This window comes from Peribacillus sp. CSMR9, from assembly GCF_033141925.1.
GTDB lineage: Bacteria > Bacillota > Bacilli > Bacillales > DSM-1321 > Peribacillus > Peribacillus simplex_A.
In genome coordinates this window covers 1-57,671 of record NZ_JAOPHO010000024.1, presented here as the reverse complement: position 1 = coordinate 57,671, position 57,671 = coordinate 1, and the positions used below count along the sequence as shown (strand labels likewise).

Annotated in this window: 35 protein-coding genes and 1 pseudogene (1 of these 36 running past the window's edge); 30 read left to right on the top strand and 6 right to left on the bottom strand. The window is 41.9% G+C overall.

Going from position 1 to position 57,671, the window contains the following annotated elements:
- The 6 genes from N9I19_RS12945 to N9I19_RS12920 all read left to right on the top strand — a co-directional run.
- Window positions 1–297, top strand: partial view of a non-ribosomal peptide synthetase gene (locus N9I19_RS12945; RefSeq protein ID WP_317778006.1) — the end only. It extends 4,266 nt beyond the left edge of the window; only the last 297 of its 4,563 coding nucleotides appear in the window; the start codon falls outside the window, past its left edge; its stop codon occupies window positions 295–297.
- Between the two features lie 2 nt (window positions 298–299).
- Complete coding sequence (locus tag N9I19_RS12940) at window positions 300–6,770, top strand: non-ribosomal peptide synthetase (RefSeq protein ID WP_317778005.1); 6,471 nt, start codon at window positions 300–302, stop codon at window positions 6,768–6,770.
- Window positions 6,767–21,637, top strand: a complete 14,871-nt coding sequence (locus tag N9I19_RS12935) for a non-ribosomal peptide synthetase (protein ID WP_317778004.1) — start codon at window positions 6,767–6,769, stop codon at window positions 21,635–21,637. Before N9I19_RS12940 ends, N9I19_RS12935 begins: the two co-directional genes overlap by 4 nt.
- A gap of 1,279 nt (window positions 21,638–22,916) precedes the next feature.
- A complete protein-coding gene (locus N9I19_RS12930) occupies window positions 22,917–23,426 on the top strand; it encodes a DoxX family protein (RefSeq protein ID WP_061463048.1) in 510 nt (169 codons plus the stop codon).
- Window positions 23,427–23,735: 309 nt separating this feature from the next.
- Window positions 23,736–25,247 (top strand): FTR1 family iron permease, encoded by a 1,512-nt coding sequence (locus N9I19_RS12925; RefSeq protein WP_317778003.1) that lies wholly within the window; start codon window positions 23,736–23,738, stop codon window positions 25,245–25,247.
- Window positions 25,237–25,659, top strand: coding sequence for a hypothetical protein (locus N9I19_RS12920; RefSeq protein WP_317778002.1), 423 nt, complete (start codon window positions 25,237–25,239; stop codon window positions 25,657–25,659). The genes N9I19_RS12925 and N9I19_RS12920 overlap by 11 nt, the downstream gene beginning before the upstream one ends.
- A 459-nt stretch (window positions 25,660–26,118) precedes the next feature.
- On the opposite strand, the gene N9I19_RS12915 is transcribed toward N9I19_RS12920, so the two are convergent.
- A complete protein-coding gene (locus N9I19_RS12915) occupies window positions 26,119–27,027 on the bottom strand; it encodes a LysR family transcriptional regulator (protein ID WP_317778001.1) in 909 nt (302 codons plus the stop codon).
- Window positions 27,028–27,377: 350 nt separating this feature from the next.
- Between N9I19_RS12915 and N9I19_RS12910 the strand changes: the two genes are divergently transcribed.
- Together N9I19_RS12910 and cysI are read left to right on the top strand one after the other, a co-directional pair.
- Window positions 27,378–29,192 carry an assimilatory sulfite reductase (NADPH) flavoprotein subunit gene (locus N9I19_RS12910; RefSeq protein ID WP_317778000.1) on the top strand — a complete coding sequence of 605 codons (1,815 nt, stop codon included), beginning with the start codon at window positions 27,378–27,380 and terminating at the stop codon, window positions 29,190–29,192.
- Window positions 29,193–29,218: 26 nt separating this feature from the next.
- A complete protein-coding gene (cysI, locus tag N9I19_RS12905) occupies window positions 29,219–30,937 on the top strand; it encodes an assimilatory sulfite reductase (NADPH) hemoprotein subunit (protein WP_317777999.1) in 1,719 nt (572 codons plus the stop codon).
- A gap of 180 nt (window positions 30,938–31,117) precedes the next feature.
- Here the strand turns inward: cysI and N9I19_RS12900 are convergent, their stop codons facing one another.
- From N9I19_RS12900 to N9I19_RS12890, 3 genes are read right to left on the bottom strand one after another with little or no spacing between them, the layout of a single operon-like run.
- Window positions 31,118–32,203: a Ger(x)C family spore germination protein gene (locus N9I19_RS12900; RefSeq protein ID WP_061463054.1), complete on the bottom strand. Its 1,086-nt coding sequence runs from the start codon at window positions 32,201–32,203 to the stop codon at window positions 31,118–31,120.
- Window positions 32,200–33,291, bottom strand: a complete 1,092-nt coding sequence (locus N9I19_RS12895) for a GerAB/ArcD/ProY family transporter (protein WP_317777998.1) — start codon at window positions 33,289–33,291, stop codon at window positions 32,200–32,202. The genes N9I19_RS12900 and N9I19_RS12895 overlap by 4 nt, the downstream gene beginning before the upstream one ends.
- Window positions 33,292–33,309: 18 nt before the next feature.
- Window positions 33,310–34,803 carry a spore germination protein gene (locus N9I19_RS12890; RefSeq protein WP_411730435.1) on the bottom strand — a complete coding sequence of 498 codons (1,494 nt, stop codon included), beginning with the start codon at window positions 34,801–34,803 and terminating at the stop codon, window positions 33,310–33,312.
- Window positions 34,804–35,151: 348 nt separating this feature from the next.
- Between N9I19_RS12890 and N9I19_RS12885 the strand changes: the two genes are divergently transcribed.
- Window positions 35,152–35,400 (top strand): hypothetical protein, encoded by a 249-nt coding sequence (locus N9I19_RS12885; RefSeq protein WP_317777996.1) that lies wholly within the window; start codon window positions 35,152–35,154, stop codon window positions 35,398–35,400.
- Between the two features lie 71 nt (window positions 35,401–35,471).
- Window positions 35,472–35,705 (top strand): Ger(x)C family spore germination C-terminal domain-containing protein, encoded by a 234-nt coding sequence (locus N9I19_RS25245; RefSeq protein WP_411730434.1) that lies wholly within the window; start codon window positions 35,472–35,474, stop codon window positions 35,703–35,705.
- 212 nt (window positions 35,706–35,917) lie between these two features.
- Here the strand turns inward: N9I19_RS25245 and N9I19_RS12880 are convergent, their stop codons facing one another.
- The gene (locus tag N9I19_RS12880) at window positions 35,918–37,405 is read right to left on the bottom strand and encodes a flavin monoamine oxidase family protein (RefSeq protein WP_317777995.1); all 1,488 of its coding nucleotides are present in this window, start codon (window positions 37,403–37,405) and stop codon (window positions 35,918–35,920) included.
- Window positions 37,406–37,690: 285 nt separating this feature from the next.
- Here N9I19_RS12880 and N9I19_RS25240 point away from each other — a divergent pair, with 285 nt between their 5' ends.
- From N9I19_RS25240 to N9I19_RS12805, 16 genes and pseudogenes are all read left to right on the top strand, one after another.
- Window positions 37,691–38,050: a cytochrome d ubiquinol oxidase subunit II gene (locus N9I19_RS25240; protein ID WP_411730433.1), complete on the top strand. Its 360-nt coding sequence runs from the start codon at window positions 37,691–37,693 to the stop codon at window positions 38,048–38,050.
- 280 nt (window positions 38,051–38,330) lie between these two features.
- A complete protein-coding gene (locus N9I19_RS12875) occupies window positions 38,331–39,089 on the top strand; it encodes a hypothetical protein (RefSeq protein ID WP_317777994.1) in 759 nt (252 codons plus the stop codon).
- A 237-nt stretch (window positions 39,090–39,326) separates the two neighbouring features.
- On the top strand, window positions 39,327–39,938 hold the full coding sequence (locus N9I19_RS12870; RefSeq protein ID WP_061463059.1) for a TetR/AcrR family transcriptional regulator: 612 nt from the start codon (window positions 39,327–39,329) through the stop codon (window positions 39,936–39,938).
- Between the two features lie 61 nt (window positions 39,939–39,999).
- Complete coding sequence (locus N9I19_RS12865; RefSeq protein ID WP_317777993.1) at window positions 40,000–41,142, top strand: acyl-CoA dehydrogenase family protein; 1,143 nt, start codon at window positions 40,000–40,002, stop codon at window positions 41,140–41,142.
- Between the two features lie 122 nt (window positions 41,143–41,264).
- Window positions 41,265–42,944 (top strand): AMP-binding protein, encoded by a 1,680-nt coding sequence (locus N9I19_RS12860; RefSeq protein WP_317778007.1) that lies wholly within the window; start codon window positions 41,265–41,267, stop codon window positions 42,942–42,944.
- Window positions 42,916–44,265, top strand: coding sequence for an acetyl-CoA carboxylase biotin carboxylase subunit (locus N9I19_RS12855; RefSeq protein ID WP_317777992.1), 1,350 nt, complete (start codon window positions 42,916–42,918; stop codon window positions 44,263–44,265). Before N9I19_RS12860 ends, N9I19_RS12855 begins: the two co-directional genes overlap by 29 nt.
- Before the next feature lie 39 nt (window positions 44,266–44,304).
- Window positions 44,305–44,517, top strand: a complete 213-nt coding sequence (locus N9I19_RS12850) for an acetyl-CoA carboxylase biotin carboxyl carrier protein subunit (RefSeq protein ID WP_089363871.1) — start codon at window positions 44,305–44,307, stop codon at window positions 44,515–44,517.
- Between the two features lie 17 nt (window positions 44,518–44,534).
- Window positions 44,535–45,434, top strand: a complete 900-nt coding sequence (locus N9I19_RS12845; protein WP_317777991.1) for a hydroxymethylglutaryl-CoA lyase — start codon at window positions 44,535–44,537, stop codon at window positions 45,432–45,434.
- A gap of 19 nt (window positions 45,435–45,453) precedes the next feature.
- Entirely contained in the window at window positions 45,454–46,236 is a 783-nt protein-coding gene (locus N9I19_RS12840) for an enoyl-CoA hydratase (protein WP_317777990.1), read from the top strand.
- A 23-nt stretch (window positions 46,237–46,259) separates the two neighbouring features.
- A complete protein-coding gene (locus N9I19_RS12835; protein ID WP_317777989.1) occupies window positions 46,260–47,789 on the top strand; it encodes an acyl-CoA carboxylase subunit beta in 1,530 nt (509 codons plus the stop codon).
- A 193-nt stretch (window positions 47,790–47,982) separates the two neighbouring features.
- Window positions 47,983–48,747, top strand: a complete 765-nt coding sequence (locus N9I19_RS12830) for an NUDIX domain-containing protein (protein WP_089363868.1) — start codon at window positions 47,983–47,985, stop codon at window positions 48,745–48,747.
- Window positions 48,748–48,762: 15 nt separating this feature from the next.
- Complete coding sequence (locus tag N9I19_RS12825; RefSeq protein ID WP_317777988.1) at window positions 48,763–49,314, top strand: cysteine hydrolase family protein; 552 nt, start codon at window positions 48,763–48,765, stop codon at window positions 49,312–49,314.
- A 61-nt stretch (window positions 49,315–49,375) separates the two neighbouring features.
- The gene (locus N9I19_RS12820; RefSeq protein ID WP_317777987.1) at window positions 49,376–50,845 is read left to right on the top strand and encodes a nicotinate phosphoribosyltransferase; all 1,470 of its coding nucleotides are present in this window, start codon (window positions 49,376–49,378) and stop codon (window positions 50,843–50,845) included.
- A 34-nt stretch (window positions 50,846–50,879) separates the two neighbouring features.
- On the top strand, window positions 50,880–51,710 hold the full coding sequence (gene nadE / locus N9I19_RS12815; protein ID WP_284470852.1) for an ammonia-dependent NAD(+) synthetase: 831 nt from the start codon (window positions 50,880–50,882) through the stop codon (window positions 51,708–51,710).
- 104 nt (window positions 51,711–51,814) lie between these two features.
- Window positions 51,815–52,780: pseudogene (locus tag N9I19_RS12810) on the top strand (serine hydrolase domain-containing protein).
- Window positions 52,781–53,146: 366 nt separating this feature from the next.
- Entirely contained in the window at window positions 53,147–53,440 is a 294-nt protein-coding gene (locus N9I19_RS12805; RefSeq protein WP_061463071.1) for a hypothetical protein, read from the top strand.
- A 152-nt stretch (window positions 53,441–53,592) separates the two neighbouring features.
- On the opposite strand, the gene N9I19_RS12800 is transcribed toward N9I19_RS12805, so the two are convergent.
- Window positions 53,593–54,003: a hypothetical protein gene (locus tag N9I19_RS12800; RefSeq protein WP_061463072.1), complete on the bottom strand. Its 411-nt coding sequence runs from the start codon at window positions 54,001–54,003 to the stop codon at window positions 53,593–53,595.
- 411 nt (window positions 54,004–54,414) lie between these two features.
- Here N9I19_RS12800 and N9I19_RS12795 point away from each other — a divergent pair, with 411 nt between their 5' ends.
- The 4 genes from N9I19_RS12795 to N9I19_RS12780 all read left to right on the top strand — a co-directional run bounded on the left by N9I19_RS12795 (window position 54,415) and on the right by N9I19_RS12780 (window position 57,601).
- Window positions 54,415–54,663 (top strand): hypothetical protein, encoded by a 249-nt coding sequence (locus tag N9I19_RS12795; protein ID WP_061463073.1) that lies wholly within the window; start codon window positions 54,415–54,417, stop codon window positions 54,661–54,663.
- Between the two features lie 237 nt (window positions 54,664–54,900).
- Window positions 54,901–55,329, top strand: coding sequence for a YwqH-like family protein (locus N9I19_RS12790; RefSeq protein WP_089363864.1), 429 nt, complete (start codon window positions 54,901–54,903; stop codon window positions 55,327–55,329).
- Window positions 55,329–55,619, top strand: coding sequence for a YwqI/YxiC family protein (locus N9I19_RS12785; RefSeq protein WP_317777986.1), 291 nt, complete (start codon window positions 55,329–55,331; stop codon window positions 55,617–55,619). Before N9I19_RS12790 ends, N9I19_RS12785 begins: the two co-directional genes overlap by 1 nt.
- Entirely contained in the window at window positions 55,616–57,601 is a 1,986-nt protein-coding gene (locus N9I19_RS12780) for a T7SS effector LXG polymorphic toxin (RefSeq protein ID WP_317777985.1), read from the top strand. The genes N9I19_RS12785 and N9I19_RS12780 overlap by 4 nt, the downstream gene beginning before the upstream one ends.
- Window positions 57,602–57,671: the final 70 nt, after the last annotated feature.

Sequence of the window (57,671 nt, the reverse complement as noted above, 5' to 3'; positions counted from 1 at the left end):
GAGACAGGATTTACACGCTTAGACCATGCTCCAGAATCGAAACCATCTCACCCGATTGATGTTGTCGCTATGGTAAAAGATGAAAAGCTACATTTTGTTTGGATGTACAGTAGAGAACAGTTTTCTAGATTGACAATTCAAGAGATGGCAAAGGGCATGTTAAATCAGCTTCGATTGCTGATAAATCCACCAGCTGCAGAGTCTGCTTTTACGGTATCTGACTTTGCTGATGCAGAGGCTCTGACGGAAGAAAGCTTGAGTAAAGTATTACTTAAATTAACAAAGAAGAGGGTGTAACGATGAGCGACATTATCGATATATACGGATTATCACCCTTGCAAAAAGGGATACTGTTTCATACTTTATATGATCAAGACGATGATCATTCTTTTTCCTACATTGTACAGGTAGATTTCATACTTGGCGGTCGATTGGATGTTGCTGCTTTCGAAAAGGCTTGGGAATACATCATTCACCGACATGAGATCCTACGTTCTGTTTTTGTGTGGGAGGAAGTAGAAAAGCCATTGCAAGCTGTTTATCAACGTCTTCCTTTTACCATTCGTCGAGAAGATTGGAGCGCTCTTCCATGTGGAGAGAGGGAAAAGAAATTACAACAGTTTTTGAATGCTGATCGGAGGCAAGGGTTTTCGTTAGACGAAGCACCGTTGATGAGAATCACTGCGATCAAAGAAGCAGAAGAAGAAACGAGAATCATTTGGACACATCATCATATTTTGTTGGATGGATGGAGTGTGTCCCTGGTCTTCAGTGAAGTGATGGAAGTTTATTTCAAGATGATAAATGGAGAAGCATTCGACCTTCCCAAGTCTCTTCCCTATAAAAAATATATCCAGTGGATTAATAAACAAGATCGAAGTAAAGCTGAGAAATTCTGGACAGAAGAATTAAAAGGATTTCATGCACCTACGCCATTAATGATGGAAAGAAATGACCAGGGGCAGGAGAAGGGTTATGGAGAGAGCGTTTATCGGCTATCTGAGGAACTGACTGAGACTATACAAGAGTGGGTGCGAAATAGTCAGCTAACATTAAATACGTTAGTACAAGGAGCCTGGGCTTACTTGATGAGCCGCTATAGCGGCGAAAGCGACATCGTATTTGGTGTGACTAGCTCTGGACGTCCTGCTGAATTAGTAGGAGCAGAGAAAATGGTTGGTCTATTTATAAACACATTGCCTACCCGAATTCGGGTAACGGATGATCATTCATTAGTGGACTGGCTCCGTAAGATACAGATGAAAGAACTGGAACGGAGACAATATGAGTATAATTCATTGGTCGATATTCAAGGTTGGAGTGAAGTTCCAAGGGGTAGTGATTTATTTCATACCTTGTATGTGTTCGAAAATTACCCGATACAAGGAGAGCGCAAGTCTGATTTAAGAGTACTAGAGGTCCAAAGTGCTGAACAAACAAATTATCCTTTGACGCTCATTGCAATGCCAGGTAAGCAACTCACTTTGAAGTTGATGTATGACCGGCATCATTTTGATGAAGAGACCATTCAGCGGATTCAGGGCCATCTATCGCAAACATTGATCCAGATGACGAAAAGCTCAGACCCAAAGTTATCCGAAATTACCTATTTAACAAGGGAAGAGCGGACACAACTGCTAGAGAAATGGAATGATACCCAAGTAGAATATTCATGTGAGAGCATGATTCATGCGTTATTTGAGCGGCAAGTGGAGAAAACGCCAGAAGCGATCGCGGTTATGTATGAAAATGAGCAACTTACCTATAGAGAGCTGAATGAGCGTGCTAATCAGCTGGCTCACTATTTACAGAAGCAAGGTGTGGGTCCAGAGTCTTTAGTCGGCGTTTATATGGATCGATCCCCGCAAATGATGATAGGGTTGCTAGGGATTCTAAAGTCAGGAGGAGCCTATGTTCCGCTTGATCCTACGTATCCCGAGAAGCGGCTACGCTATATATTAGAAGATGCTAGAATCGAAGTGCTAGTGACGCAAGAAAGGTTAGAAAAAATAGGTATATCCGAACAAATCGAAATAATTTGTATGGATCAAGATCGCATTGCGATTGAACAAGAAGAACCGACCGCATGTACAAGCAGTGTAACAGGAAAAAATTTAGCATACGTCATGTATACTTCCGGATCTACAGGAAAACCAAAGGGAGTGATGATCGAGCATCATTCGGTGATCAATTATCTTGAATGGATGCAACATCAATATCCACTATCTGAAAGAGATGTGGTTTTGCAGAAAACACCGATCTCATTCGACGTTTCTGTGTGGGAGTTATTTTGGGGAATTAGTGTAGGAGCATGTGTATCCTTCCTTCCCCCGGGCGGGGAGAAAGATCCTTCTATAATGGCTGAAGTGATAGAGAATCATCGGGTTACGATTGTCCAATTTGTTCCCTCGATGCTATCTGTTTTCATAGATCACTTCAATCAGATTGAACTGAAACGGAAATGTTCATCCGTGCGTCATGTGTTTTCTGGTGGGGAAGAGCTTAGTCCAGGGTTGGTTAGACGATTTCAACAGCACTGGGATGAGAGCGGACAAGTTAAATTGACCAACTTTTATGGACCAACAGAAGCAACCATTTATGTGAATGCATATGACTGTCAATCCAATCAAGAATTTGTTTCCATTGGCAATCCGATACAAAATATCCAGCTTTATGTATTCGATCAGAATCAGCGCTTGCAATCGGTAGGGATTGAGGGTGAGTTGTATATTGGTGGTGCAGGCTTAGCACGTGGTTACTTAAACCGACCTGATCTAACTGCTGAACGATTCGTTCCGCATCCGTTTCAATTTGGAGAACGGCTATATCGAACCGGGGATCTAGTAAGATATCTAACTGATGGAAATTTAAAATTCATAGGAAGAATGGACCATCAAGTGAAAGTGCGCGGCTTTCGGATTGAGCTTGGAGAAATTGAAGCGACTTTAGAAAGGCATACGTCTATCAAAGAGGCTGTCGTGATCATTCGAGAAGATCGCCCAGGCGATCAGCGATTGGTAGCGTATGTGATAAGCGATGGAAATATCCAAAAGTGGCGAGAGTATCTCCAAAACCAATTACCGAATCACATGGTTCCAGCACACCTTGTAGAGTTGGATTATTTCCCGCTTACTCCGAATGGGAAAATCGACCGAAAAGCCTTACCAGAACCGGAGGGACAGCCTATGGGAGCCTTTAACGTCCTACCGCGAACGCCATCGGAAGAGCTCATCGCAGCGGTTTGGAGTCAAGTATTAGGAATAGAAAATATCGGCAATCAGGACTCTTTCTTTGAACGGGGTGGGCACTCACTGCTTGCTACCCAAATCGTCTCTCGATTACAAGAAGCATTCCAGATCAAAATCCCGCTACGCGAACTTTTCAAGTACGATACGGTGAAGGCATTGGCGAAGCGACTGGATCAGTTGTGTAAAGGAGACAAAAAACGAGAGATTCCGCCACTTGTACCTATGGCACGGGAAGAATCCATTCCGCTTTCCTACGCACAGAAACGCCTATGGTTCATTGATCAGTTAACGCCAAATAGTGCGATGTACAATATTCATGCAGCATGCCGACTGACAGGGAAATGGTCACTTGAAGCATTGGAGACGGGATGGAATCAGTTGATTGAACGTCATGAATCATTGCGGACGGTGATTCAAGAGCGAGAGGGTCAACCGATCCAACAGATTCAGTCGCATGTCTTCAGGCCCCTCCCCCAAATGGACCTAACAATTCTCTCTCTGGAAGACAGAGAAAGAGAGATGAAGCGGTTCATTCAAAACGAAGCGGAAGAACCATTTCATTTGGGACAAGGTCCCTTGATTCGAACGCGAATTTTGAAAATGGACAAAGAGGAATGGATACTCCTTTGTACGATGCATCATATTATTTCGGATGGATGGTCAATGGGAATCTTGCTCGAAGAATGGATGGCTTTTTATGAAGGAGCGCTAAGTGGAAAGCCAGTGGAGCTGAAGAAGTTACCTGTTCAATATGCGGACTTTGCCCTGTGGCAAAAAGAATGGCAAAAAGAAGAGGATCTTGATGAACACCTTCAATATTGGAAGGAAGAATTGCATGGTGAGTTACCGGTCTTGCAATTACCGATGGATCGTCCTCGCCCTGCTGTTCAAACTCACCGTGGTGCAAGTCAGACTCTGATGTTGTCGTATTTCCTACGAGAAAAGCTCAAGGAGTTAAGTCAGCAAGAAGGAACCACCTTTTTTATGACCTTAATGGCGGCGTATCAAAGCTTTCTTGCTCGTTATACGGGACAAGACGACATCTTGGTTGGAAGCCCGATTGCGAACCGGAATGTTAAAGAGATTGAAGGATTAATTGGTTTCTTTGTAAATACGTTGGTTTATCGAGCTGATTTCAGTGGAAATCCGACGTTCCAAGAACTTCTGTCGCAGATACGAATAAAAGCACTAAAAGCATACGAGTACCAGGACATTCCGTTTGAGAAAGTGGTAGAAGCGGTAAAACCTGAACGGAATACCAGTCATTCGCCGATTTTCCAGACCATGTTTACCTTACAGAATACGAAACAAGGGTTACCTCAGCTATTTGAAAGAAACATGGAGATGATGGAAAGTCATACTTCGATTGCCAAATTTGATTTGAGTTTGTTTGCATCGGAGACGGAAGAAGGGCTATTGCTAACTTTTGAATATAATACCGATTTGTTTAATGCTGCAACCATTGAACGAATGGCAGGACATTTTGAACATTGGTTATCTGAAATTGTATCACATCCAAAAGATTCTTTAACAAAACTGAATATGCTGCCGAAAGCAGAATATAAGCGGTTACTAGAGGAATGGAATGACACAGATGTTGTCGACCTACGTGAAGAAACGATTCATACATTGTTTGAGGAACAAGTGGAGAAAACGCCAGAAGCAATCGCGGTAGTGTGCGAAGATGAGGAGCTGACATATCGGGAACTGGACGAACGTTCCAATCAGTTGGCCCATTATCTCCATAAGCGTGGGGTGGGATGTGAATCATTGGTTGGGATCAGCGTTATACGTTCATCCGAGATGATTGTCGGTCTTTTAGGAATCATGAAATCAGGAGGAGCGTATGTACCGATTGATCCTTCGTATCCGGAGAGTCGATTACGGTATATTTTAGCGGATGCTCATATCGAAGTACTGGTGACACAGGAAAAGTTGCCGCAAAAAATGACGTTACCGGAATCCGTTGACATGATTTGTATCGATCGTGATCGAGCGGCGATCGAACAGGAAGTGACGACGGCATGTACGAGTGAAGTGACAAGCGATAACCTAGCTTATATCATCTATACCTCAGGATCAACTGGCAATCCTAAGGGAGTGATGATTGAGCATCGGAGTGCGTTGACGATGATCCAGTGGGCACATCAAACCTATTCCCGACAGGAATTAGCGGGAGTGCTGGCTTCAACTTCACTATCCTTTGATCTATCGGTTTTTGAAGTGTTTGTTCCTTTGACGATGGGTGGCAAGGTGATTGTCGCTGAAAGTGCTCTTCATCTGGACAAGTTGTCTACGAAGGATGTGACTTTGGTCAATACTGTACCATCAGCCGCGAAGGAATTGGTTCGAGCAAATACAATCCCTTCTTCGGTAAAGGTGATGAATTTGGCTGGAGAACCGTTGCCCCAGTCATTAGTCGAGCACTTGTATGAGAGTAGTCCAATTGAAAAGGTGTACAACTTGTACGGTCCATCCGAAGATACTACTTATTCCACGTATATGAAGCTAGAAAAGGGTGTCAAGTACAAGGTACCACCGATTGGCAGACCAATTTCTAACACGGAAGTATATGTCCTCAGTGCAAACCAGCAAATGGTACCGATTGGTGTAGCCGGTGAGCTTTACATTGGGGGATCAGGCTTGGCGCGTGGCTACTTAAACCGCCCTGACTTAACAAACGAGCGTTTTATCCCGCATCCATTTAAAGAAGGGGAGCGAGTATATCGGACGGGGGACCTTGTGAGGTACCTGCCGGACGGGACTTTGGATTATCTCGGTCGGATCGATCATCAAGTGAAGATCCGTGGATTCCGGATTGAGCTAGGTGAGATTGAAGCGACGTTACAAAGTCATTCATTGGTAAACGAAGTTGTTGTGATGGTACGAGAAGATCATCCGGGTGATCAGCGTTTGGTTGCCTATGTAGTGGGAGAAGAAAATGCTCATGATTGGCGTGATTATCTCAAGACAAAGTTACCAAATTACATGGTTCCGGCACACTTTGTCGGATTGACAGCTTTCCCGCTCACCCCAAATGGGAAAATCGATCGGAAAGCCTTACCTGCACCAGAGCGCAAAGGAGCAGAGGGTGGTTATGTTGCCCCTCGTACACCTACGGAAGAAGCAATTGTCTCGATATGGCATCAAGTTTTAGGCGTTGAAAATATCGGGATTCATGATTCTTTTTTTAAACTTGGTGGCCATTCATTACTCGCTACACAAGCTGTTACTAGCCTGAAAGAAGCCTTTGGGATTGAGTTACCACTGCATGATTTATTTACGTATACTACGGTGCAGGAATTGGCAGAACGGGTTAATCAGCTGCAATGCAGTGGAAATGAGCAAGCACAGAATGATAGTAAGGGGAATGTAAGTTTTCAAGACTATATTCAAAAAGAAACAGCAGCGAGTAATGATGAAGAGTTACTTGAACTTCTTAAGCAATTGGAAGAGTTATCAGAGGAAGAAGCGCAAGGTATATTCGAGAGCAACTTGGTTGAGGAAGGGGTAAAAAAATGAGAAGTGATTTACTTGCGAAGCTGGATTCGCTTTCTCCTGAGAAAAGGGAGTGGCTTCTGAAGCAGATGCAAAAAAAGGAGAAAGAAACGCTTCCGTTGTCCTATGCACAACAACGATTATGGTTTATGGACCGATTTAACCCAAACAGTTCATTATATAATATTCCGACAGTATGGCGTCTGAAAGGGCATTGGCTACCTGGAGCATTGGAAAAGGGATTAAATCGGCTCATTGAGCGTCATGATTCATTACGCACCGTTTTTAAGGAAGTAGGAGACCAACCGGTACAACATATTGTGGAATATCTTCCTGGAAAACTACCTGTAGAGGATTATTCTCACCTTCCTCTGGAAGTAAAGGAAAAAGAGATAGAGAGTTTGATTGCAAGAGAAGCGCAGGAGCCATTTGATTTAATGAATGGCCCTTTGATCCGCAATCAACTGGTTCAATTAGGGAAAGATGAATGGTTATTGCTATGTACCATGCACCATATTATTTCTGATGCGTGGTCCATTGGCATATTGATCAATGAATTGCTTGCCTTCTATGAGGAGGAAACGAGTGGGAAGCCTGCTGGACTAAATTCGCTATCGATTCAATATGCAGACTTTGCGAAATGGCAAAAGCAGTGGTTGCAGGGTGAAGTGTTGGATCGACAACTCACGTATTGGCAGGAAGAATTGTCCGGTGAGCTTCCTATATTACAACTGCCGTTGGATTGCCCTAGACCGGTTACGCAAACGTACGCTGGGGACACATGTCGTGTGATTGTACCTCACACACTACTCAGTGCATTGAAGAATTTAAGTCAGCGAGAAGGATCCACATTATTCATGACCTTAATGGCTGCGTATCAGAGCTTTCTTGCTCGCTATACGGGGCAAAATGATATTCTCGTCGGAAGTCCGATTGCGAATCGGAATCATAAAGGAGTAGAGGAATTAATCGGCTTCTTTGTTAATACGTTAGTCTATCGGGCGGACCTGAATGGGGCTCCTACGTTCCGGGAGATTTTGTCTCAGATAAAGAAAAAGGCGTTGAAGGCATATGAATATCAAGATATTCCGTTTGAAAAAGTGGTAGAAGCGGTACAACCTGAACGGAGCACTAGCCATTCGCCCATCTTCCAGACCATGTTTACGCTACAGAATATAAAACAAGAACGATTAGAGCTGTCTGGGAGAAGTTTGGAAATGATAGAAAGTAATATCTCCATCGCGAAATTTGATTTGAGTCTAACCGCGTATGAGGTGGAGGAAGACCTACATGTCACTTTTGAGTACAATACAGATTTATTTGACAGTAGAACCATTGCACGTATGGCGGGGCATTTTGAAAACTGGTTGAACGAAATCGTTCATCATCCAGATGAATCATATACAAACCTGACGATGCTATCGGACACAGAGCAGAAGCAGCTCTTGGAAGAATGGAATGACACGGATGCAGTTTATGCACATGAGAGCATGATTCACGAACTGTTTGAACAGCAGGTTGCGCGTACACCTGAAGCGGTGGCGGTAGTATATGAAGGTGGACAGCTGACGTATCAAGAACTCAACGAGAAAGCGAACAAAATGGCCCATTATTTACAAAAACGGGATATAGGTCCTGAATCATTGGTCGGGATATGTGTCGAGCGTTCACCCGATATGATGATTGGTCTCTTAGGAATTCTCAAAGCCGGCGGGGCTTATGTCCCGCTGGATCCGAGTTATCCCGAAAATCGCCTGAGATACATATTAAAGGACTCACAGATCCAAGTGCTTTTAACGAAGGAAGCGCTACAAGGTTGGTTGCCCGAAGGGATCCAAGCGATTTGTTTGGATCGGGATCAAGCAGCGATTTCTAAAGAGAGTGGCTTGACGCCAGTGAGTGGAGTGACAGCAAAAAACTTGGCGTATATCATTTACACTTCGGGTTCGACAGGGAATCCGAAGGGAGTGATGATCGAACACCACTCGGTTATCAACCGATTACAGTGGATGCAAAAAAACTATCCATTATCTGAACAGGATACGATTCTTCAAAAAACGCCGTTTTCGTTTGATGTCTCTGTCTGGGAATTATTTTGGTGGTCATTTGTAGGAGCGCGTGTTTGTTTACTTCCGCCGGGTGGAGAGAAGGATCCTGCAATGATTGAGGAGTGCATTGAGCGATATCGTGTGACCACGATGCACTTTGTTCCGTCGATGTTATCTGCATTCTTGGATTATATGGAACAATCCAAAGTGAAAAAGGACGTATCGTCTTTGTGTCAGGTTTTCACTAGTGGAGAAGCGTTAAATTCCGAACAGGTTCGCCGGTTTAAGGGTGTATTTTATGATTTTCAGCAAACGAAGTTAAGCAACTTGTATGGTCCTACCGAAGCGACTGTAGATGTTACTTACTATGATTGTGATTTAGAAAAAGAACTGATGCTCATTCCAATTGGTCGCCCGATTGATAATACCGAATTATATGTATTGGATCAAAACCAACAGGTGGTACCGATAGGTGTGGCTGGGGAACTTTACCTTGGTGGTGTAGGCTTGGCACGTGGTTACTTCAATCGTCCAGAGTTAACTGCTGAACGTTTTATCCCGCATCCATTTAAGGAAGGGGAACGGCTCTATCGGACGGGGGACCTGGTGAGGTATCTGAATGACCGCAACTTGGAGTATATCGGCAGAGTAGATAATCAAGTGAAAATCAGAGGCTTCCGGATTGAGTTGGGAGAGGTTGAAGCGGTCCTACATGATCATCCATCTGTGAAAGAGGCTGTCGTGCTGGTAAGGGAAGATCATCCAGGAGACAAGCGGTTAGTAGCATATGTGGTGGGTGAAGGAAACACTGGAGAATGGCGCGAGCACTTAAAGGCGCAATTACCGAATTACATGGTCCCGGCATACTTTGTCGAAATGGAAGCGATGCCCCTTACTCCGAATAGCAAAATCGATCGCAAAGCCTTACTGGCATTGGAAGGACAGTCCGTGAGTGCCGATATTGTCTTACCGCGGACACCAGGGGAAGAGCTCATCGCGTCTGTATGGAGTCAAGTGTTAGGCATAGGAAATATTGGTGTTCAGGCTTCCTTTTTTGAACTTGGTGGCCACTCGCTACTCGCTACCCAAGTTGTCTCACGTTTACAAGAAGTCTTCCAAATCGAACTACCGTTGCGTGAACTATTTGAGTATTCAACGGTGGAGGCGCTGGCGAAGCGACTCGATCAGTTGCGTAAAGGAGACAAAAAACGGGAGATTCCACCGCTTATGCCGATGGAACGGGGGGATGCGATTCCGCTCTCTTATGCCCAACAGCGCCTGTGGTTCATCGACCAATTCACGCCCAATAGTGCACTTTATAATATGCCGATGGTTTGCCGTCTTACAGGGAATTGGGTACCCGAAGCATTGGAGACGGGATGGAATCAGCTGATAGAACGTCATGAATCTTTACGGACAGTGTTCCATGAAGTGGATGGTCATCCTGTGCAGCAGATTCAACCGCATGCTTTTCGGTCCCTTTCTCAAATGGATTTAACTATGCTTTCTCCGGAAGAGCGAGCAGCGGAAGTTAAGTGTTTGATGCAGCAAGAAACAGAAGTGCCATTTGACCTAGAAGAAGGCCCGCTGACTCGGACGATCCTCTTGCGAGTGGGAGAAGAGGAATGGGTCCTCCTCTGCACCCTGCATCATATCGTTTCGGATGGATGGTCGCTGGGAGTCCTACTTAACGAATGGATAGCGTTCTATGAGGAAGCAATGGGTGAGAAGGCAGCGGAACTTGAACCTTTACCGATCCAATATGCGGACTTTGCTCAGTGGCAAAAGGGATGGTTGAAGGAAGAAGTACTTGAACAGCAACTCCACTATTGGCAGGATGAATTGTCTGGTGAACTTCCCGTGCTACAACTGCCGATGGATCGCCCGCGTCCTGCGGTACAAACTCATTGCGGATCGACACACACTGTGTTGCTGTCACGTTCATTACGCGACAAACTGAACGAACTCAGTCGTCAAGAAGGATCGACTCTCTTCATGACCCTGTTGGCTGCGTATCAAAGCTTCCTCTCCCGTTATACAGGACAAGAAGATATTCTCGTCGGAAGTCCAATTGCGAATCGTAATTACAGAGAGAATGAAGGATTAATCGGCTTCTTCGTGAACACGCTGGTCTATCGGGCTGACCTGAGTGGTACACCGACCTTCCAAGATATATTGTCTCAGGTGCGTCAAAAGGCACTGAAAGCATATGAATATCAAGATATTCCATATGAAAAAATTGTGGAAGTTGTGCAACCCGAGCGGAGTACAAGTCATTCTCCGATCTTCCAGACGATGTTCATCTTACAAAATATGAAACAAGAGCTTCCGGTTTTGGCTGATAGAAGGATCGAAATGATAGAAAGCCATAGTCCGATCTCGAAATTTGATTTAAGTGTAATGGCAGCAGAGACGGAAGAAGGATTAATGTTCGCTTTTGAATACAATAAGGATTTATTTGATGTTACAACCATCGAACGAATGGCAGGACATTTTGAGACATGGCTACATGAAGTTTCTCATCATCCACAAAAATCGTTGAATAGTCTTGGTATGCTATCCGAATTTGAGCGTGATCTGTTATTAGAGACATGGAATGACACCGCAACGGAGATGTCCCAAGTGGGTCTTATTTGCGACGGATTTGAGGACCAAGTAGCACGACGTCCCGATGCGATTGCAGTGGTCGATCAAATGAGAGAGTGGACCTATGGTGAACTGGATGCGCAAGCAAATCAGTTGGCACATGTTTTGCAGAGAAAAGGGGTTGTTCCTGAATCAGTTGTGGGCGTCTACCTCCCGAGATCGGCTGAGCTCATTGCAAGTTTACTTGGCATATTAAAAGCTGGCGGGGCCTATGTCGTCCTAGATCCGTTGTATCCGAAATCACGGTTACAATACATGATTGAAGATGCAGGGATCCAAATCGTGGTGACGACAGCAGCACAAGAAAGCCTTTCCGAACAGGTCGAAACGGTGAGATTAGAAGAAATAACAGATGAAAGCTTGATCGCACCGAAGCGGCGGGTGAAACCCGAGCATTTAGCTTATATCGTCTACACCTCTGGCTCCACAGGAAAGCCAAAGGGTGTCATGGTCGAATATCGATCATTGATGAATATGGTCTCTTGGCATCAAGCGGTATACCAAATTACAGCACAGGATCGTGCGACTCAGATTGCGGGGATTGCCTTTGACTCAGCTGTCCAGGAGATTTGGCCTTATCTCACTGCTGGTGCAGCACTATACCTGTCAACAGAAGAGTTGCGGATCAATCCAGAGGCTCTAAGAGATTGGCTCATTGATTCACGGATCACGGCTAGCTTTGCGCCTACACCTATTCTCGAAAGACTCTTGAAATTATCTTGGCCAGAGAAGACGGATCTCCGTTTTATCATTACGGGAGGAGATCAGTTAACACAGTATCCATCTGAACAAATCCCTTTTGCGGTGATTAATCAGTATGGTCCATCGGAAAATACCGTCGTTGCCACTGATTGTTACGTGCCTGTAGGAATGTCAACAGGTACTCCGTCAATTGGTCGACCGATTGCGAATACAGAAGTATACGTGTTAGATTCTCACCTTCAGCCGGTGCCGGTAGGTGTGATTGGAGATCTCTATATCGGAGGAAAGAGCCTTGCTCGCGGCTATGCCAATCGTCCGGAACTCACTGAGGAAAAATTCATTCGGCATCCGTTCAAGTCAGGGGAACGTCTCTATTACACCGGGGACAAAGCAAGTTATCTTCCTGGCGGTGATCTCCAGTTCCATGGTCGTATGGATGACCAAGTAAAGATTCGTGGTTTCCGGATCGAACTGGGAGAAGTTGAAGCAACGCTGCAGGCGCATTTGTCTGTGAAGGAAGCTGTTGTCCTGGTGAGAGAGGATCATCCAGGAGACAAGCGATTGGTAGCTTATGTAGTTGGTGAAGGAAGTGTTCATGAATGGCGGGAGCATCTGCAAACACATTTACCGAATTACATGGTTCCGGCACACTTTGTCGAGATGGCATTTTTACCACTCACACCGAATGGAAAACTCGATTTGAAAGCATTACCTATGCCTGATGAACCATCTACTGAAAATACCGTATACCCAAGAACTCTGATGGAAGAGCTCATCGCTTCGGTATGGAGTCAAGTACTGGAAATAGAAAATATTGGTGTTCAGGATTCGTTCTTCGAGCGAGGTGGACACTCGCTACTTGCTACGCAAGTTGTCTCCCGGTTAAAAGAAGCATTACAAATCGAACTGCTAGTGCGTGAACTGTTTGAGCATACAACGGTGGAGGCGTTGGCGAAGCGACTGGACCAATTGTGTAAAGGAGACAAAAAACAAGAGATTCCACCGCTTATATCGATGGAACGGGGAGAAGCCATTCCGCTCTCTTATGCCCAACAGCGCCTGTGGTTCATCGACCAATTTCAGCCCAATAGTGCACTATATAATATGCCGATGGTTTGCCGTCTTACAGGGAATTGGGTACCCGAAGCATTGGAGACGGGATGGAATAGGCTGATAGAACGTCATGAATCTTTACGGACGGTATTCCATGAAGTGGATGGTCAACCTGTGCAGCAGATTCAACCGTATGCTCTCCGGTCCCTTCCTAAAATGGATCTAACTACGCTTTCTCCGGAAGAGCGAGAAAGAGAAATGGAACAATGGATCAAAAACGAAGTCGAAGCACCATTTGACTTAGGGCAAGGTCCGTTGATTCGTGGGCAAATCGTGCAAATCGCTGAAGAAGAATGGATTCTTCTTTGTACGATGCATCATATTATCTCTGATGGCTGGTCGATGGAAATCTTGCTCCAAGAATGGATGGCATTCTATGAAGATGCGGTTGGCGGCAAACCAGCAGAACTCGCACCATTACCGATTCAATATGCTGACTTTGCCCAATGGCAAAGGGAATGGTTAAAAGAAGAAGTACTTGATCGGCAGCTTGCATATTGGAAGGAAGAGCTGTCTGGCGAGTTACCAGTCTTAATGTTGCCGATGGATCGTCCTCGTCCTGCGGTGCAAACCCATAGCGGATCGACACACACTGTGTTGCTGTCACGCGCGTTACGCGACAAATTGAATGAGCTTAGTCGTCAAGAAGGATCGACGCTCTTCATGACCTTACTTGCATCGTATCAAAGCTTTCTCTCTCGTTATACAGGACAATCGGATATTCTTGTCGGAAGCCCGATTGCAAATCGGAATTATCGCGAGATTGAAGGATTGATTGGTTTCTTCGTCAACACGTTGGTTTATCGGGCTGATCTGAGTGGCGGACCAACATTCCAAGAGTTGCTGTCTCAGGTACGGACAAAAGCATTGAAGGCGTATGAGTACCAAGATGTTCCGTTTGAAAAGATTGTAGAAGTCATACAATCCGAGCGAAGTATAAGTCATTCTCCGATCTTCCAAACCATGTTTACGTTGCAAAACACGAAACATGAGCTACCAGAGCTTCATGGAAGAAGTTTAGAAGCGATGGAAATTCAGGATTCGAACGCCAAGTTTGATTTGAGTTTAAGCGCCCTAGAGAAGGAAGAGGGTTTGGTGCTTTCTTTCGTCTTTAATACTGATTTATTTGACGTTGTAACTATCAGACGTATGGCTGAGCATTTTGAAAACTGGTTGAATGAAATCGTGGAACATCCTGATAAATCATTGACGAAGTTGACGATGCTATCGGAAATGGAGCAGCAGCAGTTGGAAGAGTGGAATGATAATGCTGGAGCGTACCCACGTGAGAGTGTAATCCATAAACTGTTTGAAGATCAAGTGGATCTTACACCTGACACCGTGGCGGTAGTGGATGAAAATCAGCAGTTGACGTATCGGGAGCTGAATGAAAAAGCAAACAAATTGGCCCATTATCTCCAAAAATGTGGGGTTGGGACCGAATCATTGGTAGGGCTTTGTTTCCAACGTTCAGTTGAGATGATTGTCGGTCTAATGGGAATCTGGAAAGCTGGGGCAGCCTATGTTCCGTTGGATCCATCGTACCCAGAAAGTCGCCTGCGATATATTCTGCAGGACACAGGGATTCAAGTATTGGTCACGAACGAAGCATTAGAAGAGTGGATACCCGAAGAAGTCGAGGCAGTTTGTTTGGATCGGGATCAAGCGATGATCTCGCGAGAAAGTACCCTTTCACCAATATGTGAAGTGGCAGGAGAAAACTTGGCATATGTGATCTATACATCGGGTTCGACCGGGAATCCAAAGGGCGTTTTGGTGCAACATCATTCGGTACTAAATCTATCATATGGTCTACAGAAAGAAGTTTTTTCGCATGAGACACCTGTTAACATGCGTGTCGGTTTAAATGCTTCGATCGCCTTTGATGTATCCATTCAGCAATTACAAATGCTTTTGTATGGTTCAAGTTTGTATATTATTCCGGACGAAGTTCGCAGTGATCCCCAACAGTTTGTATCCTATATTCGGGAGAATAAGTTGGAAATGTTCGATATGACCCCTTCATTACTCCAATTACTCATAGATGGCGGGTTGTTAGAAACAAACGATGGTGTTCATGTTCCAAGCAAGGTACTGGTCGGTGGCGAAGCAATTGTACCGTCACTGTGGGAACAATTAGTTGAGGCTGACAAGATCCATTTTTATAACGTGTATGGTCCTACGGAATGTACTGTCGATGCGACATGCTATCGTATCAAAAAAGATGGTAAGCGAGTAACCATTGGGCGTCCGTTGCCGAACGTTCAAGCCTATGTATTGGATGGGAATTGGTTACCTGTTCCAGTTGGTGTAACAGGTGAACTTTATATCGGTGGAGCAGGTCTAGCGAGAGGATACTTGAATCGTCCAGAGTTAACGTCCGAACGTTTTATTCCCCATCCTTTCAAAGAAGGAGAGAGGCTATATCGAACAGGAGATCTCGTGAGGCACCTTCCTGATGGTAACTTGGATTATCTAGGAAGATTGGATAACCAAGTGAAAATTAGAGGATTTCGGATTGAGCTTGGGGAAATTGAGGCAACCTTACAGGAGCATCTCTCGGTAAAAGAGGCCGTTGTGATGGTGAGAGAAGATCAGCCAGGAGATAAGAGATTGGTAGCCTATGTAGTGGGTGAAGGGCGTAAAGAAGAATGGCGCGAGTATCTCAAAGCACAACTGCCAAGCCATATGGTTCCCGCCTACTTTGTCGGGATGGAAGAGTTACCATTGACCTTAAATGGAAAGATTGATCGGAAAACTTTGCCTGTGCCAGATCATCAAGGGACAAAAGGAGGCTACGTGGCTCCAAGAAATGAGAGTGAACAAATACTTACCATGATATGGGAACGTGTGTTAGGCACAAAATCGATTGGCATTCATGAAAACTTTTTTGAAATCGGTGGAGACTCGATTCTCAGCATTCAGATTGTCTCTCGCGCAAAGCAAGCAGGTTTGCAATTGACACCAAAGCAAATGTTTGAACACCAAACGATTTCCGAGTTGGCGCAAGTAGTCAAAGAAGAGCAGGGTGTACAAGCGGAACAAGGAGTCGTAACTGGAGAACTGATCCTTACACCAATCCAGCAATGGTTTTTTGCACAAGATCATCCTAACCCACATCATTGGAATCAATCCATGTTTTTTAGAACAAAAGAGCGACTGGATATAGTATTACTGGAGAAAGCTGTCCGTACCATTCTAATCCATCACGATGCCTTGCGTTTAAGATATGAACGTTTTCCGGATGGAGCTTGGAAACAGCGGAACGAAGGGATTGAAGAACAATCGACGCTGACCGTGATTTCATTGGAAGAAGTGCCACAAGCAGAATGGCATCAAGTAATTCAAGCAGAGATTGACACTGCACAAGCAAGCTTGCACTTACACGCAGGACCGCTAATGAGAATGGTGTATTTTGATGAAGGCGAGAAGAGAGCCGGCCGATTATTCTGGGTGATTCATCACTTAGCAGTGGATGGTGTTTCTTGGCGGATTTTACTGGAGGATCTGCAAACGGCGTATAATCAAGCGAGCCATGCTCAGATGATCCAATTACCTACAAAGAGTACATCCTTTAAAGCGTGGTCGGAGAAATTGCATCATTACGCTGAAGCTGGGATTGTGCAAGGAGTGCGTGATTACTGGGAGCAGCAATCCGAACAAGAGGTGGCTATGCTACCAGTGGATACCACCCTCGAAGTTCCAGCAAACACAGGAACCGAGGAGATTACCGTGGTGCTGGATGAGAAAGAGACCCGTGCGTTATTGCAAGAGATTTCAAGCACTCATCGTGTCCAAATCAATGAAGTGCTATTGACAGCATTGGTACAGGCTACGGCAGCATGGACAGGTCATACGACGCTGACCGTGGATTTGGAGGGTCATGGCCGGGAAGAGATCATCGAAGACGTTGACCTATCGAGAACCGTGGGATGGTTTACAAGTATCTATCCTGTTCACTTGAATATTACAGGTGCTAACACGCCCACCGCAGCATTAAAAGCAGTCAAAGAACAAGTGCGCCAAATTCCTAATAAGGGCGTTGACTATGGGATTTTGCGGTACTTGAATCCAGCGATGCGTGAGCGATTCCAGTCTCAAATCACTCCGTCCATTAGTTTTAACTATCTTGGACAATTTGACCAAATGTTCTCTGACGATGCAATGTTTGCTCCGGAGACCGGGTTTACGCGCTTAGATCATGCTCCTGGTTCCAAGCGATCACATTTGATCGATGTAATCGGGATTGTAACCGATGGAAAACTTCATTTCACTTGGGTGTACAATGTTGGACAGTTTGCGAAGTCGACCATTCAAAGTGTTGCAGAGAATATGCTCCATCAACTGAGTGGATTGATTCATTCTTCGGGTGGAGAATCTACGCTGACCGTTTCGGATTTTGCGATTGCAAATCTCACCCCAGCAGATTTGAACAAAGTACTATTTAAGATGAATCGTGGAAAGAATTATCCGATTATCGACCTGTATCCGCTATCACCTTTGCAGGAAGGCATGATCTTTCATACGCTGCATGATCAAGGGGATGAACATTCGGCGCCGTATATGGTGCAATTAAGTTTCCTGTTTAAAGGGAAATTGGATATCCTTACTTTCGAGCAGGCGTGGAAATCGACGATCCAGCGGCATGAGATCTTTCGTTCGGCATTTGTGTGGGATGAGATTGAAGAGCCCTTACAAGTGGTGTATGAAAATATCCCATTTAAGCTGAATGAAGTGGATTGGCGTGCGCTGTCTGCTGAAGAAAAAGAGGAGAAACGAAAAGCCTTTTTGGCGACGGATCGAAAACAGGCCTTTCTTTTTGATGAAGCGCCATTGATGCGGGTGACTGTCATTCAAGAAGCGGAGGAAGAATATCGGGTTGTTTGGACGCATCACCATATTTTGTTGGATGGATGGAGCTTGCCACTGGTCTTTAACGAATTGCTTACAGTGTATCAGAAGAGGATAAAAGGAGAGGCTGTGGATTTACCCAAGTCATCGCCATACAAGAAATATATTCAATGGCTGAAAGAGCAGGATCAGGAACAAGCGGAACAATTCTGGAGAGAGAAACTCAAAGGCTTTACAGCGCCAACCCTGCTTGGCTTAGAAAGTAAGGAGCAAGAAAAAGGTTACACGGAGAAGGTAACTTATTTATCAGAAGAGCAAACCCAAGCGCTACAAAACTGGGCGAAGCGCAAGAGGCTCACTTTGAATACGGTAATTCAAGGTGCGTGGGCGTATCTCATGAGCCGGTATAGTGGAGAAGATGACATTGTCTATGGTGTAACTAGCTCGGGACGCCCTACGGAGATTATTGATGTTGAAAACATTGTAGGTCCCTTTATTACCACATCACCGACGCGAATTAAGTTGCTAGATGATATAAAAGTAATGGATTGGTTGAAGAAGATACAAGAGGAAGAGATAGAAAGAAGACAATATGAATATGCTTCCTTGACAGAGATTCAAGGATGGAGTGAAGTTCCTAGAGGAACCCCGCTGTTCCATAGCTTGTATGTGTTTGAAAACTACCCAGTGAAAGAGGAGTCTTCAGGAAATCTAGAAATTGGTGAGTTGGAAGGAGTAGAGCAAACTCATTATCCATTGGGATTGACAGTTGTTCCAGAAAGTCAGTTGTTGTTAAAGTTGAAGTATGATCGCAGCAAGTTTAATGGCCTAACCATTGAACGGATGCTGGGTCATTTAAGCCAGGTGTTAAAGCAAATGATCGAGAACGTTGATCAAACTCTGTCGGAGCTGGTGTATGTTACGGAAATAGAAAAGAAACAACTACTGGAAGAATGGAATGATAATGCAGCAGCATATCCACGTGAGAGTGTGATCCACAAACTGTTTGAAGATCAAGTGGATCGTACACCTGACACGGTGGCGGTAGTGGATGAAAATCAGCAGTTGACGTATCGAGAGCTGAATGAAAAAGCAAACCAATTGGCCCATTATCTCCATAAATGTGGGGTTGGGACCGAATCATTGGTCGGGCTTTGTTTCCAACGTTCAGTTGAGATGATTGTCGGTCTCATGGGAATCTGGAAAGCCGGGGCAGCTTATGTTCCATTGGATCCAGCGTATCCAGAAAGTCACCTGCGATATATTCTGGAGGACACAGGGATTCAAATATTGGTTACGAACGAAGTATCACAAGGTTGGATACCTGAAGAAGTTGAAACAGTTTGTTTGGACCGGGATCAAGCAATGATTTCCCAAGAAAACACCCTTTCACCAATAAGTAAAGTGACAGGAGAAAACTTGGCGTATGTGATCTACACTTCAGGTTCGACCGGGAATCCAAAAGGGGTTTTGGTGCAGCATCATTCGGTATTAAATCTATCCTATGGTTTACAGAAAGAGGTTTTTTCGCATGAGACACCTGTTAACATGCGCGTTGGTCTAAATGCCTCAATCGCCTTTGATTCATCCGTTAAACAATTACAAATGCTTTTGTATGGTTCTAGTTTGTATATTATTTCAAACGAAGTTCGCAGTGATCCTCAACAGTTTGTATCTTATATTCGGGAGAATAAGTTGGAAATGTTCGATATAACTCCTTCACTACTCCAATTAATCATAGATGAGGGGGCGTTAGAAACAAACGATGGTGTTCATGTTCCAAGCAAGGTACTGGTTGGTGGAGAAGCGATTATGCCATCACTGTGGGAACAATTAGTAGAGGCTGACAAGGTCCATTTTTATAACGTGTATGGTCCTACGGAATGTACTGTCGATGCGACATGCTATCGTATCAAAAAAGATAGTAAGCGGGTTACCATTGGGCGTCCGTTGCCGAACGTTCAAGCCTATGTATTGGATGGGAATTGGTTACCTGTTCCAGTTGGTGTAACGGGTGAACTTTATATCGGTGGAGCAGGCCTGGCGAGAGGATACTTGAATCGTCCAGAGTTAACGTCCGAACGTTTTATTCCTCATCCATTTAATGATGGGGAACGGTTATACCGGACGGGAGATCTAGTCCGCTATTTAGCTGATGGCCATTTGGATTATCTGGGAAGAATCGATAATCAAGTGAAAATTCGAGGATTCCGGATTGAGCTTGGAGAGATTGAAGCGAATTTAGAAAGTCATCCATCGGTGAAAGAGGCAGTAGTCTTGATAAGAGAGGACCAACCAGGAGATCAGAGATTGGTTGCCTATGTGGTGGGTGAAGGAAGTATGCATGAATGGCGTGAGCATCTCAAGAGACAAGTACCGAATTATATGGTTCCTGCACACTTTATTGAGGTAGACGCGGTTCCGCTTACAACAAATGGGAAGGTTGATCGAAAGGCACTGAACAGCTTAACGATTCAAAGAGAAAGTACCTTTTCTACACCAATCATCCCACGGGATGAAATCGAGTATCAGCTGATTACGATCTGGCAGGATTTGCTACAGATAGAAGATGTCCATGTAAACGATGATTTCTTCAATTTAGGGGGTCACTCTCTCCTTGTAATCAAATTGATTTCAAAGATCAGAGAGAAATTTGGAAAAGAGATTAAGGTGTCCGCACTGATTAAGAACCCGACAGTGGAAGGGATCGCTTATCTCATCCGTGAGAATCATGGTATGGCAAAATCGTTATCGGTTCTGGTTCCACTACAAGAATCAGAGAAAAGACCTTTCTTCTGTGTTCATCCGTTTATGGGTAATGTATTCTGTTACATTCAGCTAGCAAGGTTACTCAAGGATCACTGCTCATTTTATGGTCTACAGAATCCTCTCGTAGAGAAAGAAGGAATGAACGGGTTGACTTTATCGGAAGTAGTTCAACTCTACATCGAGGAAATGAAGCGCGCTCAGCCAGAGGGGCCGTATCGTCTGGGAGGATGGTCTCTGGGCGGTGCCATCGCCTATGAAATCGCAACTATGCTACGGAACCAGGGAGAAGAAGTTGAGGTGTTGGTACTCATGGATACCAAGGTGCCTTCAGAACAGGATTACAAGACAGAGGATGAAATGCTATCTTATATATTGGAGCATTTCACCCATTTAGAGCTAGTGGAGCAGGAAGAAGAGCTCGTCCATCAACAGGGCATGCTTGTTGATCAGTTGATCGCGGAAGGAGTGCTCCGGCCCGATGCGGATCTTACGAGTCTAAAGCAGATTACCGATGCTCACAGGAAGTGTCTAAATTTAATGGCAGAACATATTTTAACGCCATATTTTGGGGAGGTCATCTACTTCAGTGCTGAAGAAGGCAGAGAGTTGTTCACGGATTGGAAGCCGTTATTACAGGGGAAAGTGAATAAACATTCGATTCCAGGGCCGCACGAGGAGATCGTCTTCTCCCCAGCAGTGGAAAAGATAGCCAAAAATCTCATAAATGAGTTTGAAGGGAGCGTAACTCAGATTTCCAGGTGAAAGAAAATATTTTTGGAAAAGAAATTTTCTTGAACAAATTCAATCTGCCAAAGATATTTTAGAGAAACACTCATCCTGAAAGAATTGTAGTTCAAGGTGGAGATTGCAGCGTTGACTTAGTTTCATTTTCTTATTTGGAATCAAAAATATGATGATGGTACCATAATCTAGGCGGATTTGGAAACCACCATGTCCATGTGGTTTCCAATCTAATGGTGCCAGTTTTCTTAAGAAGCCAAAAATGTTGATTTATCTACGATGTATAAAATCATGCATAATCGATAAAAAACAGACAAGAGCCAAACCTTTAAATACATAAGGATTTGGCTCTTTGGCGTACTTCTGATAGTTGATTTTATGTAAACAGAGTTTATATAAAGAAATAAAAGAACTCGTTAAGAAGGAATTCTTCCAACGGGTTCTTTGTTTGTGCATTTCCTTGAATTTATTAATGATGCTTAAAAAAATCTCAAAACCCTTCTCATCCAATAAATATTATTATCTAATTGATTAAGGGCAGGCTTACTAATTAAATAGAACAGCTTCTTTAATTTTCATCCTCTTTTTACATGCTTACCTTTTATTCAAAATTCTTTATTCCTCAATTTAAAAAGTATATTTCAACCTCTTAGCGAGAAATTGCGGTGTAAAACATATCCTTATGTAACCACTTTACAATTGGTTTCGGTGCATTACTTTATGGTTTCAGCAAGGCCGGAAGTCTTGGATGGTCAGGTATAAAGGTACTAAGTACGTTTGCTGTAGGCATCTTAGCTCTTGCACCCTTTTCATGGAAGTATAAAAAGCTTAGATCCATAAAAAGAGATTGAAAAATCTAATAAACTTTATTTAAATGAGTGGGAGAAATTATTCTCAAAAACTTTCACTCTTTTCAACTAACGGATGCATTAGTTGCATAAGATATGAGTTCTCCAAAGATGTTATGCTTAGAAAATACGGAGTTTTATTTTCCAAAAATGAATCTTCGTGCGATATTTCCGTTTTTTCGTCTAGACCACGATTAGTGCTGTTCAAACTAGCCATCAATCACCCGTTCGCAAAAGTACACATTTGCGAACGGTTTTTAAGAAGGTATGAATAGAAAAAGGGTTTAGAATTAAACATTATTAAGCCATTAATTCTCGGTTATTAACGTTTTTCCATTTACTACGGGCGTTTTTTTTACATATCTTTTTAAAAGTGATAATGATATTCGTTTTCAACTGTGTTATTATAATTTTGGAAATTATATTTTTTATTACTTATTGGAGGAAACAACATGTTTATTGATGTTTTAAGGCAAAACCAGAAAGTCTCTATACTTTTGGCAGTATTGCGTGTATATCTTGGATATACATGGTTAATGGCTGGATGGGAGAAAATAGCAGGCGGACAGTTTGATGCTTCCGGTTTCTTGAATGGAGCATTAGCACAAGCAACTGGAGAGCATCCGGCGGTCCAGGGATGGTGGGTTGTCTTTCTAGAAAACCTAGCCATTCCTCATGTAGAACTATTTAACACATTTGTACCTTGGGGAGAATTACTAGTCGGAATAGGTTTATTGATAGGTTGCTTTACTAAAACAGCCGTATTCTTTGGCCTTGTTATGAATTTTTCTTATTTGTTTAGTGGTTCGACAAGTACCAACACACAACTAATTTTATTATCTATGTTCATTCTTGTTTCTGCTTTAAATGCAGGAAGATTTGGAGTGGATGGTCTGTTGATGGCATCTCTTAAAGACAAACTATTTGCTAACAAAACGAAAGTGCTGAAAGATGCAGTTTAGTATTTAGAACACTCGAAAGATCGCTGGTATAGGCGGTCTTTTTTGTCACTGTTCTTAGATTTATGGCCATAAGACGCTAATACAGCTTTAAGTTAGGACCAATACAAGTCTTTATCTACGTTCATGTTTCTTGTGTTGATATCCAAATATATCCCTTTTTCAGATAGCTATATTTAATGTAATAATTTGTTATTGACGTAACAGATAAAAAGAATTTATAATCTTAAAGAATTTATAAATGATAATGATTTTCATTTTCGTTTTAGACATTTAATGGCTAATTTATTTCTTTGGGGAAGAGGGAAAATAATGAAAGGTAGAACCAGTCTATACATAATTATTTTGGTAGTTGCAATGATGGCATTCCCGTTTCGTAGTTTTGCAGCAAGTGCAGAAAATGACTTACAAGGTGCAAACAAAAACATTATTGAAGCAATGCATTCTGTACAAAATGGGAAAATGGAAGAGGCTAAAAAACAATACGAATCATTTTCATCTACATGGATGTCGATTGAAAGTGGAGTGAAAGACGAGTCTCAAGATGCCTACCGTGAAATAGAAGACGGGATGGGGCAAGTACAGTTTGCTTTAGCCCAACAACCTGTGAAAAAAAGGAGTCTGGAAAATTCCCTCAACAAATTAAAGCAAACCAATGAAAAGTTCATTGCAGGAAAATTCCCTCATACTGTCGCAAAAACTGAAGATACGGGGGAAAATCAGGGGAATGTAGCCGATTTGATTGTGCTATTAAATCAGTCACTTTCTAAATTGGATCATAATGATGTGAAAGGTGCAAAAGCTGATATTGAGCAGTTTCGTACCTCATGGCTGGATATAGAAAGCGTAGTATTAACACAGTCTTCTAAAATCTATACAAACGCTGAGAGGGACATGGTAACTTCGTATGCAATGCTTACTTCAAAGACCCCCGACGTAAAGGGAGCTAAAAAAACAATTGAAGGAATGCGTGATTATCTTTCTCCGCTTGCATCTAAAACAAGTTACAACATGTTAGATGCTACAACTATCCTTTTGCGTGAAGGTTTAGAAGGTTTACTTGTTGTAGTAGCACTTTTAGGTTTTTTGAAAAAGGCTGGTCATGCAGATAAGAGTAGATGGATTTGGATCGGCGTTGGATCAGGTTTAGGAGTAAGCATTATCTTAGGCGTAATCGTAAACATGTTGTTTTCCGCCGGTGCATTTGGGAGTAATAACTTCTTAATTGCTGGCTGGACCGGAGTCTTTGCTTCAATGATGCTTCTGTACATGAGTTATTGGCTTCACAGTAAATCAAGTACGGCGGAATGGCAACGATACATTCAGACTCAAAGTACAAAGGCCATTGATAAAGGGAGTCTATGGTCGTTAGCTATTCTTTCTTTCCTTGCTGTTTTTCGGGAAGGAACAGAAACCGTGTTATTCTTTATCGGGATGGCTGCATCCATTAAAGTATCAACACTTTTAACAGGTATAGCTATTGGATTAGTACTATTGATTGTACTTTCTTACTTAATATTAAAAGTAGGATTGAAGATTCCAATGCGCCCATTTTTCCTAGTATCCAGTATTCTAATGTTTTACCTATGCTTCAAATTTGCAGGTATGGGCATTCACGGGCTACAACTTGCTGGACTATTACCAGCTACACAAGCTCCAATCCCTACTATAGATTTCTTTGCGATTTATTCAACATGGGAGGGTATAATTCCACAAATCATTCTACTTATAGTGGCAATTGTCGCAATGATATTGAACAAAAAAAAGGATAAAAGAACAAAATTACAACAGACAAATCAGGAGGAAACAAAACATGCGATCTAAAAAACTTATTGTACCAATCATCTTAGCAACGTCCTTAACATTAGCAGCGTGCGGAACAAAAGAAGAAACAAAGAAAGAAGCTCCAAAAACAACAGAAGAAACATCGAATTCAAAAGCAGTTTCAATTGCTGACGGTGCACAAGACATGAAACAAGTACTTGCTGATATGAAAACACAACTTACAGCAAAAGATGCTGCGAAAGTAAAAGATAGTGGAGAGGAATTAGAGGAGAAATGGCAAGTATTTGAGGACTCAGTAAAAGAGAAAAGTCCTGATTTATATGAAAAGGTAGAAACGCCACTTCATACAATTGAAGCTGGAGCAGAGGTTGAACCACTTGATGCAAAAACGCTAGACAAAGCAGCAACAGAGTTAGACGGTGTGTTAACAGAAGTACAAAATTTAAAATAAAATAATGAAAAAGAGTGCTTTATCTATGACTATTATAGATTAAAGCGCTCTTTTTTTGTTTTTAATAAAATCTATATAGTAAGTCAGTAGCGATCTATATGTATATTACAGCTATTTAGATAATAACATTATCATTTTGTTATGTTAGGAAGCGGATACAGTCCACCTCCGTCTGATCCTCCATTAACCATCTGTTACCACCGGAACTCTCAGTCGCGCCTTTAAAACTATCAACCAAACATTTGCATGAAAATCGTACGGAGCTGCCGAACAAAACTTTAAGTATCCCCAAGCGGTATCACAATGCGCACTGCTATTTAGCTGCACATATCCAATTTTTTATGCCGATCATTAAGGACTGTAAATGTAAACAGAGTACAGAAGCAACCACTAAAACGATTTCCTTCATAAGGTTCCCCAGCATGTGCTTCATTCATAAGACTGCATCTTTCGCAATGATCAAACTATCGGCTTTGCTTTCATTGGCCATTTTTTGTTTAATTCAGTTATAAAAGTTTTAACATTCTTTTTATCTTCCATAATCGGTGAATAAACGTATGAAAGTGTTCTATTAAAGGATTCATTTTTTAATTGAATTATAGAAAGGATTTTATTTTGTACATCCCTTTCAATGACACTTTGGGAAAGGAGAGCCAGCCCTGTGCCGTTTTTTATAAGTGTTTCTTTAATTCCTTGATTGCTGCTTATCGTCAGTATCGATTTAATTTTCAAACCATTAGTGCGTATGACATGGTTAAGGTACTCACGTGTACCAGATCCAACTTCCCTGGTTACCCATGCTTGGTCATGTAAATCAGTAATCGCCACTTCGTCTTTATAAGCAAGTTCATGACCATTTGAAGAAACAACGAATAGCTCATCTTGCATAAAGGGGTGTACGGAAAGCTCTTTTTCATTAGTTTGACCTTCGATGAAACCAATATCCACTTTGTATAGCCGAACGGCTTGAACGATTTCTTCGGTGTTTCCAATTACAACTTGAAGTTCAAGCTCAGGATAGTCCTTTTGAAGGTCAATGAGTAACGAAGGGAGGATATACTCTCCTATTGTAAAACTTGCCCCTATCTTTAATTCGCCTTTGATGGACTTATCATGTTCCTGAATGTCCTCTCGGGTCTGCTCATAGATTGTGATCATTTGTTTAGCCCGATCGTAAAGAATTTCACCTGTTGAGGTGACTTTTAGGAATTTAGGAGAGCGGAGAAATAGTTTGGTTTGGAACTCTTCTTCTAATTTTTTTATGTGCAAACTAACACTTGGTTGCGACATAAGAAGGATTTCTGCTGTTTTTGTAAAATTCTTGACTTCTACAAGGGTCACAAATGTTTTTAAAGCATCATAGTACATAGGAATTCCTCCTTATTATTAATATTCTTAATAGTTGCAATAAATTATATATATTTTACTAATGATGTACATTCCAGTAAAGTTTAATGAGAAACTTATTTTAGGAAGAGTTTAAGCGGGGGAAGGCTATCGTCCTTTATAACCTTATTTTTATTTGTATCGTGGTTTGAAAAAGTGTTCCCTTCCTGTATGAACTGTACTGTACTTTCTGATTTTTTTTTGCAGTTAAAACCGACTTGGTCTATAGGAGTAAACGAGTTAATTAAATGGATGGAAATAAATGTTAAATCCGCTCGTTGTATATAAGAGTCAATTAAGATAAGTTTATATTCTTTTGTGAGGTGGAAATGGTGCAACTTCAGGTAATGAACAGTCCCTTTAATCATGAACAGGCAGAGCTTCTTAACAGTCTTCTGCCTAGTTTGACAGAAACACAAAAAATTTGGTTGAGCGGTTATCTGACCGCATCTTTATCAGTTTCGAATCTTGGAACAGCCGATGCCCCGGTAATGGAGGCTCAAGGCAGCGGGAAGACAGTATCAAAAGATGTTACCATTCTTTATGGTTCACAGACAGGGAATGCTCAAGGGCTGGCGGAAAATGCGGCGAGAAAGCTTGAGGGTAATGGCTTTCAGGTTACCATTTCATCCATGAGTGACTTTAAAGTGAACAACTTGAAAAAAGTCCAAAATCTTCTTATTGCCGTAAGCACGCATGGGGAAGGTGATCCGCCGGATAATACGCTTTCCTTCCATGAGTACCTCCATGGCAGAAGGGCACCAAGCCTTGAAGGTCTCCGCTTTTCAGTATTGGCGCTTGGGGACAGCTCGTATGAGTTTTTCTGTGAAACGGGAAAACAATTCGATAAACGCTTGGAGGAACTTGGCGGGACACGACTATTTCCGCGAATGGACTGTGACCTTGATTATGATGAGCCTGCTTGCGAATGGCTGGAAGGAGTCATTTCCAGTTTAAGTGAAGGGCAAGGCAGTACCGTTGCTGCAGTTCCCGTAGCGATACCTTCAGCAGGTGAACACACTTATTCCAGGACAAATCCGTTTAAAGCGGAAGTACTGGAAAATATAAACTTGAACGGCCGTGGCTCTAATAAAGAGACACATCATCTCGAGTTATCACTTGAAGGCTCTGGCCTTACATTCGAACCTGGTGACAGCCTTGGTATTTATCCGAAAAATGATTCGGATTTAGTGGATAAACTTCTTTTTGAACTCAATTTGGACCCTGAAGAAACCGTGAAGGTCAATAAGCAGGGAGACCTTCGGCAGCTTAGGGAATCGCTCATCTCCGATTTTGAAATCACGGTTTTGACAAAATCGCTCATTGAACAAGCGGCCCAGCTTTCAGGTAACGAGGATTTAAAGGAGCTTTTAGAGCCTGGTAATGAAGAAAAGTTAAAAGAATATCGTGAAGGCCGTGATTTGCTTGATTTTGTCCGTGATTTTGGCTCATGGGGTGAATCGGCGCAAGAGTTCGTATCGATACTCCGGAAAATGCCAGCCCGTCTATATTCGATTGCGAATAGCTTATCCGCATATCCGGATGAAGTGCATTTGACAATAGGAGCTGTCCGGTATGAAAGTCACGGACGAGAAAGAAACGGTGTCTGCTCCATTTTATGTGCGGACCGATTACAGCCTGGGGACATGCTGCCTGTTTACATCCAGCATAACCAGAACTTCAAGCAGCCTAAGAACCCAGACACGCCCATTATCATGGTTGGACCTGGAACGGGCATTGCTCCGTTCAGATCCTTCATCCAGGATCGCGAAGAAACGGAAGCGAACGGGAAAACGTGGCTCTTTTTCGGCGATCAGCATTTCGTGACGGATTTCCTATATCAGACTGAATGGCAACAGTGGTTGAAAACAGGTGTACTTACGAAAATGGATGTTGCCTTTTCTCGTGATGCGGATGAAAAAGTGTATGTTCAAAACCGGATGCTGGAGCACAGCAGGGAATTATACGAATGGCTTCAACAAGGGGCAGCGGTTTACATTTGCGGCGATGAGAAAAACATGGCACATGACGTCCATAATACGCTAATTGAGATCATAGAAAAAGAAGGTCAGATGAGCCATGCTGCTGCGCAAGCTTATCTTGACGATATGCAACAGACTAAACGTTATCAGCGTGATGTTTACTGAAATTTGGATGAAAAGGAGATAACGACATGGTGAACCCACTATTAAAAGCACCAGATGGCCAGCCTAGTGATGTTGAGCAAATTAAAGAAAAAAGTGATTATTTGCGAGGAACACTTGGAGAAGTTATGCAGGATCGGATCAGCGCCGGTATTCCAGATGATGACAATCGATTAATGAAACATCACGGCAGCTATTTGCAGGATGACCGGGATTTGCGCAATGAACGTCAAAAACAAAAACTTGAGCCTGCCTATCAGTTCATGTTGCGTGTCCGGATGGCCGGCGGGGTTGCACAGCCTTCTCAATGGCTTGTTATGGATGACCTTGCTCAGAAATACGGTAACGGTACATTGAAATTGACAACAAGACAGACATTTCAAATGCACGGTATTTTAAAATGGAATATGAAAAAGACCATTCAGGATATTCATGCGTCCATGCTGGATACAATTGCTGCATGCGGAGATGTAAACCGGAATGTAATGTGTAATTCGATTCCATTTCAATCCGAAATCCACTCGGAAGTATATGAATGGTCGAAAAAATTGAGTGATTATTTATTGCCACGTACAAGGGCGTACCATGAAATCTGGCTAGATGAAGAAAAAGTCGTCGGTACACCTGAATTGGAAGAAGTTGAACCAATGTACGGACCGCTTTATTTGCCAAGGAAGTTTAAAATAGGCATTGCGGTTCCTCCATCCAATGACATTGATGTTTACTCCCAGGACCTTGGCTTAATAGCAATTGTTGAAAGTGGAAAACTCGTTGGTTTTAATGTGGCGATCGGGGGCGGTATGGGAATGTCCCACGGTGATAAGGCGACATACCCCCAGCTAGCCAAAGTAATTGGATTTTGCCAGCCAGACAAAATAGTGGATGTGGCTGAGAAGATCATTACAATTCAGCGTGATTACGGAAACCGCTCAGTCAGGAAAAATGCACGGTTCAAGTATACGGTTGACAGGCTTGGGCTCGAAGCGGTAAAGGCTGAACTTGAAAATCGGTTAGGATGGAAGCTGGAGGAAGCGAGAACATATCATTTTGATAATAATGGTGACCGCTATGGCTGGGTAAAAGGCATGCAAGGAAAATGGCATTTTACATTATTCGTCGAGGGTGGCCGAATCGCCGATATCAATGATTACAAGCTGATGACCGGTTTGCGCGAAATCGCAAAAATCCATACGGGTGATTTCCGTTTGACCGCCAATCAAAACCTGATCATTGCCGATGTATCAAGTCAGAAAAAGAAAAAGATCATAGAATTGCTTGAAACATACGGTTTGACGGATGGTGCACATCATTCAGCCCTCCGCCGCAGCTCGATCGCATGCGTGGCGCTTCCAACATGCGGATTGGCAATGGCAGAAGCAGAGCGTTATTTGCCGGTTCTGCTTGATAAAATTGAGATCATCGTTGATGAAAACGGACTGCGGAACGAAGAAATCACGATAAGAATGACCGGTTGCCCGAATGGTTGTGCCCGGCATGCACTCGGAGAAATTGGTTTTATAGGTAAAGCACCTGGCAAATATAATATGTATCTCGGTGCAGCATTTGATGGAAGCAGGCTAAGCAAAATGTACCGTGAAAACATCGGTGAAGAAGAGATTTTAAAAGAGTTGCGTGTACTTCTTTCCCGTTATGCGAAAGAACGTCAGCAAGGAGAGCATTTTGGGGACTTTGTCATCAATGCGGGCATTGTTAAAGAAGTGACGGATGGTACGAATTTTCATGATTAATTATAACGAACGAGAGACAGGAATGGATTCCTGTCTCTTTTTAATGGAAATGTTAACGGAAGTCGAGATATGGGAAACCTAGCTTTGACTATTTTAGAGATTGAACAGAGTATGGTTACTTACTGGCAGCATAGGAGCCTTAATAAACAGGCAATTGACATCGATAGTATGCCCTCTTGATTATTCAGAGACCCCGGTTTGGAGGATGTCAACTTTGGTTTCTACTTTAATGTGCATCATGGGATAGATCTTTCTCCATTGTTCATAGGTCATTTTTTTATTTTTGGCATGATATTTTTCCTTCAAGCCAATCGGGTCAATGTTTTTTTTCTGAAAATCTTTAATAAGACGGTTTGCCTGCCTGTTTAAAGAAGTTTGCATTTCCTTTTCAATTATTTTTATCATCTTTTTATTGGTAAGATTGTCCTTTCGCATTGATTCTTTAATTTGTCCTTTAATTTTGAGCTTTATCGTAATGGACGGATTTCGCTCGGAGTTGGATACCTCATAATTTGAACTGCTTCGAATACTTTCCACGACGATATCACTTTTCTGCTTGTCGTTTAATTTAAACTTGTAAATTCCCCGTTTATGAAATTGAACTAATGTCTTGAAAATGAACATATCATCCGTTCGAACTTTACTGACCATTTTATTTTCATGAAACAAGGCCACTCCTGAAACTGCAACTTCTTTATTAATTATTTTAAATAAAGGAAGAAACGAATCTCCGCCATCTTCCAGGGAGTTTCTTAAAAAAAGATGGAGGTTTGTATCCGGTCCATTCCCTGTTTCAATTTGTTGATTGACTAAGTCAGATAAAAAGATTCCAATATTTACATTCGTATTTGGTGGTTTGGTATTTATGAAATCCTTGACCTTTCCTTCAACGATTGCCAAAAAGACCCTGTTTCCAATTTGAGGTTCACGGTAGAGATAATCGGTCAGTTCTGTCATTCCTATTTCATGTACCATTTTCTCGCTAAATAAAAAGATGCGTGTCTGTCCTAGCATCACCGGCTTATCCGATTTTTTGGATACGATGGCCTGAACATCACTCGTTGTCGTCGATGTTCCAGTTAAGATTTGATACATACCCATCTTGTCCTGTTGGAAGATAGGGATGACGAACATTCCTTCGATTATTTTATCCTTTCGTATATCGTAGCCAATGGCTTGGGCCATATTGACTTCATCAACCACTTTTGGCTGGGCACAGCTGCAAAGGAGGGAAAAAGCCAAGATGACAAGAAAGAATTTTCTCATAAACTTTTCCTCCTTTTCTTTATATAAATGATGACCAAAAGAAGAGGCAAATATAATCCAAGGAAGAGCACGGCGTATGGATTGATTATTTTATTCAATATATATAGGGAATCTTCATCAAAAACAAATATATTGGTGAGCAGGATAATAATGGACATCGCCCATAATGGATACTTTTGCTGAACATTGAATATGCGCTTGATACCCCTGCTGGCAGCCCACAAGTAGATGGTCATGTTGGGTATGATAAAAATGGCCCACCAAGAAATTTCTATATATTCAAATCGCTGAATAAAGGGCAATTCGACAATGCTGGTCAATGTAAGTGTCGGCCATATAGTCATTGCCAACTGTTTTTGTGAATAAAAAATCAGTGAAACTAAATAAATGAATACGGTTAATAAGGTTGTTGTTAAGGCACCTCCATGAGCATATTTTTGTGAAGTTTTAGCATCTTTAATGAACGGATAAAACATCAGGATCATTTCAAAACCAAGAAAAGTTAAGGAAGTACTTCTGGTTCCCTTCAGTATATCCAATAGATTGTGGTCGAATATAGGGAGCAAATTGGTGAATTCAGAGTATTTCATGGCATAGAATAGGACAAAGAAAATCCAGTAAGTCAAAATGACGCTTAAAAAGGCAATTCCCGTAATTGTACGGAAGCCTCCCGTATTTATATAATAAATCAGAAGCAATAAAACCACTGTAAACGCCCAAGAAGCTACCTCTGCAAACATCCATACATGTATGACATTTATATAGCTGATAATCATATCCATCCCAAGGATCAAAAAGTAAAGAATGAATAATAGACTGAAAAAATTCCCAATCCATTTTCCGAATGCATGATTATTGGCAGAAATGATATCACCTGGGACGATACTTAATATTTTATATATGATCCAGATCAATATATGAACGATTAGTCCGGCAAGTAGTATCGAAATCCAGCCATCCGTTCCCGCCGACTTTGCTAAAACTCTTTGAAAACTTAAAACGCCTACTCCCATTTGCATGGAATGCACTAAAAAAAACACATAGAACGGTGATACCTTATACTTTTCATTAACTTCTACTTGCTTCATATAGGACCCTCATTTAAATCATTCATTAAAATCATTTTTTTTGATTTTCGCTTTTTTTGGCGTTGGCTGTCTGGACATATCATCAGGATGTAAATTTTCAGGTCTGGATTTAAAAAGATTATAAGGAAGCCGAACAAAGCTATCTTTCCAATCTTGGATGCGAAATGGATATATGGGTTCAAGGTACGGGTGTCCCATTGACGTTAATTTGATAAGGTGGGTAACCAAAAACACGGCCGTTATGATAATGCCAAGTCCCCCCCAAATTTGGGCCCCCACTAAAAAGGGGAAGCGCAGTAACCGAATGGCATTCCCCATTTTATAAATAGGAGTAACAAATGATGCCAATGCCGAGAGGGCAACGATGATTAATAAGATATTACTGGTCAGACCAGCTACAACTGCCGCTTGACCGATAACGATACCGCCGACGATACCTAATGTCTGACCTACCTTAGTTGGCAGCCTGGCTGCTGCTTCACGTAATAACTCAATGGAAATCTCTAAGAATAACGCTTCGATCAAAGGCTGAAAAGGTATTAAGTTCCTTGAAGAGACGATCGTTTCCAACAAATCTATAGGAATCAGTTCATAATGATAGGTCAGCACGGCTACATAAATGGGAGTTGCAAATATGGAAAAAGCGACCGCGAATATCCTTAATAAACGGAAAGCAGATGCCGGAATCCAAGGCATATCATAATCTTCCATGGTGACAAAGTATTCCAACAATATGGTTGGAGTAATAAGTACAGAGGATGACCTATCGATTAACAAGGCTACTTTACCTTCAGCTAATGCACTTGCGATGCGATCAGGCCTTTCCGTATTTAGAAAAAGGGGAAATAAGGTATTTGAATTATCATATAGCATTTGCGCGAGATGTGACCCGTCCAATATTTCATCAAACTCTACGTCATTGATCCTTTGTATAACATTATCAACACTTTCCTGATTTACGATCCCTTCTATCGATAACACTGCCACTTTCGTTTTAGACAAGGACCCTACAATCATTTCACTTACTTGCAACCCAGGGATAGGCAGCCTTTTTCTGACTAGATTCAGATTAATATCAATATCCTCGACAAAAGCTTCTTGAGCACTTATGATTCCAAATTCAAGTTCAGGTTTATTAACTTGCCTGTCTCGTTGGGCCGCAGCATTGATTAATAGGCATTCATCAAGATTTCCATCTAAACGAATGGCAATTTGGCCTCTCATGATCCTTTCTTCGATTACAACCTTGGTACTGGTGATAAGTGTATTTTCAATAGGAACGTTCTCTTTAATTTGCTCCAAATTTATCGTTTCCAGAGTTGGTATGACAGAAAGAACACTTTCGTGAAGTACCTGTGCATCAATTAAAGAGCGATAAAACGATACCCAATAGCCGACGCCGTTATATGTTCCTTGATGGTTTATGAAATCATTGGATGAAGAAAGGGAATTAAATAGGTCCCTTACATCCGAAGCTTTATTTAATTCGTCATTTTTAACAGAATGTTGAATGGTTTTTTTTTTGAACTTTCTACGGTTAAACAATGCTGTCACCTCTAAACTAAAGCTTATTATCCTAGCATTTGCAATTTAATTACATATTAACCATTTTAGTTTGCACATGCTGCTCGTTTCGGAAAGGGGATTCATTAAAAAAACCTTTGTTTTAAAAGCTATCAACATTTCCTATTCGATTATTGTTTTGGTTCCGCTAGTTTTTTTCTAGCCAAAATCCCTAATAATACAACCGATATTTTTAAAATGGGAGATTTTGCAGGGATATGTATTTCCCTTTATATTGATTGGCTTGCCAATTTTTACATTTGTAATCGTTCAAGTGAATAGGAGTAGGAGAAGTGGATGAAAAGATTATGGTTGATCTTGCTTATTCCTATGCTTGCAGGCTGTTGGGACAGTGAAAATATTGAAGATTTATCCCATGTAATGGGGGTGGGAATCGCTAAAAGTAAAAACAATGATGAAATCATGTTAACACAACAAATCCTGGTGCCTCCAAGAAGTGTTTTTGAAGAGAATCAAATCAAACTAAAATCAAGATACTTTGCTCATAACCAATCATCAAAGTATCCTTCATTTAAAGATGTATGAAGGAAATACTCGATGGAAGCTATCGTTAATCAGTCAATACGCGATAACAATATGAAACCTATTTAAAAGAGATTGAGCGTATTGCCGAGGCTGAAGTTGAGAAGGATGTCGAGAAAACCGTAGACAAATTACAGCATGAATATAAAACAGGAGTAGCTGGATTATTTCTGTTTGTGGAAAATCAGCATCCGAAGTTTTGGGAGAAACATAAGCAGAAATGGGATGAAATTTTCAGTAAAGCTGATATTAATTATCAAATTGACATAGGGATCATAGACTTTGGTTCAAAAGGAGGGGTGAAGTGAATTGTCAGGGTAAAGGCTAACATTCCATAAATGGACAGGCAATTCATAAGAATGAAAAACCTTCCAAATGGGAAGGCTTCAGTTTGTAGACAAAAGGGTTTCGGGATGTTCTCATTCCGAAACCCTTTGATTTTTTATTGGATGGGGAGCTTTTTTTGTCAAGGCTCATTAGTTGATTGAATGCAACATGGTCAAAGAAAAAGTCCCATCATTTAAAAAGGCTCATCGAAAGTTCTGGGAAGATTCGTCACTTCATGTGCAACCCTGATGCCGGATTGAATGGCTCCTTCAATCCAAGCAGGTACTGTTGATGTATGCTCTCCAGCGAAGTGGACCCTTCCTTCAGGAGTTGGGATGTATGGAAACAAGTCCGTTTCCTGACCAGGTTTAAACATGGAGAAAGCTCCGTATGCGTACTGATTCCGGGTCCAGCTAAAAGAAGCTCCTGATAAAAAATGATCGTATACTTGTTTTCCATGGACCCTTTCCAAATTTTTTAATGCGTTTTGTATACGATCTTTTTCCGGGAGGATATCCCATAAAGTGGCATCATCCTCCCATGTATAACTTGCTAAAATGATACCAGATTCACTCGGGTTTACCGTTTGGTAGGGGTAATAAGAAAATCTAATGGGTAAATCGGTCATCAATTTACCCCCGAATATTCCTTCCCTTTCCCAAAATCTATGTCCGAACTGAAGTCCGATTTTTGTTGAAGCAGGATAATGGAGTTCCCTTATTGCCTTCCACTTATTATGGGAAAAGGAATTGCGGGGTTCAATATCCATAAATGACAACAATTGAAGAGGTATTGTCACGATGGCAAGATCACCGGTAACGGTTAAGGGTCTATCGCTTTGAGTGTGTTTAGAATGGATGGTTACTCGATTATCATGTTGAACAATTTTTGTCACTTCATATCTGAAATTTAGATTTTCCTTCAATTCGGGTACAAAAGCATAAGGAAGTCGGTCGTTTCCCCCCTCGATTGCATAAAAAACGATGTTTGGATCAAGGAGTGGCAAAAACTCTCGAAGAATGGCAGTAAAGGAAAGTTCAGGTAAACCTTCTAAACCCATTAGGACTTTAATGCTTTCAATTGCACCGGTTGATAGACTCATCCCTACTGGATTGTACTGTAAAAAGAAGCTCAAGGAGTATTTATCAAATTCTTTAATAACTATTTCCCAATTTCTACTTGGGTTTTGAATGATGAAATCAGTCACTGGTTTAATTGCCATGTTGAATAATTCTTCAGCTGTTTTACCTCTTTCATGGGGAGCTACTGGGTACTTCAGTATATCAGGGTTCCGTTGATATATGGCAGCGGTCGTTTTGATTCCATTGGCATAAATGGGATCATTAGGAGTCGCGTTCACAAAAGGGATGATTCGTAAACCGTACTTCTTGATGTATTCAGCAACTAAGTAATGATAATTCGGAATGCGCATGGCACCTGCTTCAAGGTAGGAACCATCCGAAAATGGCTCCCGTATGGTCAAAACACGCCCCCCGACCCTCCCGGTTGCTTCCAATATCGTTACATCGTGTCCTGCTTCTTTTAAAAGGGATGCTGCAACTAACCCAGACATGCCGGCACCAATGATAATGATTTTTTTCGGTATTTTGGATGGTCCCAGTCCATTTCTGATGAGAGCCAGCTTTTGATCGGTTGAAAGCGGATCTTTGTAAAGGGACAAAGGGTTTTTCTCCTCTCGGGTTTACTTTCCTATATCGGATTTACGCTATCATATTCTTATTGGTTCACCATTTATGATGGGTCTTCAATAATTTGTCTTGTAAGTATCCAAAATTAACAGTCTTCACGTAAAAAGGCTTTCTTTAAATCTGATAATCTTGGAGTTATGCCTCCTTTGAAGACGGGCCCTTTCACCATTTTTTAATGCCTTATATATCCCAAAAATAACCTCGACAGAATATTGGAGAAACCATTCAACCAATAACCATCATTAAGTAACTTTCGGATTTTCTATAAAACCCATGAAAACTTAGTTCGTGGAATATTATTAAATATTTTCCTTTACAACGGAGATACTACCAAGATACAAAGGCTAGAAAGGAAGGCTTACATTAAAAAGGAAGAAACCAATGCTACGAAGATAGCGAATAGCTATTTATCACCAACTTGGCAGGTAACTAATACTTTTGTCGTTGGTCTTGTTATCGCTATTTGCAGTTTATTTCCAGGTGCAGTATTCCCGATTGGGGAAGCCTTGATCGTTCCCGCAAGCCTAATCTTGGTCCTATTATGTATTATGAGTGCATTCTTGGTCTTCTCGCATAGTGTAGACAAAAATGAAAATTTTTCTAAGCGGAGGTTATAGGGTGCCTCCCCGCGCCGATATAGCGATTATCATTCAGTATTTAATCGGCAGTTATGTTTATGGAACCGCCATTTACCCCATATTATTTATCCAAATGTCACGATCCTTTCAGGATTTACCGACCCGACTTCATTCCGTGCCGTGTTTGCCACATATATAGTGGGCTTTGTGATATTGGTGCCAGGTTATTTCTGGTCCATCTTCATGAAAGATCAGCGCCGAAAGTTAAAACGGAGACAAATGTCAAACTAGTTCATCTTGGAAAAGAGAGGTTATCACTATGAAAATGTTAGATCTGCTAAAATATGCGGTTTTAGTCATCTCACTCTTTTTGAGCTATCAAGCGGTTGAAGCACATGATAAAAATTTTCAGGTCGATGGCACTTATATTTCAACAAAAAGAGATGTAACAGGTGACCAGAAAATAGACATCATCCAGGTTCAGGGTTTGCCATATGAGGAAGGAAGCAAGTTCCTGAAGAAAATTGAGTTAAGTGTGGAAAGCAATCGCCGTACAATCAGCGTCCCGCTTGAAGCTGGATATAATCCAAACCTCAAAGTTGCCGACTTGAATGATGATGGGGTCCAGGATGTATTGGTCACGGTTTTGATGGAAGGTGGAGAGCGGTTGATAACCAGTTATGCCTATACGTTCAAGGATGGAAAAGCGAAGGAACTGGAAATCCCTCCACCCGTTCCTGTAATGGCCCAATTTCTTGACGGATACAAAGCGGAAATCATTATAGAAGGTCAAAAGCCTGTGGTGATAGATGTCAGTTCCAGAAAACAAGCTTATGATGAAATGGGCATTTATCTAAATGGAAAACTAAATGAACCGACAGAGCTTTTGGTTGATCCATATTCATCACTGGACTTAAAGAACGTTTTTGGAAAAGGGAAAGCGCTTGTGGGAGTCCAGCATGTAAAAGGGTCCGATGAACGTGATTCGATCCTGGAAATCAAATCGGTATGGAAGTATAACAATGGATGGCAGCTTGTAAAAGCCCAAGTTAAACCTGTCAAGGGAAGTAATAAATAGTGAATGTTATCATGGGATAGTATTGAATTTGACATAGTTCAGGCATATCTTAGTTAAATAAAGCAGGTTGACAGCTCTTGGTATTGAGGGCTGTTTTTTGTTTATAATTAAAAATTGACAATTTTTAAATATTTGGTAAAATCTAAATAAATCCAGTTTATACATAATCAAACTTTCTTGCTGGATTAAATGTAAGCGGATACAAGGGGGTGCAGACTTACGGAGTTAAAAGAAAAAATAATCGAAACATCGTTGACACTCTTCGAACAGCATGGTTTTCATGGTGTCTCCGTTAACGAAATCGTCAAGGCATGCGGAACTAGCAAGGGTGGATTTTATCACCATTTCTCGTCCAAAGATGAGCTTTTATTTGTCATTCATGATTACTTTATTTCATATGTTTTAACTAAAGCACAGGAAGCCATTTCAGCAAGTACCCATCCAACAGAAAAAATGCAAAAGATCATTCAATCTTTCGTTAAAGTTTTTGACCTCTATAAACCACACATCTCAGTTTTCTATCAAGAAAGCATTTACTTAAAACCACCTTATGTAGAAGCAATCAAAAAAAAACGTCAAATATATAAAGAAATTATTTTTTCCGTCATCAAAGAAGGCATTGACAAGGGAGTGTTCCGCAGCGAATTACCGGTTGAAATTACCGGGATGTCGATTCTGGGCATGGTGAACTGGTCCTACAAATGGTACAAAAGGGACGGCGGAAAAACCATAGATGAAATTGGTGATATTTACGTGGATTTAATTCTGCAGGCACTATTGACGGATAAACAAAAAGAAGAGGAAATAACCCGGCCATTTTTACTGAAAAACCAATTGGTTGTGGATTAAACAGTAAAACCTGAATTGTACAGACCAACTAGTCGGTCTTAATAGAAAGGGGAATGAACAAATGGATTTCTCTCTTACGAAAGAACAACAGATGATTAAGGAAATGGTTAGGGAATTTGCTGAAAAGGAAATTAAACCAATTGCCATAGAATTGGATGCAAAGTCCATGTTTGCGGAAGATGCATTCAAAAAAATGGGGAAACTCGGGTTGCTTGGAATTCCGTTCCCTGAAGAATATGGCGGCTCTGGTGGAGATACGATTTCGTATGCCATTGCAGTTGAAGAGGTTGGCAAGGCATGCGGAGGAACCGGCTTAAGCTATGCAGCAGCCGTTTCACTTGGAGCAAGTCCAATTTACTATTTTGGAACCGAAGAACAGAAGCAAAAATATCTGGTTCCAATCACGACCGGTGAAACTTTGGCAGCTTTCGGGTTGACAGAGCCTAATGCGGGTTCGGATGCTGGCGGTACGAAAACAACTGCCGTATTAGAAGGTGATGAATATGTGATTAACGGCGAGAAAACATGGATAACAAATGCCAGCTATTCAAGAACCATTACCGTTACCGCTGTATCGGGCAAAGATTCCAGGGGCAAGAACATCATCTCCGCATTCATCGTGCCAACGGATACCCATGGGCTTACGATCAATAGCAATTATGAAAAAATGGGAGTTCGGGCTTCCAATACGTGTGAAATCATTCTTGAAAATGTACGTGTACCAAAGCAGAATTTATTGGGAGATCCAGACAAAGGGTTCAAGCAATTTTTATTCACGTTGGATGGCGGAAGGATTTCAATTGCAGCTTTGGCCGTGGGCATCGCACAGGCAGCCTTTGATAAGGCTTTAGCTTTTTCAAAAGAGCGCATTCAATTTGGTAAATCCATTTCAAGTTTTCAGGCGATTCAATTCAAGCTTGCAGACATGGCAATGGAAATTGAATTGGCAAGGAACATGGTCTATAAGGCGGCATGGTTAAAAGACAATAAAAAACCTTTTGCAAAGGAAGCGGCTTACGCCAAGCTTTTTGCAAGTGAGACCGCGTTCAGGGCCAGCAATCAAGCGATTCAAATACATGGCGGTTCTGGATACATGCGTGAATATGAAGTGGAACGCTATTTAAGAGATGCTAAGTTATTGGAAATCGGGGAAGGCACATCCGAAATTCAAAGGATCGTAATCGCCAGACAATTAGGCTGTTAATCTTTTCGGAACGAAGATGAACAATGATGCTTGGGTTCAATCAGATGGGAAGCAGATGTTATCCATACAGCAAAAAGCGTTCATTCTTACTTTTATTTGATAGGAGGAGTTTGATGTCCGATTTGCTAGATGTTACTATCGGAAAACTGCTTGAAAAGACAGCTGAACAATATGGTGATAATGAAGCGGTGGTTTACCATGAACTTGGCCTTCGTCATTCGTATCGCGAATTTGAAAAGATTTGCCGAAAGGCGGCCCGGGGGTTCATGGCACTCGATATTAAAAAAGGGGAACATATCGCCATTTGGGCGTCCAATAAACCAGAATGGCTTATATCCCAATTTTCGACAGCGAAAATGGGCGGGGTGCTGGTAACGGTCAATACCAATTACCGTACAAGTGAACTGGAATACCTGCTTAAGCAATCGGATTCGACGACGATAATCCTGATGGAACAATATAAGGATCATTCCTATATAGATACGTTGTATGAAATTGTACCTGAATTGAAAAATGCCGAACCAGGAAAATTACAATCTGAGAAACTGCCAAAATTGAAAAATATCATCGTTTTGGGTGAAACGAGTTATCCTGGCACGTTTTCGTGGGATGAAGTCATTAGCGGGAGCGAATCCGTTTCGGAAGAGTTGCTGGACCTGAGGATGGGGGAATTGGCTTCCAGTGATGTGATCAATATGCAATATACATCAGGGACGACAGGATTTCCAAAAGGAGTGATGTTGACGCATTCAAACTTGGTCAACAACGGCTTGAATGTTGCGGAATGCATGAAGCTTACAAAGGATGACCGGCTTTGCATCCCCGTTCCGTTTTTTCATTGTTTCGGCTGTTCCCTTGGTACGATGGCCTCTGTTACTGTAGGGGCAACGACGGTGCCTATTGTGGAATTTAATCCACGTGTAGTCCTACAGACCGTTGAAGCAGAAAAATGTACGGGGCTCCACGGTGTACCTACGATGTTCATCGCCGAACTTAATCTCGATGACTTCGACCAGTATGATTTACGTTCGTTACGGACTGGAATCATGGCAGGCTCCACGTGCCCGATCGAAGTCATGAAAAGCGTGGTGAATAAGATGGGGATCTCTGAAATTACGATTACTTATGGTCAAACGGAATCATCTCCAGGTATTACGATGACAAGAACGGACGACCCAATCGAACTTCGTGTTTCCTCAGTGGGAAGAGCATTGCCGAAAGTGGAAGTGAAAATTATCGATCCGGCTACTGGAGTAGAGGTCCCACGGGGCAAACAGGGGGAACTCTGTTCAAGAGGATACCATGTAATGAAGGGGTATTATAATAACCCGGAAGCAACTGAACAGGCGATTGACCGGGAAGGCTGGCTACATACGGGAGATTTAGCGGTGATGGACGAGAATGGTTATTGTATGATAACAGGCAGGTTGAAAGATATGATCATTCGCGGGGGGGAAAATATTTATCCTCGTGAGATAGAAGAATTCCTCTATCAACATCCTGCAATTGTCGATGTCCAAGTACTCGGTGTCCCAGATCGGAAGTATGGGGAAGAGGTAGCGGCATGGATCATTTTGAAACCGGGAGAAAACCTTACGGAGAAAGAACTGACAGAATATTGCAAAGGGAAGATATCATTTCATAAAATTCCCCGTTACATTCAATTTACCGATGCATATCCAATGACTGCATCCGGAAAGATCCAAAAGTATAAGCTTCGGCAACAAACTCTTGACCTACTATCTGAACGCACTAAATTAAGGAGGATACCGAATGATTCGAAAAATTCTTATCGCAAATAGAGGAGAAATAGCATCACGTATTATTCGTACATGCAAGAAGTTGGGAATACTTACTGTCGCCGTCCATTCGGAAGCAGATTCGGATTCGCCATTTGTGGAATTGGCAGATGAGGCATATTTATTGGGGGGACCGAGAGTACAGGAAAGCTATTTAAACGTCAATAAGATTTTGGAAATCGCTAAAGAAACCGGAGTGGAAGCCATTCATCCTGGTTACGGATTTCTTAGTGAAAATGCAGATTTCGCACGTTCATGCGAAGAAGCAGGCTTGATATTCATTGGTCCCAAACCAGAGGTCATCCAGCAGATGGGCAATAAAGTCGAAGCCCGGAAAAAGATGGAGCAAGCGGGACTTCCATTGGTGCCAGGATTTTCACGTCCATTAATAGATAGTGCAGAAGCGGCAGCCGTTGCCGAAAGGATTGGATATCCAGTCATGTTAAAAGCAGCAGCAGGCGGCGGGGGAATCGGCATGCAGGCCGTTGCTAATGAAGAGGAACTTTACAAAGCCTTCGAAGGGAATCAAAAACGTGCTCAATTGTTTTTTGGCAATGGAGATATGTTCATAGAAAAATTGATTGAGAAGCCTCGTCATATCGAAATTCAGGTATTGGCGGATTCCTTTGGGAATGCTGTTTACTTATGGGAAAGGGAATGCTCCGTTCAAAGGCGCCACCAGAAGGTCGTGGAAGAGGCTCCCTCTTCTTTCCTTGACGAAGAAACAAGAAACAGGATGGGAATGGCTGCTGTGAAAGCGGTAAAATCCATTGGTTATAGCAATGCAGGCACCCTCGAATTTTTAGTTGATGCGGATAAAAATTTTTATTTCCTGGAAATGAATACACGCCTACAAGTTGAGCATCCTGTCACCGAAGAAATTACGGGACTGGATTTAGTCGAACAGCAAATTAAAATTGCGTCAGGCAACAAACTGGAATTCACTCAAAGTGAGATTAAAAAGGATGGACATTCCATTGAAGTGCGAATATATGCTGAAGATCCGAAAACCTTCTATCCAGCACCGGGGAGAATCACCAGTATGGAACTTCCGGAAGGTGAAGGGATCCGTCATGAATTGGCGGTTCATGGAACTTCCGTCGTATCCCACTTTTATGATCCGATGATCGCCAAATTGGTAGTGAGCGGCGATTCGAGGAATAAAACGATCAAGAGATTAATAGAAGCGCTGGCAAACTATAAAATAGAAGGAATTAAAACAAACCTTCCTTTGCTGATGGAAATAATTTCTCATGAAGCTTTTTCCCAAGGAGATACGACTACGGATTTCATTGCGAAATATATTAAAAAATTGACTGTATAACGCATATTTTAAAAACATAATGATCAGGAGGAATGTAAGATGGCAGAATTAAAGGCAAGCATGGCAGGAAGCGTTTGGAAAATCGTAGCGAGCGAGGGGCAAAGTGTTACCGACGGACAGGACATCATTATCTTGGAATCTATGAAAATGGAAATCCCCATTGCAGCTGAGGAAGCTGGCACCATCAAAGAACTTAAAGTGAATGAAGGGGATTTTGTAAATGAAGGCGACATATTGGCCGTCATTGAATAAAGGGACGGAGGGGTAAGATGAACTGGCCTGAAAAAGTGACAATTAAGGAAGTTGGACCGCGTGATGGGCTGCAAAATGAAAAGGTCATTATACCTACGCAAAGCAAAATGGATTGGATCGATCAGCTCTCTGATACAGGGTTATCTTATATAGAGGTGACTTCCTTCGTACATCCAAAATGGATTCCCCAATTGAGTGATGCGGCCCTTGTGGCTAAGGGAATAAAACGCAATCCCGGGACCACATATGCGGCCCTTGTACCCAATCAAAGGGGTCTGGAATCGGCCCTTGAAGCCGATATCGATGAAATTTCCGTGTTCATGTCATCCAGTGAAACCCATAATCTTAAAAATATCAATAAATCGATTTCCGATACCTTTCCAATAATGAAGGATGTCATCGGGACTGCAGCAAAAAGCGGGAAAACGGTTAGGGGCTATGTTTCAACCGTTTTCGGCTGTCCTTATGAAGGGGAGGTTTCGTCCGAACAGGTTTTCCGTGTTTGTGATCAACTATTTGACTATGGAATTAGTGAGGTCTCATTGGGTGATACCATTGGGGTCGCGTCACCAAGACAGGTTGCCTTGTTCCTTGAACAGGCTGTAAAAAGATATGATATAAGCCGAATTGCCCTCCATTTTCATGATACAGGTGGCATGGCACTCGCAAATGTACTCCAATCACTGGAATATGGAGTTGACACTTTCGACTCTTCTCTCGGTGGTTTGGGAGGATGCCCATATGCACCAGGTGCGAGCGGCAATGTGGCTACGGATGACCTGATTCATATGCTACATAAAATGGGAATTCACACGGGAATCAATCAAGAAAAACTAATGAAGGCTGCGTCCATGATGCAAAGCTTTTTGGAAAAACCATTGCCTAGCCATCAGATGGCTGTATATAACGCGCAATAAGTTGAATTGAGGTGAAACGATGACTTCATTAGTAGAGATCAGTCATGATGCCAAGGGAATTGCCATCGTGACTTTGAATCGGCCGGATGCTGCCAATGCATTATCCACCGAATTGCTTCATTGCTTATTCGAAGGACTGGATGAACTGAAAAGAGAGTCCAATTTACGAACCGTCATTTTAACGGGAGCTGGGGAAAAGGCGTTTTGTGCAGGTGCGGATCTTAAGGAACGGGCTGGGATGAATGATGATAAAGTCAAGGAGACAGTCAAACTGATTGGTGACACGATTACGGCTGTAGAAAACCTTCCAGTCCCAGTAATCGCTGCAATTAACGGCCCGGCTTTTGGAGGAGGGCTGGAGCTGGCGCTGGCCTGTGACATACGAATCGCATCGGAAACGGCAAAGATGGGTCTGACAGAAACGGCATTAGGAATCATCCCAGGCGCCGGCGGTACTCAACGCCTGCCCCGTATAGTTGGAATATCAACGGCGAAAGAACTGATTTATACGGCGAAGAGATTGGACGCAAAAGCGGCACTTGCCATGAAAATCATCAGTCATTTATATCCACCACAACAATTACTTGAGGAAGCGAAAAAACTGGCTGGGGAAATTGCGGTCAATGCCCCATTAGCACTCAGGGCAGCAAAAGCGGCGATCAATCAAGGGGCTGATACTAACTTGAAAACAGGATTGCAAATTGAAAAAGACTGCTATCAGACAACTTTAAAAACCCGTGACCGACTGGAGGGTCTGTCAGCATTCAAGGAAAAGCGCAAACCGGTATTTACGGGTCGATGATTTCAATTGAAGGAGGAACATGGATGGTAACGACGGATAAACTAACCGAAACGGTTGAAACGATTAAAAAAGGCGGTTTAGAAAAATATCATCAAAAAAATGCTGAAAAAGGAAAGCTTTTCGTACGTGAACGGTTAGAGCTGCTTTTTGATGAAGGGGTTGAAATAGAAGACGCTTTCTTTGCAAATTGTGCCAGTGATGGTCTTCCCGCAGATGGTGTGGTTACTGGTATAGGAAAAATCAATGGTCAGAGGGTCTGTGTCATGGCCAATGATTCGACCGTAAAAGCAGGTTCCTGGGGAGCAAGGACCGTCGAGAAAATCATTCGCATTCAGGAAACAGCTGATAAGTTACAGTTGCCCCTCCTTTATTTAGTCGATTCTGCCGGTGCTCGAATTACGGATCAAGTAGAAATGTTTCCGGGACGCCGCGGTGCAGGACGAATCTTTTACAACCAAGTAAAGTTATCGGGAAAAGTTCCGCAAATTTGTCTATTGTTCGGACCATCTGCAGCGGGAGGGGCATATATCCCAGCTTTCTGCGATATTGTCGTAATGGTTGACGGTAATGCATCGATGTATTTAGGATCACCGAGAATGGCAGAAATGGTCATTGGCGAAAAGGTTAGCGAAGAGGAAATGGGCGGGGCGAAAATGCATTGTTCTGTTTCAGGATGCGGGGATGTGCTTGTTAAGTCAGAAGAAGAATCCATCGCGTTTGCACGCCGATACTTAAGCTATTTTCCAGGAAATTATCAAGAAAAGCCTAAAGCCAAAAAGCCTGAGCTGCCAGCTGAATTCGAAAAAACATTAGAAGAGCTGATTCCAAAAAACCAGAATGCAGCCTTTAATATGTATGACCTGATCGATAGGATTATAGACAGGCAATCGTTTTGTGAAATCAAGAAGCTATTTGCCCCCGAATTGGTTACCGGGCTTGCAAGGCTAAATGGACAGACGATTGGGATCATAGCCAATCAGCCGCGTGTCAAGGGAGGCGTCCTTTTCCATGATTCAGCCGATAAGGCGGCCAAGTTCATCAATTTATGTGATGCTTTCCATATACCGCTGTTGTTCCTGGTGGATATTCCAGGATTCATGATTGGAACGAAGGTCGAACAGGCAGGCATCATTCGCCATGGTGCGAAAATGATTTCGGCCATGAGTGAAGCCACGGTCCCCAAGATTTCTGTCATTGTCCGAAAAGCTTATGGTGCTGGACTCTACGCGATGGCTGGTCCCGCTTTTGAACCGGACTGCGTACTTGCCTTACCGACGGCATTGATTGCGGTCATGGGGGCAGAAGCTGCGGTCAATGCAGTCTATGCCAATAAAATCAATGCGATGGAGGCGGAGGATCGCCCAGCATTCATCGAACAGAAGCGCAATGAATATAATGAAGACATTGATATCTACCGCTTAGCCTCCGAGATGATTGTTGATGGCATCATCCAGCCAAATGACCTGCGTGATGAATTGAGCGCCCGGTTTGAAGCATATAGCAGTAAACAATTGACATTTACCGATCGTAAACATGGAGTCTATCCAGTCTAATGAATTCAAGAAACAAGCCCGGTCATCATGCCCGGGCTATTTAGCATGTATGAAAATAAAATGATTTTTCAAATAATAAGAAAAATTTTCTTATTTAGAGTTGCTAAATCACATAAGGAAGAGTACTATAATTAGTAATTATTGATTTACTAATTACTCAACCCATACTTAGTGAAAGAAAGTGAGCGTTGCCATGGTTCAGCAGGAAAAAAAGAAATATATAACTCCAGATGGATACACAGCAGACATTGCGATCTTTACTATTACTTCGCAGAAAACGGCAGAGAAAGCGCCGCCTGAAATGTTTTTAAAGCTATTGTTAATCAAACGTGCGACGAAAGATAAGGAAGGACACCCAAATGTTGAAGGAGATAAATGGGCATTGCCTGGAGGCTTTGTAAATGCCAGGGAGACTGCTTATGAAGCAGCTAAACGGGAATTAAAAGAAGAAACGGGCGTAGCTGGATTCCATGTCAAGCATTTCGGTGTTTATGACCGCCCAGGACGCGATCCCAGGGGATGGATCATATCCAATGCTTTTTACGCCATTGTCCAGGAAGATTTTCTCAATCAAAGAAAAGCGAATGACGATGCAGCTGAGGTTGAATTGTTCACGATACAGGAAGCGTTACAATTAGAGCTTGCATTTGATCATCATACAATCATTAACGACGCGATGAACTTACTGAAAAAAGAAATGGTGCAAACGACGATAGCCCAAAAATTCCTGCCGGATGAATTTACACTTTCTGAACTGCAACGGGTGTTGCTGATAGCTAGAGATGATGCAAAAATCAGCGCGGATTCACTTTTTTATGCAAAAGCCCCTAAACTCCCGTTCTTGGAGAAAGTCTTGGATGAAAAGGGTATCCAGAAGAAAACAAAACGAAATTCGTATCGGCCTTCACAACTTTACCGATTTAATGCAGAGATTGTCATGGACTCTATTTATTATTAAGGGGGAATAGGTGAAATGGATAAAAAGGCATTGATCAATATCGATTATACGTATGACTTCGTGGCAGACGGGGGTTCATTGACCTGCGGGAAGCCAGGACAGGATATCGAGAAGGCACTAGTCAGGATAACCAAGGAGTTTATCAAACAAGGGGAATACACGGTCTTCGCGATTGATTTACATGAAAATGGAGACCGCTTACATCCTGAATCGAATTTGTTCCCACCGCATAATATTAGCGGTACAATGGGTAGAGACCTATATGGAACTTTAAAAGAAGAATATGAAACAAATAAAAATCAAAAGAATGTTCATTATATAGATAAAACGCGTTATTCGGCATTTGCAGGAACGGACCTTGATATCCGCCTAAGGGAACGTCACATTACCGATGTATATTTAGTCGGGGTTTGTACAGATATCTGTATTTTGCATACGGCAATCGACGCTTATAATTTAGGTTATAAAATCTTTGTATATGAAAATGCAGTGGCCTCGTTCAATGATGCCGGTCACCATTGGGCGCTTGGACATTTTAAAGGATCTCTTGGAGCAACCATTCTATAATATTCATTCACGCAACAGAATAGAAGGGAAGCGAATGCTTCTCTTTTGGGAGGAACTATCCATGGAAAAAAAGTACAACGACGACAGTTACGCATTACACACTGATCTTTACCAAATCAATATGGCCCAAACTTATTGGCAGGACAAAACACATAACCGAAAGGCAGTTTTCGAAATATTTTTCAGAAAGCTTCCATTTAACAGCGGATATGCGATTTTTGCGGGACTTGAAAAAATTGTCCATTACCTTCAAAACTTTTCCTTCTCGGAAAGTGATATCGACTATTTAAAAAATGATCTGCACTATGATGAAGAATTTTTGGATTATTTGCGAAACATCCGTTTCACGGGAGCGATCCGCTGTATGAAAGAGGGAGAGCTTGTCTTCGGCAATGAACCGATTTTACGGGTGGAGGCACCGCTTGCTGAAGCTCAACTCATTGAAACTGCGCTGCTTAACATTGTGAATTATCACACACTCGTGGCAACAAAGGCCTCGCGCATAAAACAAGTTATTGGAGATGAATCTGCCCTTGAATTCGGTTCAAGACGGGCACAAGAAATGGATGCTGCAATTTGGGGAGCGAGAGCGGCCTATATTGCTGGCTTTGATTCCACTAGTAATGTACGTGCTGGAAAGCTGTTCGGCATTCCGGTTTCAGGAACGCATGCCCATTCCATGATCCAGGCTTATAAAGATGAATATACGGCTTTTCATAAATACGCTGTTTCCCATAAAGACTGTGTATTCTTGGTTGATACCTATGATACATTGCGTTCTGGCATCCCCAATGCAATCCGTGTTGCCAAGGAACTGGGCGATAAAATCAATTTCATAGGCGTCCGTCTTGACAGCGGTGATTTAGCTTACTTATCAAAAGAAGCACGACGTATGCTTGATGCTGCAGGGTTTCATGATGCGAAGATTGTCGCTTCCAATGACTTGGATGAATATACGATCATCAACCTGAAACAACAAGGAGCAAGAATTGACATTTGGGGCATCGGAACCAAATTGATTACGGCTTATGACCAGCCAGCGCTTGGTGCTGTTTATAAAATGGTTTCAATAGAGGGAGAAGATGGGAATATGAGAGATACCATCAAAATTTCTTCTAACCCTGAAAAGGTTACGACACCTGGCTTAAAACGAGTATATCGAATCATCAATAAAGTGAACAACCATGCTGAAGGTGACTATTTGGCCATGGAATATGAAAAGCCTCAGGAACAGGAAAAATTAAAAATGTTTCATCCTGTCCATACCTTCCTGAGTAAATTTGTCACGGATTTCGATGCCGTTGATCTGCATGTGGATATTTTCAAGGAAGGCAGCTTGATTTATGAATTACCAACCATTGATGAAATCAAGGCCTTCACGAAAAAAAATCTCCAAGTTTTATGGCCTGAGTACCTTCGTGCACTTAATCCTGAAGAATACCCGGTAGATCTAAGCCAGGATTGTTGGGATAATAAAATGAGGAATATAGATGAAATTAAAGCAAATGTAGAGAGAATGCTAACGAAATGACCAATCTATTTTATCAGAAAGCGAGGCTTTGCCAATGCGTCCATTACAAAGAGAAATCGTAAAAAAATTACTTGTCCAACCAACGATCGATCCTGAAGTCGAATTCAGGAAAAGTGTTGATCTATTAAAAGGGTATTTGAAGAAAAATACGTTTCTGAAAAGTTTTGTACTTGGAATATCTGGAGGTCAAGATTCAACACTGGCGGGGTATATTGCCCAAACCGCTGTCAATGAATTGAATGAAGAAAAAAATGGCAGCGATTATAAGTTTGTTGCTGTTAGCTTGCCATATGGAGTACAGGCTGATGAAGATGACAGGCAGTTGGCTTTAAAATTCATCAAGCCAAGCCAAACTGTTACAGTCAACATCAAGGGAGCGGTGGATGCATCAGTAAAGGCTGTGGAAGAAGCCGTTTCTGAAAAACTATCGCATTTCTTAAGGGGAAATGTCAAAGCGCGTGAGCGGATGAAGGTACAATATGATTTAGCCGGACTTTACAAAGGTGTCGTGCTTGGTACGGACCATGCGGCTGAAGCAATCACAGGTTTCTTTACGAAACATGGTGACGGTGCAGCGGATATCATCCCATTATATCGATTAAATAAAAGGCAAGGAAAAGAAATCCTGAAATTCGTCGGTGCTCCCGAGCGTCTTTATACGAAGGTTCCAACGGCCGATTTAGAAGATGACAAACCATTAATTCCTGATGAAGTGGCTTTAGGCGTTAGTTACGACGAAATCGATGATTACCTTGAAGGAAAGGAAATCAGGACGGAAGCTGCCGAAATCATCGAAGGATGGTATACTAAAACCGAACATAAACGGAATGAAGCCATTAACGTTTATGATACTTGGTGGAAATAAAAGAATGGGTAAAGCCGAGAAGTTCAAGTGAATTTAAACGCCCGCATCACTTTTAAAGGTGCGGGCGTTTTTGGGAAGACCAATGAATATCACTTTGCTAACACATGAGTAATAAAAAATATTTTACCAGTAAAGGGGAAAATCAAATATCGACTCTCAATTTGGATCTATCCAGGCTTATTAAAGAAACTAGCAAGGAAATTAAATTCTCCGGTGTAATCGGTGTGAAAACGGGAGATGATCTAATATATAGTTCAGGACATGGCTATTCCAATCGATCGGATGAAATAATGAATACGACTGAAACAAGGTTCGGAATTGCTTCTGGGTGTCAACTGTTTACTGCGATAACCATTTGCCAGTTAGTACAAAAAGGGACTCTTAGGTTTGATTCTAAGCTTAAAGACTGTCTTCCGATCGAGTTTTTAGTTTCCGGATTTCCATCAAAATGTAACCATACATCACCTCTTAACACACACTTCGGGTATTCCTGATACTTTGATGAAGAAGTGATGGAGGACTTTGAAGAGCTATGGCAGAAAAATCCGATGTACCATATAAAAAGATTAAAAGATTTTCTGCCCATGTTTCAAGATGATGTGATGATGTTCGAACCTGGGGAAAGATTACATTATAATAATGCTGGCTATATTGTATTGGATTGATTGTTGAGGAACAAACAGGGCTTGAATTTCCCGAATATATTGACAATAACATCTTTCTGCCTTGTGGTAGGAAAGATTCCGGTTACTTCTCTATGGACAAGCTCCCTAAAAACACAGCGCTAGGGTACATACGCTAGGGTACATAAACGAAGAAAATGGAACATGGAGAACGAATATTTATTTCCTTCCCATCAAAGGCTGAGCAGATGGAGGGGAATTCTATGGGTATGGTATATGGATAAGTAAAAAAATGACGGGATTTTTAAATGTCATATAATGGGCTATGATCAGGGTGTAAGTTTCAATTCTGCGGTATACCCGGCAAATCGAATGATAACCGTCATTACTTCAAATGAAAGCATGGGCCCATACGATATTACCTGCGCGATTGAGAAAGAATTATAAACAAATGGAACCTTTCCGATAGTGAAGGGTTCCATTTGTTTATAATCAATGTGACTTCATTCATGGTAATCTGTTTTTATTTAAGAAAGGGATGAATTCGCATTCAAATGCTTGATCGTTTCCAGAACTTCTGGATTTTCAAGGGAAGAAACTTGACCGGTATCTATATTCAAGAAAGGGGCTTAAATGACATGGCGCATTACTTTTCCATTTCTTGTCTCGGAAAGCTCTTTAAGTGGGTAGATTTCTTTAGATTTCAAGGCTTTTCTTAAACAAAGAATTTGTATATTTAGATATCTTGAAGTAAAGTATATTTAATATACACCATTTTAACCGGTATTTTCCGATGGAGGTTCTTTTTACGTTATGAAGGCAAGATATGAACTCGCAAACATGAACTTAACACTAAGCAACGTGACTTTACGTAATGCAGCGGATAGTTATGTCCTCTTGAAAGCTGCAGATGATCAAAATAATAATGAAATCACGATCAAGCTTTCCCACGGTCAAGCTGAATTTCTAGAAGCGGAATTAAGGGAAGTAAATCGCCGTCGCAGGGAAAATAGTTCTGAATTATCCGGGTATGATAAGGACCGTTTGAATGACGACGATTCTTTTAATCTGTTTAGCATTGATTTTAACGAAAGTGAACCAAAGTAATTGATAGCATGTGTTCATTACCTCGCCTGAAAAAGGCTTCTCTGTAAAAACTTTCCCTTTCCATATTAAGATGTTGCCACAGAGAGTGTCCCGTTCCCGCCAATAATAAATCCAATGGCCATAAGGAATAAATTAAGCAAGGTGACCTGTCGTTACCTTTTTTCTGATTGCTTGAAAAAATTCTTCACTAAAAGGAATATGGATGACACTACAGCAAAAACCATGAAAAATACGATGAAGCCCCAAAGGCCAACAGCAGCATCTTGAAATTCCATATTCCCTCTGCTGGTAAGGGCCTGCTGAATTTCAATTGCAAATACTAAAACAACCATGACAGTAAAGGTATAAAGGAAAGAAAGTATCGTAATCCCAAAACGCATCCGGGAAATTAAATTAGATAAAAATAACACGAACAAAAAGATGATGATACCGATGATTCCCATTATCCAAAAATGCAAATCCTTGTCCGTTGCATTTGAATTTAATGTATCGCTCACAAAGAATAGGATGAAATCGTGAAGATTATTGACGATTTCCGCTAATATCTGGATGAATTCTTTCATTTTTCACACCTCCAATTCCTTAGATTATAGCAGGTTATAAATCTATATAGAAGTGGGCAGGTCCTCTGGGGGGCACGACTGACCTTAGATGGCAGTAATATGAAATAATAAACACGTTAAGGGGTGAATATCCACTACTATGTCAGTGTTTATTCTTTCGCATTTATTGGGACACATAAAAAAATCATAAGTGAATGAATTGGAAAATCAAGACATGAAACGGCAGCTAAATAAAGGTATAGTTAATATATTGTGAATAGATTAACCATATAATATTCAATACATAGAAAAATTAAGAATAAGAGATTTTAAAGTAGGTGTTCCTAATTTCTTATATTCTAATGCCCCTAGATAAACGATTTGATTTAATCCTTAATATACTTAAATGTTTTCAAGGTTGGAGGGAAAAGAATGAGTGATTTACATAATCATGTGTTAACAATAATCGATTATATGAAAACCGGTCATAATACTTGCTTTGTAAAAGTATCCGGTTTTGATGCTGAATCCGAACAGAATTTTGAAGGTGAAGTTAAATTTGTCGGGGATTTGCCATTTGGAGATTTGATACATCCTCAAAGGTCACATCTATCTTCCACTTGCAGGGAATTTGTCCGGGAAGATTTGGTGTTAAGATACGGTAAAGGGCAGTTTGAATGAAGTGGTTGAAATTCTTATGGACGATCTAAGGAAATGACGATCTATTCACTTGTTTAAAATTGGTAAAATCCAGGGTATAAAGAATATGGTATGTATGATATTTATCATGCCAATCTTCTCTGTTAACTGACAAAATAGCATATTTTCCCTATTTAACTCTCGGACTTTAATCCTTATAATTAAATAAGAAAAATATGACAGATAATGTAGAAATATACTATTCTTGAGGTGAGTTTCATGGTATATGCAGATATTTTGAGTAATATACACTCTGCTATCTCCAGTAAAAAAGCTGATTTAAATGCGAAAATTGAACGTTTAGAAAAAGCGAAAAACGATATCATAAAAGAACAGAGTATGTGTCTTAACGAGATTAGGAAAATAAAAGACCCAGAGCTAGGTGGTGGTTGGACCGGGAAGCGCTCGGATCATTTTCAGGAAGCCCGTCATGATGCCTATAATGTCATGTTTAGCATCATTCATGACGATTATGACGATTACCAATGGAAGATTGAAGCGATGATTACAAAGCTAAGTGCCGAGAATACCCTCCTGAATATAGCGGGGAATATAGCCCAAGAAGCCGATAACCTTTTAAGCAAAGGTGAAGAGGCATTTGAGCAACTGGAAAGTAAAATATCAGATTTAAAAAGGCGGTTGATTTAATGACGACAATCAAACTGAATCATCCTGCCGTAACGAAACAAGTTGATCAGGTGAAGAAGGCGCTTGATACAGTCAAGCTTGGAAATCTGCCGGCAGGCGAGCTTGGCAACAATAAATTGGAATTCACTTCGAAATGGATCGATCGGGAAAAGAACCTGGAGAAGGTCTTCGAGCAATATATCAAAATCGTCCAGAAAAATGTGGAAGATACCCGTGCCAACATTGACTTATTAAAAGAACAGGATGAAGCCATCGCCCATACGTCTTCACATGGGTATCCTGTGAGATGAAAATATATGAAGCCGAGACTTTGACGGCCGCAACTAAGTCGCGTGCCAAGCAATATGATGACCTAAAGAAGGAAGTCGCAGCCCTGAAAAAGGAATTTCAGGGCATTGTTGGCCTTAATAATGAGTTTCAAGGAGCCGGTGCTACCGCCATCAAAAGCTTCTATGAAGCGCAAATCGAGGTGGCGGACGCCTGGATGGAACTATTCACGACCCAAATCAGTTTTTTGGAAGGCATACCGGCCACCCTGGAAGAGGCGGACCTCTCCGGAAATACGGTGGTCGAGGTTCCCTTTTTAGATGGCGAAGTGTCAAACGGCATCAACCAAGCGAAGTCGCTTGTCGATGAACAAGCGAATGATCTTCAAAGGATCCTGAACAGCATTGACGATATCCTGCCTCTTGATATATTCGACCAAAAGGACTTTAATGAAAAAATCACGCTGGCCGGGCATAGGCTGGATGACACCGTGACAAAGGTCGAGAATGTCGACCGGCAATTGGTCGAGGAATATGATGTGTCCGTCGGGCAGGAAAACGTGGCCGTTGGCCTCTTCCGTGCCTTGCTTGATGCCACCAAACAGGACGGCAACGTTTCGCCGATGACGTTCAACCAATCGGCATTTAAGAATAGTGACGTCTATCAAGTGAAGGATGAAGTCGCCGGTCAGATGAAAGACTATCAGACCTTCAAAAAGCAGCAAGCCGAAGCTAAGGAAATCGAACGTGAAATGGAAGAACTCGAAAATCGCCCATGGTACGAAAAAGCCTGGGATACGACAAAAACCTTTACAGGGGAATTCACGGGATATTATGATTCTATCAGGGCCTCAACAGGAGTCGATCCAGTAACGGGCCGCAAGCTGTCCGATGCCGAACGAATCGCCGCCGGCGCCATGGCTGCCGCTGGATTCATCCCCGTCGTCGGCTGGGCCGGACGGGCCATCAAAGGCGGAAGCGCCCTATACAAAACGGCCAAAGGACTCAACGCAGCGAACCACGCGCTCGATGCCTATAAAACGACAAAAGGCTTTAGCCTCCTCCAGAAAACCGAATACGGAATATACGGACTCCTCGCAGCCAACGGCCTTGGTGAAGCGGCCACAGGCAAAGACATGTTCGGCAACCAGCTAACCGAGGAACAGCGCCAGAACGGCCTGTTGATGGCACTCGGAATCGGCGGTGTGGCTGGAGCGGCGAAGGTCGCCGATAAAGTAGCAAGCGGTACAAAGTTTGCCCCTTACAGTAAGGAATTTGCACAAAAGCAGGTTCAGAAGGTTCAAGCTACAATAACAGACATCGCGAGATCAGGAAAAACCACGTTAAAAAATATAGGTGACGAACTAGGTAAAAAAGAAATACCTAAACGAATAAGTATGGAACAGGTTTCCCTCGCAGGAGGACCAAACCTTCCCCAAATTGTAATGGAAAAACAAACAATTAAGGAAGCCTATCAGAAATTTACGGTGAAAGATAGCAAAGTAGAGGGTGTTTCAGGGGAGAGTATTTCTAAGGGTACGGATAAAGTTAGGGCTGAAGTAAGTGAAGTTAAAACATTAGTGGACAACAGACTACAGTTTACAAACGGAAGAAAAAATAGGTTAAAGCCTGATATTAGATATAAAACAGGAGAGTATGAGTACTTTTATGAAACAGATAATGTAGGTAGGATTGTAAAATTTGAAACAGAGAATTTACAATTAACAACGAGAACAGATAGATTGTCACACAGCAAAAACACACCTGGTAAAGTAAAAGGTCAAGACCATGCAGGGCATTTGGCAGGTGATAGGTTTGGAGGATCACCTAAAATTGACAATTTGGTATCGCAATTATCTGATGTTAATTTGAAGCAATATAAGAAAATTGAAGAGGAATGGGCTGTAGCTTTAAAAGAAACACCTCCCAAAAAAGTAACAGTTAATGTTGATATAATCTACTCTGGGAGTGATATGCGTCCTGAAAAATTTAAAGTAATTGAATAGGCTACACTTAGTTGGACAGAATTTTTAAGGTCAAGTAGACTACAGATACTACATTTGAGGAGAATCTACA

Bases quoted from the DNA above. Each gene is read 5' to 3' on its own strand.
- N9I19_RS12940 (WP_317778005.1), top strand. From the start codon at position 300: ATGAGCGACATTATCGATATATACGGATTATCACCCTTGCAAAAAGGG.
- N9I19_RS12935 (WP_317778004.1), top strand. From the start codon at position 6,767: ATGAGAAGTGATTTACTTGCGAAGCTGGATTCGCTTTCTCCTGAGAAA.
- N9I19_RS12930 (WP_061463048.1), top strand. From the start codon at position 22,917: ATGTTTATTGATGTTTTAAGGCAAAACCAGAAAGTCTCTATACTTTTG.
- N9I19_RS12925 (WP_317778003.1), top strand. From the start codon at position 23,736: ATGAAAGGTAGAACCAGTCTATACATAATTATTTTGGTAGTTGCAATG.
- N9I19_RS12920 (WP_317778002.1), top strand. From the start codon at position 25,237: ATGCGATCTAAAAAACTTATTGTACCAATCATCTTAGCAACGTCCTTA.
- N9I19_RS12915 (WP_317778001.1), bottom strand. From the start codon at position 27,027: ATGTACTATGATGCTTTAAAAACATTTGTGACCCTTGTAGAAGTCAAG.
- cysI (WP_317777999.1), top strand. From the start codon at position 29,219: ATGGTGAACCCACTATTAAAAGCACCAGATGGCCAGCCTAGTGATGTT.
- N9I19_RS12900 (WP_061463054.1), bottom strand. From the start codon at position 32,203: ATGAGAAAATTCTTTCTTGTCATCTTGGCTTTTTCCCTCCTTTGCAGC.
- N9I19_RS12895 (WP_317777998.1), bottom strand. From the start codon at position 33,291: ATGAAGCAAGTAGAAGTTAATGAAAAGTATAAGGTATCACCGTTCTAT.
- N9I19_RS12885 (WP_317777996.1), top strand. From the start codon at position 35,152: ATGAAAAGATTATGGTTGATCTTGCTTATTCCTATGCTTGCAGGCTGT.
- N9I19_RS12875 (WP_317777994.1), top strand. From the start codon at position 38,331: ATGAAAATGTTAGATCTGCTAAAATATGCGGTTTTAGTCATCTCACTC.
- N9I19_RS12865 (WP_317777993.1), top strand. From the start codon at position 40,000: ATGGATTTCTCTCTTACGAAAGAACAACAGATGATTAAGGAAATGGTT.
- N9I19_RS12855 (WP_317777992.1), top strand. From the start codon at position 42,916: ATGATTCGAAAAATTCTTATCGCAAATAGAGGAGAAATAGCATCACGT.
- N9I19_RS12850 (WP_089363871.1), top strand. From the start codon at position 44,305: ATGGCAGAATTAAAGGCAAGCATGGCAGGAAGCGTTTGGAAAATCGTA.
- N9I19_RS12845 (WP_317777991.1), top strand. From the start codon at position 44,535: ATGAACTGGCCTGAAAAAGTGACAATTAAGGAAGTTGGACCGCGTGAT.
- N9I19_RS12840 (WP_317777990.1), top strand. From the start codon at position 45,454: ATGACTTCATTAGTAGAGATCAGTCATGATGCCAAGGGAATTGCCATC.
- N9I19_RS12835 (WP_317777989.1), top strand. From the start codon at position 46,260: ATGGTAACGACGGATAAACTAACCGAAACGGTTGAAACGATTAAAAAA.
- N9I19_RS12830 (WP_089363868.1), top strand. From the start codon at position 47,983: ATGGTTCAGCAGGAAAAAAAGAAATATATAACTCCAGATGGATACACA.
- N9I19_RS12825 (WP_317777988.1), top strand. From the start codon at position 48,763: ATGGATAAAAAGGCATTGATCAATATCGATTATACGTATGACTTCGTG.
- N9I19_RS12820 (WP_317777987.1), top strand. From the start codon at position 49,376: ATGGAAAAAAAGTACAACGACGACAGTTACGCATTACACACTGATCTT.
- nadE (WP_284470852.1), top strand. From the start codon at position 50,880: ATGCGTCCATTACAAAGAGAAATCGTAAAAAAATTACTTGTCCAACCA.
- N9I19_RS12805 (WP_061463071.1), top strand. From the start codon at position 53,147: ATGAAGGCAAGATATGAACTCGCAAACATGAACTTAACACTAAGCAAC.
- N9I19_RS12800 (WP_061463072.1), bottom strand. From the start codon at position 54,003: ATGAAAGAATTCATCCAGATATTAGCGGAAATCGTCAATAATCTTCAC.
- N9I19_RS12795 (WP_061463073.1), top strand. From the start codon at position 54,415: ATGAGTGATTTACATAATCATGTGTTAACAATAATCGATTATATGAAA.
- N9I19_RS12790 (WP_089363864.1), top strand. From the start codon at position 54,901: ATGGTATATGCAGATATTTTGAGTAATATACACTCTGCTATCTCCAGT.
- N9I19_RS12785 (WP_317777986.1), top strand. From the start codon at position 55,329: ATGACGACAATCAAACTGAATCATCCTGCCGTAACGAAACAAGTTGAT.
- N9I19_RS12780 (WP_317777985.1), top strand. From the start codon at position 55,616: ATGAAAATATATGAAGCCGAGACTTTGACGGCCGCAACTAAGTCGCGT.